A 56,453-nucleotide genomic window follows, 5' to 3' on the forward strand; every position below is an offset into this window, starting at 1 on the left:
GTCGCCGTGGCGCCCGCAAGGAACGAAAGCTGGTGCTTACGACCGCAGGTGACGTGCCGTCACCCGGTGGGCGGGTCCTCCGCAGACAGCAGTGCGCACCCTTCGGCGGTCGCGACGTGGAAGGACCGCCCGGCCCGGCGCACGGTGGTCACGAGGCCCGCCGCCCGGAGTACGTTCAGGTGCTGGCTCACGGCGGGGTGGGTCACACCGAGGAGCCGCGCCGCCTCCAGGGTCGAGCAGCCGGTGCGGGTCGCGCGCAGGACACCGGCGCGGGTGTGGCCGAGCAGCGGTCCGAGTGGCCCCGGCCCGGGGGTGGGGCGGGCGCCCCGGGTGGGGACGCACCAGTCGGGGGTGTGGCGGATGGGGTGGACGAGCACGGGCGGCAGCTCCCCGTCGGCCAGCGTGGCCGGGGTGGGCCAGCAGAAGAAGGACGGCTGGAGCACGAGGCCCCGGCCGCGCAGCCACAGGTCCTGGTCGACGGGGTACGCCGCTTCGAGGACGGGCGCCCGCCAGCGGAACTGCGGCCCGAGCCCGGCCAACAGCGCTTCGGTGCCGCCGTCGAGGAGGCTGCGCAGCCGCAGGGCACGGTCGGCGTCGATGTCGGCGTGCACCCGGCGCCAGTGCGGGGCCAGCGCCTCGCGCTGGTACGTCCGTAGGGCTCCGACCAGCTCGCGCAGGGCGTCCACGTCGCCGCCGGCCAGCTCCCCGAGCCAGCCCGGCAGGCGTACCGGCGGGGCGAGCCGTTCCAGTTCGGCGCGCAGTCGTCGGCGCGGGGTGCTCAGCAGGACGTCGACGGATGCCTGGAGGGTTCCCCGGTCACCGGTAGTGGGGGTGAGGAAGTCCGGCGAGTAGCCGCGCGGCGGCAGCAGGCGGGAGAGCAGGCGCGGGCTGCCGGAGAGCCGGGGCCTGGCCCAGCGCCGCCAGGCGCCGAACTCCCGCTCCCCGTCCCGCCGCTGGAGCGTCTGCACGCTGTTGCTGATCTCCCAGAGGAAGTCGGGTCCGGGCGCCACCCGGACCCGTGCGAGATCGTCGGAGGTGAAGTGCACCCGCAGCATCGCCGCCCCCTGAGGACGTGGCCGACTCGTCGGCGGAAGCCGTGCTCACCCCACCGTCCGGCGTACGTTCCGCCCGCCCCGTCCGGGACGTACGCCTTCGGACCTCAGGGCTGGGGTGCCCGGTCGCGTTCCCGGCCGGTCCCCGGGGTGGTGCCGGCCGCCCGGTCGTGGAGCTGTACGTGGACCGGGGGCCAGTTGCCCCAGCCGGGGGCCGGCTCGGCGGCGACGGTGCGCCACCACGGTTCTACGGGCGGCGGATCGGCGGGCTCGAAGGGCCGGCCCGGGATCGGGGAGACCATGGTCACGCCCACGGACTCGGTGGCGCGCATGGACCATTCGGCGGGCTCGGCCCAGGGGTGCAGGGCCAGGTTGAACGTGCCCCAGTGGATCGGGAGCATGACGCCCGCCGCCGGGTCGTCGCCCTGGAGATCGAGGTGGGCGCGCACGCCTTCGTCGGGGCTCATGTGGATGTCGGGCCAGGCGCCCGGCTCCGGCATGGTGTCGGTGCGGTCCTTGGGCCAGAACTGGCTGTACGCGCCGATCTGGATCATGGTGGCGTCGAACGGCCCGTGCTCGGCGCCGATGGTGCGGAAGCCGGAGAAGTATCCGGTGTCGCCGCTGTGGTAGATCCGGTGCCCGGGTCCGGCGACGACCCAGGACGCCCAGAGGGTGTGCTGCTGGTTGCGCAGGCCGCGCCCGCAGAAGTGGCGGGCGGGGGTGGCGGTGAGGCTGATCCCGGCGACGGTCGCGGTCTCGTTCCAGTCGAGCTCGCGGAGCCGGTCGGGGGCGACGCCCCAGCTCTCCAGGTGGGCGCCGACGCCGAGCGGGACCGCGAAGACGGTGTCCGTACGGGCCAGGGCGCGGATCGTCGGGAGGTCGAGGTGGTCGTAGTGGTCGTGCGAGATCACCACGACGTCGACCGGGCCGAGGGCGCCGAGCGGCACGGGGGCCGGGTGCAGCCGCCGGGGCCCGGCGAACGCGAAGGGGGAACAGCGCTCGCCCCAGACCGGGTCGAACAGCACGCGCCGCCCGTCGATCTCGGCGAGGACGCTGGAGTGCCCCATCCAGGTGATGCGGAGCCCGGAGGCGGGCGGCCGGGCGAGGTCGGCCACGGTCGTCGCGTGCACGGGCACGGGAGCGGCGGGCGCCCTGAGCACCCGCTCCTCCTTGCGGAAGTAGACCCGAGCGAACTCCAGGGCGGAGCCGGAGGGCCTGATCCGGGCGCCCACCGGGTTCTGGAAGACACCGTCGGCGAAGTTGGGGGAACGGCGGATGCGCTCCATGCGGGGTCCGTCGGGGTCGGCCCCGAAGGCGGCGGGGCGCAGCGCACGCAGCCGGGTGCGCAGCGGAAGCGTGTGGTCGGCGCCGGTCACGGGAGTCTCCTGAGGAGTCGGTGTCGTCTCATTATGAACAAGGGGCACGACTGTGCGAGAGCGGAACGGCCGTGGGCACGGCGTTCCGCCCAGGTCGCCTCACCCCCGTCGCTGTCCGTACACGTGCTCGACATGGAGGCGCAGGACGACGCGGCGGTCCCGGACCATGGCGGCGCGGTAGTCGTCCCAGTCGGGGTGCTCGCCCTGCACGTCGCGGTAGAGCCGGATCAGCTCCTCCACCGTGGCGTCCCCGGGGTCGGCGGCGGTTGCCGACAGCTCGGCGGTGCCCTCCGCGACCGTCCAGGCCCAGCGGTCCTCGGTGGTCACGTGGTAGCTCGCGCGCGGATCGCGGCGCAGGTTGCGCGTCTTGGCGCGGTCCTCGGTCACCGAGACCCGGACGACCCGCTCGTCCGGGTAGTAGAAGTGGTTGACGTTGGACAGCTGGGGCCTGCCGTCCTTCTTGAGGGTGACCAGGACTCCGCTGTCGTTCTCGCCGAGGAGCCTGAGCAGCGCTTCCTGCCGTGGGTCGAATGCAGTCATGCCCGTCCAACGAACGGCCGGTGCGCAGGATTCCGCGTTACGGGCATGATCCGCACCGCTGCCCCGCCCGGCCGCCGGGAACCGGCGCGTTCCGGCCACCGGGCCGCGCGGCGGCGGACGCCGCGTTGACAGGGGCGCCCCGCCTCCCGATACTGACCGCCGGTTCAGTACCGGATCCGGTGGCGCCCGCCTGTCGGACCCGTCGCCCCAGGACCGCCCGCCGACAGTGACCGAGGAGCACTCCCGATGACGACGCCTCCGGTGTCCCCGCCCGCCCCGCTCATCTCGCTGACCTGGACCGACCACGACACCGGCCATCGGGGGCACCTGGTCGTGGACCGGCTGGTGCGCGGGGTGTCCAGCGGCGGGCTGCGGATGCGCCCGGGCTGCACCCTGGAGGAGGTGACCGGTCTGGCGCGGGGCATGACCTTGAAGGAGGCCCTGCACTTCGACGCGGACCGGCCGGGGGCGCGCTACATACCGCTCGGCGGGGCCAAGGGCGGCATCGACTGCGACCCCCGCGATCCGGCGGCGTACGGCGTCCTCGTGCGCTACCTGCGGGCGATGCGCCCGTACATCGAGAACGTCTGGACGACCGGCGAGGACCTGGGCCTCTCGCAGGACCTGGTGGACCGCGCGGCGGCGGAGGCGGGGCTCGTCTCGACCGTGCAGGCGGTCTACCCGCTGCTGGAGGACGAGGCCGCGGCCCGTCGCCGGCTGGCCGACGCCTTCGCCCTTGAGGTGGACGGCATCGGCCTGGACGAGCTGGTCGGCGGCTGCGGGGTCGCCGAGGCGGCGCTCGCGGCGCTGGACCGGGACGGGGTCGCCCACGACGGGGCGCGAGTGGCGCTCCAGGGCCTCGGGACCATGGGCGGGGCGACCGCCCGCTTCCTGTCGCGGGCCGGCCTCCGGGTGGTCGCCGTCGCCGACATCAAGGGCACGATCGCGAACCCGGCCGGCCTCGACGTCGAGGCGCTGCTCGCGGCGCGGGACGCGCACGGCACGGTGGACCGGGGCGCGCTGCGCGCCGGCGACCTGGAGCTGCCGGCCGGGGCCTGGCTCGTCCAGGACGCGGAGGTACTCGTCCCGGCCGCCGTCTCCTACGCGGTGGACGCCGTGAACCAGGCGGGGATCAGGGCGCGCTGGATCGTCGAGGCCGCCAACATGCCGGTGCTGCCGGAGGCGGAGGCCCTGCTCGCGGCGCGCGGGATCACCGTGCTGCCCGACGTGGTCGTCAACTCCGGGACCAACGCCTGGTGGTGGTGGACCCTCTTCGGCGACATCGGCGCCGACGCGGACGAGGCGTTCGCGCACACCCGGCGGGCGATGCGCGAACTGGTCGGCTTGGTGCTGGCCCGCGCGGCTGCGGACGGCTGCTCACCGCGTGCGGCGGCGCACGCCGTGGCCGCCGACCGGCTGCCGGTGATGGCCGAACGCTTCGGCTGGTACCGCTGACCGGTACAGCCGGTCCGCGGCCGGTCCGCCGCACCGCCCCCGGGCGGGCATTGGTTAGGGTGACGCCGTGGCAAGAGTGCGGTTGGGAGTGGCGGAGCGGCGCGAGGAGTTGCTGCGCGCCGCCGTCGAGCAGATCGAGGTGCGCGGTGTCGCGGCCGTCCGGATCGCCGATGTGGCGTCCGTGCTCGGCGTGAGCAACGCGCTCGTGCTCTACCACTTCTCCACCAAGGAGAAGCTGGTCGCGGCCGCGTTCGCGCACGCCGCCGAGATCGATCTCGCCCATCTGCGCAAGCTGTTGAGCCGCCGCACGACCGCCGTACGCAGGCTGCGCGCCGCCGTGCGCTGGTACGCGCCGACGGGCCAGGCCAAGGGCTGGCGGCTGTGGATCGAGGGCTGGGCGGCCTCCCTCCGCGACCCGGTGCTGCGCAACGTGGCCGGCGATCTCGACCAGCAGTGGAAGGCCGAGCTGGCCGAGGTCATCGAAGAGGGCGCGGCGGCGGGCGAGTTCCACTGCGACGACCCGATGTCCGTGGCCTGGCGGCTGACCGCCATGCTGGACGGGCTGGCCGTGCAGATGACCTCGTACAACGGCCCGCTGTCCCGGGCGACCATGCTGGAGTGGACCGAGCAGGCGCTCGCCCGTGAACTGGGCATCGACCACGAGGCCCTGACGGCCTGACGGCCCCTCCCCTTCCCCGTCTTCTTCGGCCCCTCCCCGTCAGGTCTGCTGGAGCGGCTCGTATACGTCGCTTTGGAGGCCGAAGGTCCAGGCGACGCCCTCCCTGGCGGTCCTGGTCGCGGGCGGCACCCGCAGCCAGTACGTGCGGTGGGTGCCGTCCGGCTCCGGCGTGGAGTTGACCACCTCGACCATGACGACGTCCTCGTCCCCCGCGAGCGCGATCCGCCAGAGGATGCCCGTCTCGTCGCGGTGCACCGGTTCGGCGGCCGACTCGGTGAGGTAGCGGTCGTAGCCGTAGTACTCCAGCATCACGCGGCGCAGCTCCGCGTTCTCCTCGGAGCGGATGCGTGCCGGGGTCAGCGAGGCCAGCTCGTCCAGGAACTCCCGGGGCACCGGCATGCCGCGCCAGGCGTACAGGGCGAAGCCGTCCGGGTACGACAGCGCCGGTCCCTCGCCCCGGTCGAGCCGGCCCGCCTCGTCCCGGTGCAGGGCGTCCGGGCGCTCGCAGAGCACCACGACCCGCTCGTAGGGCCACCACCAGCCGGCGTTGCGCGCCACCGCGGCCAGCCCGTCGAGCCGGTCGCCCCGCCCGTCGAACGCGGCGAGCCACGCCGCGTCGTGCTGTCCGAGGACCGCGTCCAGCAGGACGAGGCGCACCTCCGACTCCGCGCCGGTGTCCTCCCCCGCGAGGTCGGCGACCACACCGGCCCGTATCCGGTCGGCGAGGCCCGCCGTGGTCTCCCAGAGCTGGGCGCCGGTGGCGGACCATAGGGCGGACCAGCCGGCCGGGCCCAACGCGTCGTACACCCGGCGCCGTTCCTCCGCCCAGGGGCGGGTGCGCACCTCGTCGCGGACGGAGCGCCCGGCGTCGGTCAGCTTGCCGACGGCCTCCACGGCCGCCCTGGGCGAGCCGGCCCAGACGAACTCCTCCGGCTCGGCGAGCCCCGCGCTGCGGTAGGCGAGCCGCACCCCTTCCTCGGCCGCCGCCCGGTCCGCCGCGCCGGTCGCCGCCGCCACGGCCCGCCAAGAGTCCACGTACTGCATCGGTCTTCCCCGTCCCCTGTTCCGCATCGTTCCCGGCCCGGTCCTCCCGGTGCCGGCCTTCAGGTCCTGCCGCCGCGCCCGCCGTGCCGTCGCTCAGTCCGCGACGATGCGGACCGCCCCCGGCGCGTACTCCCGCTGGCGCACCACGCGGAACCAGCCCTGGGGCAGCGGGATCGTCGCGTGCTCCTCGTGCACCACGCGTCCGCCCTCGGGAAGGTGGAGCAGCATCGGGCCGAACACCCCGCTCTCACGGATCAGCCGGCCGGGCCCCGGCACGGCGTGCGCGTGTCCGGTGACCTCACCGAGCGCGAGGACCAGCCGGCCCCGCGCGTCGCGCAGTTCGCCCGGCGCCTCCAGGAGATTCGCGGGCACCGCCGACTCCTCCAGTGGCACGATCAGTACATCGCCCTGCCGGTACACAGACCTCTCCCCTCCGTAGCGGCACCCGCTGTGCCGGCCACAACGAAAACGCTACGGCGGGGGTCTGACAATCGGCCGTCGGGCCGTTCCCGGCAGGGGCCGGTCACGGCGCTGTCAGTGGGCCTTGATAGACCTTGCGGACATCAATCCGTAGCCGTCACCAGGAGCTCAGGGCCATGTCCGTGGATCACCTGCACGAGTTGCTCGGCCTTCCGGCCGTCGATTTCCAGTCCGGGCCGGACGGTGGCCCCCGGCCCGCCGCCGACGCCGCCGCCTGGCGGGTCTCGATCGACGCCTACGAGGACGAGGGCACCTGGGAGGAGGAGTTCAACGCCTTCCTGGACGAGGTCGACCCGGCCGGTGTCCGTGCCCTGATCATCGGGCAGTGGGGCGAGTCGTACGAGGAGAAGTCCTCGTACCCGATCGGTCTCGTCATCGCCGCGGCCGACCGGCTGACGTCGCTGGAAGCGGTGTTCGTCGGGGATCTGACGATGGAGGAGGCGGAGATCTCCTGGATCGAGCAGAGCGATGTCACCGCGCTGCTCGGCGCGTTCCCCGCACTGCTGGAGCTGGGTGTGCGCGGCGGCTCCGAGCTGGTCTTCCCGGCCACGAAGCACGAGCGGCTGCGGGCGCTCACCATCGAGACGGGCGGGCTGCCGCGCGAGGTGGTGCGCGGTGTCCTGGACAGCGAACTGCCCGCGCTGGAACGGCTGGAGCTGTGGCTCGGCGTCTCGGCGTACGGCGGCGACGCCGACGTGTCGGACCTGGCGCCGCTGCTGTCCGGTACGCGCTTCCCCGCGTTGCACCACCTCGGCCTGCGCAACAGCGAGATCGAGAACGAGATCGCGACGGCCGTCGCCTCGGCCCCGCTGGTGGCCCGGCTGCGCACCCTGGACCTGTCCTGCGGCACGCTCGGCGACGAGGGCGCGGCCTCGCTCCTGGAGGGCCAGCCGCTGACCCATCTCGACGTGCTCGACCTGCACCACCACTTCCTCACCGAGGCGATGGAGCGCCGCGTCACCGAGGCGCTGGAGCCGCACGGGGTGCGGGTGGACGTCTCGGAGCGCTGCGAGCCGTGGGACAACCGGGGCCCGGCCGGCCGGTACGTGACGGTGTCGGAATGACGACGCCCGTCACGGACATCGAGCATCCCTGTACCTTCCACGACCTGCCCGTCTTCACCCTGCCGGAGCCGGGCGACGGCCACCCGTGGCCGGCGACGCTGCCCTCGGCGGACGGCATAGCCTGGCGGCTCGACTGCGGCTGGGACGGGCACGGGTTCGCCGCCACCTGGCAGCACTTCCTCAAGACGGTCGACCCCGCACAGGTCCGTGCCCTGGTGATCGGCCCCTGGTGGGACGGCGAGTACAGTTCCCTGGCTCCCGTGGTGGAGCTGATCACTTCGGACGCGGCCCGTTTCCCGGCGCTGCGCGCCCTGTTCCTCGCCGATGTCGTGGGCGAGGAGTGCGAGGTGTCGTGGCTGCGGATGTGCGACATCACGCCGGTGCTCCGGGCGTTCCCGCTCCTGGAGGAGCTGGTGGTACGGGGCGGTGGCAGCGGGCTGGACGAGGAGTCGCTGGAGCTGCACCCCGTCCGGCACGAGGCGCTGAAGTGCCTGCGCTTCGAGTCCGGCGGGCTGCCCGGGCATGTCGTGCGCGCGGTCGGCACCTGCGAACTGCCCGCGCTGGAGCGGCTGGAGCTGTGGTTCGGTTCCCAGTGGTACGCGGGGGACGCGACGGTGGCGGACATGGCCCCGCTGCTGTCCGGGGGCACCTTCCCCCGGCTGCGCCACCTCGGGCTGCAGAACAGTGAGATCCAGGACGAGATCGCCGCGGCGGTCGCCTCGGCCCCGGTCGTCGCCCAACTGGATTCCCTGGCGCTCTCGATGGGCACCCTCAGCGACGCGGGCGGCCTGGCCCTGCTCGAAGGTCAGCCGCTCACCCATCTGGACTACCTGGACCTGCAACACCACTACCTCGGAGACGAGGTGATGGAGCGCTTCAAGGAGCTGGGCGAGCGCGACGACGTCCACGTCTACCTCGACGAGGCGGACGACTGGGACCCGGACGACGAGGACGATGCCCGCTATGTCGCCGTCAGCGAGTAGCGGCCCGCCGCGCCTCGCGGTCGTCGGCAATCCGGGCAGCCGCCGCGTCACCCTGTTCCAGGACGCGGTGGCCGCCGCCGGCCTGTCCGAGGCGCGTACGGTCCCCTGGCTCGACGTGCTGCGGGGCGGGGCGCGCTTCCTGCCCGGCGAGATTGTGCGCATCGAGTCGCCCGGCGAGGACGCGGAGGTGGACCGGCTGCTGCGCGGGGCCGACGACCCGACCCGGGTGGAGGGGTCGGCCCTCTGGTACGCGCGGTTCACCGCCGCCGTACGCGAGGTGGCCCGGGCCGCCGCCGATGCGGGCGCCGCGCTGCTGGACGGTCCGGCCGACATCGCGGTGCTGTTCGACAAGCGGCTGTGCCACGGGGTGCTGGAGACCGCAGGGGTGCCCGTCCCCGCCTCCCCGACGTCCGGCCCGGCCGGGGCGGCGGTGCGGGGCTGGGACGACGTGCGGGACCTGATGGCCGCGCACCGCATGCCCCGGGTCTTCGTGAAGCCCGCACACGGCTCGTCGGCCTCCGGTGTGCTGGCCGTGGAGACCGCGGGCGGCGGCCGCGTCCGGGCAGCCACCTCCGTCGAGCGGGACCCGGCCGGCCGGCTCTACAACTCGCTGCGGGTCCGCCGCTGCACCACGGAGCGCGAGGTCGCGGCGATCGTCGACGCGCTGGCGCCGGACGGGCTGCACGTCGAGCGCTGGCTGCCCAAGGCGACCCGGGGCGGCCGTGCCGCCGACCTGCGGGTGGTCGTGGTCGACGGCCGGGCCACGCACGCCGTGGTGCGCACGAGCAGCTCGCCCATGACCAATCTGCACCTGGGCGGGGCACGCGGCGACCTCGCCGGCGTGCGGGCGGCGATCGAGGCGGCCGGCGGCAGCTGGGCCGAGGCCCTGACCGTCTGCGAGCGGGCCGCGACCGCCTTCCCGGACACGCTGTGTGTCGGGGTCGACCTGCTGCCCCTGACCGGCTGGCGGCGCTTCGCCGTCGGCGAGGTCAACGCCTTCGGAGACCTGCTGCCGCGCCTCACCGGACTGCCCGGCAGCGGAGCCGAGGGTCTGGACACCTACGCGGCGCAGGTCACCGCCGTACTGGACCGAACAAGGAACGACCGTGTCAGCACCACCCCCTGAGTACAGCTCCGCGCACCGCCCCGACCCCGACATGAGCGAGGTCGTGGGCAGCCACGACCTGCTGCTCGTCACCCTGGACACCCTGCGGTACGACGTCGCGGCCGAACTGGCCGCCGCCGGACGCATCCCGAACCTGGCCCGCCACCTGCCGGGCGGCGTCTGGGAGGAGCGGCACGCCCCGGGCAGCTTCACCTACGCCTCGCACCAGGCGATCTTCGCGGGCTTCCTGCCCACCCCGGCCGCGCCGGGACCGCATCCCCGGCTGTTCGCCGCCCGCTTCGCCGGCAGTGAGACGACCGCGGAGCGCACCTTCGTGTTCGACACTCCGGACCTGGTCTCGGGGCTCGCGAAGGAGGGGTACCGCACGGTGTGCGTCGGCGGTGTCGGCTTCTTCAACCTCCAGGGGCCGCTGGGCTCGGTGCTCCCGGGGATGTTCCAGGAGGCGCACTGGGAGCCGGAGTTCGGGGTGGCCTCGCCCACCTCGTTCGAGGCACAGGTGACCCGCGCCGAGGAGGTGGTCGCGGCCCTCCCGCCGGAGCAGCGGCTGTTCCTCTTCGTCAACGTCTCCGCGCTCCACCAGCCGAACTGGTTCCACAAGCCCGGGGCGACCCGCGACGCCGGCGACAGCCGCGAGACGCACGCGGCAGCCCTGGAGTACGTGGACGCCCACATCGGCCGGCTCTTCGCCGCCGCGAGCAGCCGCCGCCGTGCCTTCGCCATCGTGTGCTCCGACCACGGCACGGCCTACGGCGACGACGGCTACACCGGCCACCGGCTCGGCCACGAGTCCGTCTGGACCGTTCCTTACGCCCACTTCTTCCTGGAACCGGGGGCCGTCCGATGACCGCGACGCAGACCGTCCGCCCGTACGAGAGCTATGTGTACGCCTATCCGCACAAGACGGCGTACCGCCCGCTCGCCGAGCAGCCCGGCGGACGGCCGGCGCTGAGCGAGCTGTGGGCGGGGGAACGCAAGGACGCGCTCTCCCTCTACATGCACATCCCGTTCTGCGAGGTCCGCTGCGGCTTCTGCAACCTCTTCACCCGCATCGGCGCGCCCGACGAGCTGACCTCGCGGTATCTCGACGCGCTGGACCGGCAGGCGAGCGCCGTGCGGGAGGCGCTGGGCGACGGGGAGCAGGTCCGGTTCGCGGCGGCGGCGTTCGGCGGGGGCACGCCCACGTTCCTGACGGCGGGCGAGCTGGAGCGGCTGTGCGACATCGCGGAGAAGCGGATGGGCGCCGCTCTGCGCTCCGTGCCGCTGTCCGTGGAGACCTCCCCGTCCACCGCGACCGCCGACCGCCTGGCCGTGCTCGCCGAGCGGGGGACCACCAGGATCAGCATCGGGGTGCAGAGCTTCGTGGAGGCCGAGGCCCGCGCGGCGGTCCGCCCGCAGCACGCCGCCGACGTGGAGCGGGCGCTCGGCCTGATTCGGGACACCTCCATACCGGTCCTCAACATCGACCTGATCTACGGCATAGCCGGCCAGACCGAGCGGACCTGGCGCACCTCGCTGGACGCGGCGCTGCGGTGGCGGCCGGAGGAGCTGTATCTCTACCCGCTGTACGTGCGCCCGCTGACCGCGCTCGGCAAGCTCTCGCCCGGAGAGGCCGACGCGGCCTGGGACGAACAGCGCCTGCGCCTGTACCGGGCCGGCCGCGACCACCTCCTGGCGCACGGCTACGAGCAGGTGTCGATGCGGATGTTCCGCCGCGCCGACGCCCCGCGCGCTGAGGGGCCCGACGACTACGCCTGCCAGACGGACGGCATGATCGGCCTGGGCTGCGGCGCCCGTTCGTACACCTCGCGGCTGCACTACTCGTTCGACTACGCGGTGCGGATGACCGAGGTGCGGGGCATCATCGACGCCTATACGGCCACCGCGGACTTCTCCCGCGCCGAGGTGGGGCGGTACACCGACGGGGACGAGGCGCGCCGCCGCCATCTCCTCCAGTCGGTGCTCCAGGCCGAGGGCATGGCCCTGGACGAGTACCGCGAGCGGTTCGGCACCTCGGCCTGCGACGACTTCCCCGAGGAGCTGGCCCGGTTCGAGGACCGGGGCTGGCTGGACGCGGGGGCGCCGGGAGTGCTGCGGCTGTCGCCCGAGGGGCTGGCGTACTCCGACGCGCTGGGCCCCGAACTCTTCTCCCCCGCCGTGCGGGCCGCGATGGCCGCGTACGAGCTGAAGTGAGTCACGCGTGGACCTGACGATTCTCTACCGGGGCCCGCTCGCCTCGTGCGACTACGACTGCCCGTACTGCCCGTTCGCCAAGCGGCGCGACAGCCGGGAGCAGCTGCGGGTCGACCGCGCGGCGCTCGAACGGTTCACGGCGTGGGTGGCGGAGCAGACCGGTGACCGGATCTCGGTGCTGTTCACGCCGTGGGGCGAGGGGCTGGTGCGGTCCTGGTACCGCCGGGCGATCGTGGAGCTGGCGGGTCTCGGCCATGTGAGCCGGGTCGCGATCCAGACGAACCTGAGCGGCCGTACGCGGTGGCTGGCCGAGGCCCCGGGGGCGGCCCGCGAGCGGATCGCGCTGTGGTGCACGTACCACCCGGGGCAGACGCCGTACGAGCGCTTCCTCGGCCGGTGCGCGGAGCTGCGGGACCTCGGGATCCGGCACAGCGTGGGTGTCGTGGGCTTCGACGCCCATCTCGACGAGGCGCGGCGGCTGCGCGCGGCGCTCCCGGACGAGGTCTACCTCTGGGTCAACGCGGCCGAGGGGCACACCTACACGGACGAGGAGGCGGACCGGTGGACGGCGATCGACCCGCTGTTCCCGTACAGCCGTCATCCGCACCGCTCGGCGGGGCTGCCCTGCCGGACCGGTGAGTCGGTGATCTCGGTGGACGGGGAGGGCACGGTGCGCCGCTGCCACTTCGTCCGGGCGGAGCTGGGCAATCTGTACGACGGGAGCTACCGTCGGGCGCTCGGCCCGCGGGCGTGCCCGCTCGCCGCGTGCGACTGCCACATCGGCTATGTGCACCTGGAGACGCTGCCGCTGTACGACGTGTTCGCGGGCGGGGTGCTGGAGCGCGTCCCGGCGGCGCTGCCGCTGTCCACGGTCGCCCCGACGCGGTCACGGGGCGACTGAGGACAGCGGCAGCGGGTCCGTCAGAGCGGCAGCAGGTCGGGCCGCTTCGGCTCGACGTGGTCCCCGGAGGACTCGCCGCGCAGCCGCCGTCCGATCCACGGGACCAGGTATTCGCGCGCCCAGTGGATGTCGTCGCGGCGGATCTCCAGCGCGCCGCGCGGCGGCTGCGGCGGCCACGGCTGGTCCGGGTCGGCCGGCACGTCGAGGCCGAGGACCTGGGCGGCGCGCAGCGCGACCCGGGTGTGTCCCTCGGGTGACAGGTGCAGCCGGTCGCCGTCCCAGGCGCGCCGGTCCTGCACGGAGCGCAGCGACCACAGGTCGAGGACCGGGCAGTCGTAGCGGTCGGCGATGGCCCGGACGTGGGCGGTGTAGGTGGCGATCTTGCCGCGCAGATGGCGCAGCACGGGGACGCCACGGGTGTCGAAGCCGGTGGTGACCATGACGGTGCCGACCGACCGCGTGAGGTCGGCGACCGCGCGCTCGAAGCGTTCGGCCACGTCGTCGGGGTCGGTGCCCGGCCGGATGATGTCGTTGCCGCCGGCGCAGAAGCTCACCAGATCGGGGGCGAGTTCCCTGGCGCGGGGCACCTGCTCCTCGACTATCTGGTCGAGGAGGCGTCCTCGTACGGCGAGATTGGCGTACCGGAAGTTCCCGTGCGCGGAAACGGACGGGACCTCGGCGTCCGCCGGAATGCCGGGCTCCGGGAGCCGGTCCGCGAGGAGTACCGCGAGCCGGTCGGCCCAGCCGACGAATGTTCCGTCCGGGCCGGGGTCGCCGACTCCCTCGGTGAAGCTGTCGCCAATCGCCGCGTACGACCCGATGGCGACCTGTCTGTCGACGGCGCCCTGTTGAAGGTTGTTCGAATCGTCTGCCACAAGCGCTTATCCTGCACCCCGGAATGTGACCTACGCGACCGTAATAAGGGGTTGACGGGTGGTGAGATAAACCACCCGGTCAGTTTTCGGTAAAGGGGGAATAAGCAGCGGGACGGAGCGCCGCCGCGCTCCGTCCCTCTGCTGTCGTTCCGTGGCCCGGATCACCGGGCCGGCACTGTCCGGATCAGACGTTGATCCCGTGCGACGCGAGGTAGGCGATCGGGTCGATGTCCGAGCCGTACTCCGGGCCGGTGCGGACCTCGAAGTGGAGGTGCGGGCCGGTGGCGTTGCCGGTGGCGCCGGAGAGGCCGACCTGCTGGCCCGCTGTCACGGTCTGGCCCGCCGAGACGGAGAGCGAGGACATGTGGCCGTACTGGGAGTAGTGGCCGTCGGCGTGCTTGATGACGACCTGGTTGCCGTAGGCGCCGCCCCAGCCGGCGGTGACGACGGTGCCGGAGGTGATGGCCTTCACGCTGGTGCCGGTGGCGACGGGGAAGTCGATGCCGGTGTGGCTGCCGCTGGACCAGTTGGCACCGGAGGCGCGGTAGGCGGTGGTGTGGTTGCCCGGCACCGGGTGGACGTAACCGGAGGCGTTGTCCTGGGTGGCGGGGGCCTCGGTCTTGGCCCCGGTCTGCGCCTCGGTCTCCGTCTCGACCTTGGTCTCAGCCTTGGGCGCGGCCTTCGTCCCGGTCTGCTCCGCCGTCTTGGCGGGGGCCTCGGACGGGGTGGCGGCGGCGGGGGCCGCCTTGGCGCCGAGGGTCAGCTTCATGCCCGGGAAGATCAGGCTCGGGTTCTCGCCGACGACCTCGCGGTTGTCCTGGTACAGCTTGTGCCAGCCGCCCTTGAGGTGGTGCTGGGCGGCGATCTTCGACAGGTAGTCGCCGGAGACCACGGAGTAGGTGGTGGTGCCGGTGCTCTTCGCGGGCTTGGCCGGGGCGGTGTGCGCGGCGACCGACTTCGAGGCGGCCGGGGCGGACTGCTCCGCGGCGTGGGCACCGGTGGCGCCGAGCAGCGGAAGCGCGATGACGGCTCCGCCGGCGCTCGCGGCGACGACGCCACGGGCGATGGTGCTGGACTTGGGACGGCGGTGCTTACCCGAATTGGGCATGAAGAATTTCCTCTCCGGCGCCTGCGAGGTGAGCTGTCGGGTTCGGGCTGGAGATGCCCGGCCGCGCCTGGCGCGACTTCACCCCTAGCCGTCCGGTCGTCCCGGTCGGCGGCTTACCTGGTTCCCCCGCTCCTGCCACACGGTGAGTGGATGCGAATTCCGGACGGCGGCAGGATTGGGCGTTCCATCCGGATGGCATGGAACGTAAGCGAGCCGGGACGGCGGAAACAAGCCGCGCGTTCCGCTCCGGATTCCGCATCGGAATTGCGGCTCGGAATTCCGGTCACACTCCGTGGATTACGGATCTTGGCTTTCCGCGCGGCGCACGGTCTACCCCGCCGTAGCGTCACCACACAACGTCACGGATATGATCCCGCTCACGAGCGGGCGATCATCTCCCTTGCAACCAGGGCATGTTCGGCATAACGCCACAATACGGACATGTCATGGTCATCATCCGCGCCGCAGCCGCACCACCCGCGCGTCCAGGTCGCCGCGCAGCCCGCTGGGCAGGCCGTGGTGCAGCAGCACCGAACCGTGGTGCACCGCCCCGGTGTCCAGGCAGGTGTACGTCGCCTCCGGGTCGAGTCCGCGCAGCCGCAGGGCCGGCGGCTCCTCCCCGTACCGCTGGGCGTGGAGCCACATCAGGACGACGGTGTCGGCGCCCCGCACGTACTGCACGGCGCTCAGCCCGGACCCGGGTGCGCGCAGCCGGTACAGCTCGCCCAGCTGCACGACGGGCCGGATCTCCTTGTACAGCTCCACCCACCCGCGCGCCTCGTCCAGTTCGGCCCCGCTCCACTCGGTGAGGTCCCCGCCGATCCCGAGCACCCCGGCCATGGCGCTGACGAACCGGAAGCGCAGGGCGGAGCGGCGGCCGTTGAGCTGGACGTTCGGGCTGTCGGTGACCCAGGCGGCCATCACGCGCGCCGGGTGGAGCTGGCCGAAACCGTGCTGGATGGCGAGGCGGTCCAGCGGGTCGGTGTTGTCGGACGTCCAGACCTGGTCGGTACGGGAGAGGATGCCGAGGTCGACGCGCCCGCCACCGCCCGAGCAGGACTCGAACGCGACACCGGGGTGGGCGGCGCGCAGCCGGTCGATCAGCGCGTAGAGGCCGTCCACATGCTCGGTCCACAGTCGCTGCGGGTAGTCGGCGCCTGGCCAGCCCGCGTCCGAGAAGCAGCGGTTGAAGTCCCATTTCACATAGTCGACGGGCGCCGAGGACAGCAGTGTGTCCAGGCTCTCCCACAGATGGGCCCGCACATCGGGCCGGGCCAGATTGAGGACGAGCTGATTGCGGAATTCCGTGCGTTCCCGGCCGGGGAAGTGCTGCACCCAGTCGGGGTGGGCGCGGTAGAGATCGCTGTCGGGATTGACCATCTCGGGTTCGACCCAGATCCCGAACCGCATGCCGAGCCCGTGCACATGGCGGGCGAGCGGGCCGAGCCCGTCGGGGAAGCGGTCCGGGTTCGGCGTCCAGTCGCCGAGCCCGGCCCGGTCGCTCACCCGCCGCCCGAACCAGGCGTCGTCCACGACGAACAGCTCGACGCCCATCGCGGCGGCGCGCTCGGCCAGCGCCCGCTGCTGGTCCTCCGCGATGTCGAAGCCGGTGGCCTCCCAGGAGTTGTAGAGCACCGGGCGCGGCTCGAAGGCGTCGGGGATCACATGGGCGAGCTGCCACGCGTGCCAGGCGCGGCTGGCCCCGCCGAAGCCGCCCGCGCTCCACAGCCCGGCGAAGACGGGGCTCGTGTAGGACTCCCCCGGCGACAATCGCAGCAGCCCGGACTCGTCGTAGCCGGCGCCGCCGGTGATCTGCACGAGCCCGTCGGGCAGCCGCTGTACGGCGATGCGCCAGGAGCCGGACCAGCCGAGCGCGCAGCCGTAGACCTCGCCGCTCTCCTCGGTCGCCGCGCCGTCCGCGTCAAGGGCGACCCAGGGCAGGCCCTGGTGGCCGGTGTGACCGCGCCGGCTGGAGAGCAGGTGTTCCCCGTACGCGAGCTCCGTGCACTCCAGCTGGGTCTCAGCAGCCCAGCGGCCGTGCAGCCGGCTGAGCCGCCAGCGGTCGCGCGCGGGCAGCGCCCAGGCCGCGGCGTCGGCGCGGAGCACCTCGACGGGCGGGCCGTCGGGCCCGGTGCGGGTGAGGGTGGTCCAGCGCTCGATCACGTCGGAGTCGTCGCGCATCCGGTAGTGCAGGGTGATCGAGAGCCGGTGGACCGGGTCGGCGAAGGAGAGCCGCAGCTCGTCGCCGTCCACCGTGTCGCCCGTGAACGTCCAGGCGGTTCCGCGCACCTCGTCGGTGCGCACCGAGAGGGCGGGGCGGACGAACCGGCGGCCGCCTTCGACCGGGTACTCCTCGCGCCCGTCGAGCGGGGACTCGAAGCCCCGGCCGGGTGGTGCGGGAGCAGCGGCCAGCGCCTCTGCGGCGGCCATCGTGAGGCGCGGGCCCCAGTGCAGGTGCAGGAGCTCGTGCCGTTCGGTGAGCCGCAGCGCGTAGCTCCCGCTCGCCCCCGTCAGCAGCCAGATCCGGTCGCCGGTCTCGATCATCGCGCGCCCCCGTCCGCGTACCTCACAGATTCACACAGGTCCGCACATCATCGACCGCATACGCACCGAGGGCAACGGTGCGTACGCGGAGGACGGGAGACCGAAGGGGACATAGCTGCCCCACGAACCGATGTCGTATCGTCGCGGGCGTGGGCCCGACGGCGACACGCGCCGGGGCAGAGCCTCCAGGAGTGACCGTGACGCAGCAGCTGCCGCAGACCCCGCCGACGGAGCCCGTACTCACCGGTGTCCGCAACTTCCGGGACGTGGGCGGCCTGCCCACCACGGACGGCCGCCGGGTGCGGCACGGCAGGCTCTACCGCAGCGGCCACCTGGCGCACGCCACCGCCGAGGACGCGGCGTTCCTCGGCGGGCTCGGCCTGCACACCGTCTTCGACTTCCGCAACGCGGCGGACCACAAGCTGGACGGCCTCGATGTGGAGCTGCCCGGCGTCCGGAACGTGAGCATCCCGCTCAGTGACCCGGCGGACGGGGCGGAGTTCTGGCGGATGGTGCGCGACGGCAACATGGCGGAGCTGCGTTCGATCCTGGCCGGCGGCAAGGGCACCAGCCGCATGGTCGCCTCGTACCGCGCGATCATCCTGGAGCGCACCGCCGAGCACAGCCGCGTCCTGCACGCCCTGGCCGAGGACAGCCTGCCGGCCCTGATGCACTGCGCGGCGGGCAAGGACCGGGCGGGGCTCTCCATCGCGGTGACGCTGCTGGCGGTGGGCGTCGGGCGGGAGACCATCGAGGCCGACTACCTCAAGTCGAACGACGCACACCGCCGCTACCGCATCCGGCGCAGCGACACCTCGCCCGCCGGAATGTCCCCGGAGGTGCTGGAGCTGCTGAACCCGCTCTTCGGCGCCCAGCCCGACTACCTCGCCGCTGCCTTCGCCGCCATCGACGAGACCTGGGGCGGCACCGACCGCTACCTCGCCGACGGGCTGAAGCTGGCGCCCGCCACCCGGGAGCGGCTGCGCGAACGGCTCCTCGACGGGAGCTGAGGCGGGCGCGGCCTACTGGTTGTGCATGCCGACCGCGAAGAGCAGGTAGAGGAACGCGGCGATGACGTGCCCGGCCACGAGGTAGGCGAAGAGCCGGATCACGAGTCCGCGCGGCATCTTCTTCTCATGGGTGTCGGCCCCGGGGCGCGGGGCCGGGGTGAGCGGGTCGTAGTTCTCGGAATCGGACATGGCTGGCCTCTCAGCGACGGTGGACCGGGCCGCCGAGGCACAGCTCGGCGGTGGGGCTCTGCAACAGGGTGTGTACGAAGAGCAGCTCGGAGCCCTCGGGTTCGGGGGCCGCGATCCGGTGCGGGGTGAGCGAGTCGAAGTGCGCGCTGTCCCCCGGGGCGAGGTCGTGCACCGTCTCGCCGAGCGTCACCCGGAGGCGGCCCGCGAGGACGTAGAGCCATTCCTCGCCGGGGTGGACACGGACCAGGTCGCCCTGGGCGCCGTACGGGACCCGGACGCGCAGCGCCTGCATGGCACGGCCGGAACCACCGGCCTGCTGGTACAGCCAGCCGTCGGCCGCCGCGCCCTCGAACGGTCGGCCGCGGACGATCGCGTCACGTTCCGGGGGCATCTCGCCCAGCAGCTCGGAGACCGTCGTACCGTAGATCCTGGCCAGCTGAAGCAGCATGGGCAGCGAGGGCTGGCGCCGACCCGTTTCGAGCCGGGAGAGGTGGGCGGGCGAGAGCCCGGCCCGCTGGGCCGCGGTCTCCAGGGTGAGACCACGGCCCCGGCGCAGATCGCGCAGGCGGGGCGCGACACCGGGCAGCTCATCGGCTGCCGGGTAGTCCGGAGGATTCATGCCTCCATTGGGCCAAATTCTTTCCCCTGGGGCAAATTTATTGCCTCAGGGGCAAAAAACCCTCAGCGGTTGGCGACGGCCTGCTTCACCAGGGTCCGTCCGAAGTCCCACATCAGTCCCCCGCCGCTGTGCGCGTCGTCCATGACGGCGGTGAACGCCTCGACGAAGCGGTCCACGTCCGCGTCGTCGATGACGAGCGGCGGGATCAGCTTGATCACTTCGAGGTGGTCGCCGGAGACCTGCGTGAGGATGCGGTGTTTCTGGAGCAGCGGCACGACCACCATCTGCGCGAAGAGACCCTTGCGGGCCGCCTGCAGCATGGTCCAGCGGCTGCGCAGCTTGAGCGAGGTGGGGCGGCCGAACTCGATGCCGATCATCAGCCCGCGCCCCCGCACCTCGTGCAGCAGCTCATAGCGCCCGACGAGCGCGGAGAGCCGCTCGCGGAGCAGGTCGCCGGTGCGGCGCGCGTGCGCCACGGTCTCCTCGTCCTCCATCACCGAGAGCACCGCGAGCCCGGCCGCCATCGCCTGGGCGTTGGAGCCGAAGCTCGCGGAGTGGACGAGGACCCGGTCCATCGAGGAGTAGACGCGCTTGAAGATCCAGTCCTTGCCCAGCGTCGCCCCGACCGGCACATAGCCGCCGGACAGCGCCTTGGCCACACAGACGAGGTCCGGTTCGACGCCTTCCTCGTGCTGGTACGCGTAGAAGTCGCCGGTCCTGCCGAGCCCTGTCTGCACCTCGTCGGCGATGAGGAGGGCCTTGTGCTTGCGCAGCAGCTCCTGGGCCTCGCGCAGGTATCCGGGCGGAGCCGCGAGCACGCCCTTGCCCTGGATCGGCTCGACCACCAGGGCGGCCACGTCGCCCCGCTTCAGCTCCCTGCTCAGCGCGGCGAGGTCGCCGAGCGGGACGGCGGTGTCGGGCAGCAGTGGGGCGAAGCCGTCACGGAACCCGCCCTCGCCGTTGACCGAGAGGGAGCCGGTGGTGAGCCCGTGGAAGGCGTGGTCGCAGTACAGGACCCGCGGCCTGCCGGTCGCGTACCGGGCGAACTTGAGTGCCGTCTCGACGGCCTCGGTACCGCTGTTGCCGAAGAACACCCGGTCCAGGTGCGGGCTGTGGCTCAGCAGCTTCTCCGCGAGCAGCCCGGGCAGCGGCTGGCAGTCGAAGCGGGTGAGGTCGGCGAGCGAGGCGTCGAGGACGTCGTGCAGCGCCTTGCGTACGACGGGGTGGTGGCGGCCGAGCCCCATCACGCCGAAGCCGGCGAGCATGTCCAGGTAGTCGTTGCCGTCCGCGTCCCAGAAGTGGGCGCCCTCGGCCCGTTCGTAGACCTTGTCGAAGCCGATGGTGTGCAGCATGCGCGGGAGCTGATGGTTGAGGTGCTTGGCGTGCAGCTCGTAGCGCTCGGCGCCGCGTTCGGCGAGCAGCCGCGCCAGATCGAAGCCCTTGCGCTCGTCGTCCTTCATGCCCCGCTCTCCTTGTGCCCGTTGCCCGGGGCGTCCTGCCCCGTGCCGCCGGCCGCCTTCCGGGCGGCCGTGACGGCGCTGATCCGGCCCGCGATCTCGACCGGTGTGAGTCCGATGTCCGCCAGCACCTCGGACCGCTTGCCGTGCGCGAGGAACTGCTCGGGGATGCCGAAGGTGCGCAGCGGTACATCGACACCGGCGTCCCGCAGCGCCTGCCCGACCGCCGAACCGACGCCTCCGGCGCGGCTGTTGTCCTCGACGACCGCGACGAGCCGGTGCTCCGCCGCGAGGGGTGCCAGCTCCGCGTCGACAGGTTTGACCCAGCGCGGGTCCACCACGGTGCATCGGATACCGGCGCCCGTGAGCAGTTCGGCGGTCCGCAGGCAGACCGGCGCCATCACACCGACGGCGACGAGCAGCACCTCGGCGTCCTCGTCGCGCAGCAGCACGTCCATGGAGCCGATCCTGCCGACGGCGGGGACCGCCTCGCCCACCGACTCCTTCGGGAAGCGCACCAGGGTCGGCGCGTCGTCCACGGCGACGGCCTCGCGCAGCTCCTCCCGCAGCCGGTCCGCGTCGCGCGGTGCGGCGATCCGCAGCCCGGGTACGACCTGGAGCACGGACATGTCCCACATGCCGTTGTGCGAGGCACCGTCGGACCCGGTGACGCCTGCCCGGTCCAGGACGAAGGTGACCCCGCACCTGTGCAGGGCGACATCCATCAGGAACTGGTCGAACGCCCGGTTGAGGAACGCGGCGTAGACGGCGACGACCGGGTGGAGGCCGCCCGTGGCGAGCCCCGCCGCACTCACCGCCGCGTGCTGCTCGGCGATGCCGACGTCCCAGACGCGGTCGGGGAACGCCTCGGCGAACTTCGTCAGCCCGACGGGGTCCAGCATCGCCGCGGTGAGCGCGACGACGTCCGGCCGTTCCGCCCCGATGGCCGTGATCTCGTCCGCGAACACCGAGGTCCAGGACGGGCCGGCGGCGGGGACGAGCGGGGCGCAGGTCAGCGGGTCCATCGCGCCGACGGTGTGGAAGCGGTCGGCCTCGTCGAGCAGGGCGGGGGCGTAACCCCGGCCCTTCTCGGTGATGCAGTGCACGAGGACCGGGCCGCGGAACTGCTTGGCCCGGTGCAGCGCGGCCTCGACGGCGGCCGTGTCGTGCCCGTCGACCGGGCCGATGTACTTCAGGCCGAGGTCCTCGAACATGCCCTGCGGTGCGACGAAGTCCTTGAACCCCTTCTTCGCGCCGTGCAGCGCCCCGTGCAGCGGCTGTCCGATGACGGGGGTGCGTTCCAGCAGGCCCTTGCCCCAGGCCAGGAAGCGTTCGTAGCCGTCGGTGGTGCGCAGGGTGGCGAGGTGGCGGGCGAGGCCGCCGATCGTCGGTGCGTAGGAGCGCTCGTTGTCGTTGACGACGACGATCAGCGGGCGGTCCTTGGCGGCGGCGATGTTGTTGAGCGCCTCCCAGGCCATTCCGCCGGTCAGCGCGCCGTCGCCGATGACCGCGACGACGTGGTCGTCCCTGCCCCGTACCTCGTTGGCCTTGGCGAGGCCGTCGGCCCAGCCCAGGACGGTGGAGGCGTGCGAGTTCTCGATGACGTCGTGCTCGGACTCCTCGCGGGACGGGTAGCCGGAGAGCCCGCCCTTGCCGCGCAGCTTGGAGAAGTCCTGCCGCCCGGTGAGGAGTTTGTGGACGTAGGTCTGGTGCCCGGTGTCCCACAGGATGCGGTCCACGGGTGAGTCGAAGACCCGGTGCAGGGCGATGGTCAGCTCCACCACCCCGAGGTTGGGGCCCAGATGGCCCCCGGTCCTGGCCACGGCCTCCACCAGGAACGTGCGGATGTCGTCGGCGAGTTCGCCGAGTTGTGACGCGTTCAGTGCCTTCAGATCGCGCGGCCCCCGGATGCTCTGCAGCAGCGTCATGCCCGGGCCCCCTCTCTGTGGTCCTGTTCCTGCTCAAGGTGATGGCCGGGCTCCGTGCGGGAGCCCGGCCGGGTGTCGCGGCTCAGCCGTTGCCGCTGACGGTCTCGCGCATGGCGCGCAGCGACTCCTTCAGGGAGCCCATGGTGGCGAGGACGGCGGTGGGCTCGTAGCCGCAGTGCGCCATGCAGTTGGCGCAGCGCGGGTCCTTGCCCCGGCCGTACTTGTCCCAGTCGGTCTCCTCGATGAGCTGCCGGTACGTCGGCACGTAGCCGTCGCTCATCAGGTAGCAGGGCCGCTGCCAGCCGAACAGCGAGTAGTTCGGGATGGCCCACGCCGTGCACGGGAAGTCGGCCTTGCCCTCGAGGAAGTCCAGGAAGAGCGGCGAGTGGTTCAGCCGCCACCGGCTCCGGTTGCCGCCGGCGAAGGACTTCTTGAACAGCTCGCGGGTCTGCTCGACGCCCAGGAAGTGCTCCTGGTCGGGCGCCTTCTCGTACGCGTAGGCGGGCGAGATCATCATCTCGTCGACCTTCAGGTCGTCGTTGAGGTAGTTGAGGACCTCAATGATGGTCTGCGGGGTGTCGGTGTTGAAGAAGGTGGAGTTGGTGGTGACCCGGAAGCCGCGGCGCTTGGCCTCCTTGATCGCCGCCACCGCCTCGTCGAACACCCCTTCCTTGGCGACCGATTCGTCGTGCCGCTCGCGCAGTCCGTCGATGTGCACGGCGAACGCGAAGTAGGGCGACGGCGTGAACTTCTCGATCTTCTTGCGCAGCAGCATGGCGTTGGTGCAGAGGAAGACGTACTTCTTCTTCGCCACGAGCTGGCGCACGATCTCGTCGATCTGAGGGTGCATCAGCGGTTCGCCGCCGGCGATGGAGACCATCGGGGCACCCGATTCGAGCACCGCGCCGACGGCCTGGGCCACGGGCATGCGCTGCTTGAGAACGCCGGCCGGGTGCTGGATCTTCCCGCAGCCCTCGCAGGCGAGATTGCACGCGTACAACGGCTCCAGCTCGACGATCAGGGGGAATTTGTCCCGCTTGCGGAGCTTCTGTTCAATGAGATACGTCGCAACCTTGATGGACTGACGAAGCGGCATGGCCATCTGGCTCACCTCCTGGGGAGCAGCAAAGATCGGTGCCATTCATAGAAAGCCGGCAGTACGGCACGAAGAACGCGGAAAGCCGATATTCCACCGCGGAACGTGCCGATGCGGACGAGCTCATGCTCCGGAGCGTCCACGACCACCCGTACGGCGGCAACCGGGCGTGGCCCGGACCGCAGGGCGGTGCGCAGGGTCGCGGCGGACTCCATGTCCACCGCGATCGCCCCGGTGGCCCGCAGTTCGCCCCGCTCATGCCCCCGGACGACATGGTCGGAGCCGGTCAGCGGACCGGTGTGTACGGTGCGCCCCGGTACGGCCCTGGCCAGCGCCTCGGCCAGCAGCTCCGCACCGGTGCACGGGACGGGGTCCCCGGCGGCCCGGGTCTCCCGCGCCACCACCAGGTCGCCCGGGTGCATCCCGGGCGCGAGGCCGGCGCAGAACCCCGAGGCGATGACAGCGGTGTCCGCCGCCCCGTCCTGCCCGAGCGCCCGTGCGACGGCGGTCTCGGCCGCCCTGGGGCCCATGCCGGTACGCAGCACGGTCACCCGCTCCGGGGCGCCCGCCGCCCTCCCCCTGCCGGTGCGCAGGGCGAACTGTTCGATGCCGAGCGCGCAGGCGATCAGCAGCGGGGCGGCGGGGCCGGCCTCTCCCATCAGGCCTCCTCGCGCATCGGCGCGCGGCCCGCGAACGGGTCGCCGTGCACGTACCGCCCGAGTGCGGTGAGCGGGAACACCTGCCGGTAGAGGTGGTAGTTGATGGAGAAGTCCCAGGGGAACCCGGTCCCGGTGAAGTAGGGCTCGTCCCAGGAGCCGTCGGCCTGCTGGGTCTCGGTCAGCCAGGCGATGCCGCGGGTCACGGCGACGGTGTCGCGGCGCCCCGCGGCCAGCAGCGCGAGCAGGGCCCACGCGGTCTGGGACGCGGTGGACGCGCCCTGGCCGATCCACTTCTCCTCGGCGTACGAGCGCAGGTCCTCGCCCCAGCCGCCGTCGTCGTTCTGGACGGACTCCAGCCACTCGACCGCCCGCCGGATCGACGGGTGCGCCGGGGGCAGTCCCGCGGCGACGAGCGCGGGGACCACCGACCCCGTTCCGTAGACGTAGTTGACGCCCCAGCGGCCGAACCAGCCTCCGCCCGCGTCCTGTTCGGACAGCAGCCACTCGATGCCGCGCCGGGTGACGGGGTCCGCGGCGCGCCCCTCGATGGCGAGCATCTCCACCACGTGCCCGGTTACGTCGGCGGACGGCGGGTCGATGACCTCACCGAAGTCGCAGAACGGCAGCCGGTTGGGGAACGGGCTGGTGTTGTCGGCGTCGAACGCGCCCCAGGCCCCGTTGCGGGACTGCATGCCGACGTTCCAGCGCACACCGCGCTCGATGGCGGCGTCCACCCGGGCCTGGTCGGGGTGGCGGACCCGGCGCAGGGCGAGGACCACCTCCGCGGTGTCGTCGATGTCGGGGTAGTTGTCGTTGTGGAACTCGAACGCCCAGCCGCCGGGCTCCAGTCGGGGCCGGCGCACCGCCCAGTCGCCGGGGCGGACGATCTCCTCGGCGAGCATCCAGTCCGCCGCCTTCACGAGCGCCGGGTGGTCCGGGGCGAGCCCGGCGTCGGCGAGGGCGATGGTGGCCAGGCAGGTGTCCCAGACCGGGGACTGGCAGGCCTCGATCATGCGGGTGCCGTCCTCGCGCCACACGGCGAAGCGGTCGAGCGATTCGATCCCCGCCCGCATCACCGGGTGCTCGAGGTCGTAGCCGAGCAGGTGCAGGGCGATGACCGAGTAGACGGCGGGGGGCTGGATGCCGCCCCAGCAGCCGTCGTTCTCCTGGCGTTCGATGATCCAGCGGGCGGCTGCGTTCATCGCGACCCGGCGCAGTCCGCGCGGCGCGAACCGGTGGTAGACGTGCAGCGCCTTGTCGAGCCGCTGGAAGAGACCGTCCCAACTGGCCGCCGGTGCGGGGCGCTTGGGTGGGTTGGGCCGGTCCGGGTCGGTGTGCAGCTCGTCCAGGGCGAAGGGGGCGGGCCGCACGGGCCGCTTCGCCGAGACGATGGTGAGCGGCACGATGGTCTGCCGGGCCCAGCAGCCGAAGTCGTAGATGTTGAGCGGAACCCATTTGGGAAAGAACATCAGCTCGGGCGGCAGCTCCGGCAGGTCGTCCCACTTCCACCAGCCGAAGAGGGCCAGCCAGATCCGTGTGAAGACCCGGCTCGCGGCGATCCCGCCCTGCTCCCGGACCCAGCCCGCGGCGCGGGCCATGTGCGGGTCCTCCGGCCGGTCGCCCGCCAGCCGCAGCGCCACGTACGCCTCGATCGTGGTGGAGAGATCCGCAGGCCCGCCGTGGAAGGTCGCCCAGGTTCCGTCGCCGAGCTGCTCGCCGCGGATGAAACCGGCGGCCGCCCGGAGGGTGGCGGGGTCCTGGATGCCCAGGAACTGGCGGAGCAGCAGGTCCTCTGCGTCCATGGTGACGTTGGTGGCGAGGTCGCCCTTCCACCAGCCCTGCTCGTCCTGCCTGCCGAGGAGGTGCTCCACCGAGCGTTCCGCGGCCCGCCGCGCGGCGGCCTGTACACCGTCCGCGGCGATGGTTGATTCGATAGTCGGTCTACTGGCCGAGGCTGCGCGGGGATCAACGGCCCCGGTGCTTCCGTCGGTCGTCGCTGTCATGGCTTCCCCTTCGTGCAGGTGGTCCTCTGCTGTGCTGGGGTCTCCGTCGGCCGGCGCCCGTAAGGACGCCGGCCGGCGACTGCGAGTCATATGGACCAGATGGTGATCATCTCTTTCGTACGACGACGAAGTCCGCGAGCGCAGTGAGCTGCGCCCGCACGGTTTGCGGCATGTCGACACCGTGCAGCACCTCTATGGCGACCGCATGCTGACGACGGGCCTCCTGGGCGGTCCACTCGCGGCCGCCCGCCTCCTCGATGAGCGCCGCACGGGCGGCGAACTCCTCCTCGGAGAAGCTGTCGAAGTCGCTGCTCTTGGCGTCGGCGGCGAGCAGTTCGCCGAGGCGCTCGGAGGCCGGTCCGCCCGCGGCCAGCGCGGCGACGACCGGCAGGGACTTCTTGCGCTGGCGCAGATCGCTCCACGTCTGCTTGCCGGTGGACTCGGGGTCGCCCCAGATGCCGAGCAGGTCGTCGACGGCCTGGAAGGCGAGCCCGAGGTGGTGGCCGTACGCCTCCAGGGCGTCGGCGGTGCGGTCGTCGGCGCCGCCGAGCACCGCGCCGATGGAGCAGGCGCAGGCGAGGAGGGCGCCGGTCTTGTTGCCCTCCATCTCCAGGCACTCCTCGACCGTGACGCGCTCGCGGTGCTCGAAGGAGATGTCCTGGGCCTGCCCGTCGATGAGTTTGCGGGTCGCCGACGTCAGCCTCCGGGCCGCGCGCCCCGCCTCGGGGCTGCCGAGCTCCAGCAGCACCTCGTTGGCGAGGGCGAACAGGGCGTCGCCGACCAGGATGGCCTGGGCGGGGCCGTGCACCTTCCACACGGTGTCGCGGTGGCGCCGCTGCTCGTCGCCGTCCATCAGGTCGTCGTGCAGCAGCGAGAAGTTGTGCACGAGTTCGACGGCGACGGCGCCGGGGACGCCTGCCTCGGCGGCAGCGCCGGCCGCCTCGGCGGACAGCAGGGCCAGCGCCGGGCGGACGGCCTTGCCGCCGTCGCCGTCGGCGGGCCTGCCCTGGGCATCGATCCAGCCGAAGTGATAGGCGGCCACGGTGTCCATGGGCGGTGCGAGCCTGTCGACGGCGGCCCGGAGCACCGGCGTGGAAAGGGCCCGTCCGCGCTCCAGAAGCGCGGTGACGTCCGTGGTGTCCGCCACGGTGTCGGAAGCCGGATTCGCCGGGGTCACTGACTCTCCTCTTGTTCCGGTGGTACTGCTCATGCCGCCTCCTGCAGCGGATGTTCGTGGGGGCGGCCGAGCGCCAGGAGCGCGGCGTCCGCGGCGCCCGCACCGCTGCGGACCGCACCCTCCATCGTGGCGGGCCAGCCGGTGGCGGTCCAGGCGCCTGCCAGGAAGAGTCCGGGGGTGCGGGTGAGCGTCCCGGGGCGCAGTCGGCCGACGCCGGGGGCGGGCGCGAAGGTCGCGGTGCGCTCGCGGGTGACGAAGAAGTCGCGGATGCCCGCGCCGCGGGCGGCCGGCAGCAGCCGCTCCAGCTCCGGCAGGTAGCGGGCCCGCAGTTCGGCGACGGGCAGTTCGATCTCGTCATCGGCTGCGGACTGGGAGACCGCGAGGTACTGGCCGGGGCCGGTGAGGCCGGATGCGTCGGTGCGGTCGAAGACCCACTGGACCGGCGAGCCCAGCGCGGCGAAGAACGGCCGCTTGAGGACCTTGCGGTCGTAGACGACGTGGACGTTGAGGATCGGCGAGGTGCCGATCTCCAGGAGCCGGTCCGGTTCGTCGAGCGCGCCCTCGGGCAGCAGGGCGTGGGTCTCGCGCTGCGGCACGGCCAGCACGACGGTCTCCGCCTCGATCTGTTCGGCGCCGGTGTCGACCAGCCAGCGGCCCTCGTCGGTGCGGGTGAGCCCGTGGGCCTTGGTGCGCAGTTCGGTGCGCACGCCGGCGGAGCCGAGCGCCTTGCGGCTCATGGTGTCGTGGATGTCTCCGAGCGGTACGGAGGCCCAGCCGATGTCGGCGGCGCCCGGTTCGGAGAGCAGCCCGGTCTTGAATACCTTCGCGGCGAGCGCGAGCGAGGAGTTCGGCGCGGTGGCGTTGAGCGTGGCGACGCCGACCAGGTCCCAGAGCGCCTCGATGGTGCGGGGCGACTGGCCGTGGCGGGCGAGCCAGCTGCCGAAGTCCTCGGCGTCGAGCGCGGGGTCGTCCGGGTCGAGGCGGCCGAGGGCCAGCGCGGCCCGTGCGACGCCGGCGCGTTCGGCGAGCGACAGGTGCGGGTATCCGGCGAGGCCGGCGGCGAGGTGCAGCGGGACCGGGAGCGCGTTGCGGCGCAGCCGTCCCAGCCGGGGCCCCGAGGGACGGCCCACATCGAGAACGGGCACGTCCAAACGGTTTTGCAGGGGTGCCATGCGGGCGCCGTCGACCCGGTCCAGGAACCAGCGGTACGCGGTGCAGCAGCGCAGGTAGACGTGCTGGCCGTTGTCGACGGTCAGCCCGCCGCGGCGGAAGGAGAAGGCGAGCCCGCCGAGCCGGGGGCGGCCTTCCAGCAGGGTCACGTCAAGCCCGGCGTCGGCCAGGCGCAGGGCCGCCGTGACACCGGCGAGCCCGCCGCCGATCACGACCGCGCGGGACGAACGCAGGGCGTCGTCACTCATGCGTCCCCCTCTCACCGGCTGTCTCCCGTCGGGCCTGCTCAGTCAGGGACGCGGTGGCCGGGCCGGGGGTTGCCCGCGGTCCGTACCGTTCATCCTTGATGCACATGGTGCGCGAGATGTGGCTGAGGCGCATTCAGACACGCCCTCGGGCCGTGCGCCTTGAGATGTGCCGGGCGTCGAGACCGGACAGGCCGCGCACCGCGACGTACGCCTTCTCGTGGCCGGGCAGCGAGACGCGGCCGCGCAGCACCGCCTCGGGGTCGCGCTCGATGCGGTCGAGGAGCCTGCGGTAGATGCCGGCCATCGCCGCGACGCAGGCGCCGCTGCGGCGGTCGAGCATCGGGAGGAGGCGGTAGCCCTCGGCGAACAGGGCGCGGGCGCGCCGCACCTCGAAGTGGACGAGGCCGGCGAAGTCGGAGCCGGGCGGCGGGGTGGCCCGCTGGAAACCCGCGGAGCAGCCGAACTTGGCGAGGTCGTCGGCGGGCAGGTAGGTGCGGCCGTTGCCCGCGTCCTCGCGTACATCGCGCAGGATGTTGGTCAGCTGGAGGGCGAGGCCGAGCGTGTCGGCGTACTCCGGGGCGCGCTCGGCGCCGGGTGCGCCCCGTTCCGTACCGAAGATGCCGAGGCTCAGGCGGCCGATGGCGCCGGCGACGCAGCGGCAGTAGACCTTGAGGTCGTCCCAGGTCTCGTAGGTCGCGCCGCGCACGTCCATGAGGACGCCGTCGATCAGCTCGTCGAGTCCTTCGAGCGGCAGGGGAAACCTGCGGGCGGCGTCGGCGAGCGCGACGGCCACCGGGTCGGTGTCGTCCTCGTCGACCGCTCCGGACCGGACGCGGTCGAGCAGGGTGCGGGTGTTCTCCAGGCGGACGCGCTTGGTCTCCGGCTCCAGCTCGCCGTCACCGATGTCGTCGACGCGACGGGAGAAGGCGTACAGGGCCGACATGGCCTGCCGCTTCTCGGCCGGCAGCAGCCTGATGCCGTACGCGAAGTTACGTGCCTGCTGTCCGGTGACGGCCTCGCAGTAACTGTATGCGGCCTGTACCGGTGCCGACATGTACGTCGTCTGTCCCTCCACGGTCCGGCTCATCCCTCTCTACGCGCTTCTCGCAAGACAACTCCCACTTCGCGCAGCAGGCTGGGCTTGGTGGGTCCGGGCGGTCCGGGCAGTACGTCGAATCCGGCGGCCGCGATCGCGGTGAGGGCGGCGCGTCCTCCTCCCACGAATCCGGCGAGAAGCAGCCTGAGTCTGCCGTGGACGCTACCCACGAGGGGGGTGCCTTCATTCAGCAGATCCCGGGCGCGTTCTGCTTCGTACGCGATCAGGGAGCGGACCGAGGCGTCGGCGGTGGGTGCCGCGAGGCCGGACTCGGTGACGTGGAACCGGGCCATGTCCTCGGCCGGCAGGTAGACGCGGTCGCGGGCGAGGTCCTCGGCGACGTCCTGGAGGTGCTCGACGATCTGCAGCGCGGTGCACACGGCGTCGGAGCGGCGCAGCCGTTCGGGGCTCGCGGTGCCGGTGAGCTGGAGGACCAGGCGGCCGACGGGGTTGGCGGAGAGCTCGCAGTAGGCGAGGAGCTCCTCGTACGTGCCGTAGCGGCGGACCTTCTGGTCCTGCCGGTTGGCCTCGATGAGGCGGAGGAAGGGTTCGGGGGTGAGCGCGCGGTCGCGGGCGGTGGGGCGCAGCGCCCGCAGCAGCGGGTGGTGCGGGGTCTCGCCGGTGGTGGCGAAGACGCGGCGCAGGTCGCTCTCCAGCGCGTCGAGCATCGCGAGCCGGTCGTCCGCCTGCGCGGCGTCGAGCCCGAGGTGCACGGCGTCGGCGCCGCCGGGGGCGAGATCTCCGTCGCCGATGTCGTCGACGAGCCGGGCGAAACCGTAGACGGCCATCAGGTCGTCGCGCCAGGCGCGCGGCAGGAAGAAGGGGGCGACCGGGAAGTTCTCGTGCGCTGCCTTGTCGAGGGTTCCGGATGCGGCGGTATCGAGCCGCGCCTGCCGGGTACGGGTCACTGCGGACCGCCCTGCGCGGGGACGGCGTGAGCACCTCGGAGCTGGAGATCTTCCGTCATAGCCGTCACATCTCCCGTTCTACACTGCTGACCCAAAACATCCCATTCCGGACACGCCGCCCACCCTCCCGAGTGCCGAGGACGACTCCGGGCCGTCCACCCAGGCGGTATCGCCCCACTTGCGGCGAATCAGCACCGGTACAGCTTACGTTGTACAACGCTCATCCAAACGCGGGGGTACGGGCGGTACGCGACCGGTCCCGTGGCCCGCGTCAACTTTCCACCCGCCGGACCGCGTTCACGTCATCCGGCGGTAGGAGATCGCGACGGACGCCGTACGACGAGGCGTGGACGCCCGGACTCCGGTCCGCGGGCCGGACATGGCTCGGCCTCCGCCGGAAGGGTCCGGCGGAGGCCGCCCGGTGCGGGACGCGGGGTGCGTCCTACTTGCCCGTCTCGCGCTCGTAGGCCTTCAGGACCTCATCGGTCGGGCCGTCCATGAGGAGCTCGCCCTTCTCCAGCCACAGCACCCGGTTGCAGGTGTCCCTGATCGACTTGTTGCTGTGGCTCACCAGGAAGACCGTGCCGGCCTCCTTGCGCAGCTCCCGGATGCGCGCCTCGGAGCGGATCTGGAACTTGCGGTCACCGGTCGCCAGCGCCTCGTCGATCATGAGGACGTCGTGGCTCTTGGCGGCGGCGATGGAGAAGCGGAGGCGGGCCGCCATGCCGGAGGAGTACGTCCGCATGGGCAGCGTGATGAAGTCGCCCTTCTCGTTGATCCCGGAGAACTCGACGATCTCGTCGTAGCGCTCGCGGATCTCCTCGCGGCTCATGCCCATCGCGAGGCCGCCGAGCACGACGTTGCGCTCGCCGGTCAGGTCGCTCATCAGCGCGGCGTTGACACCGAGCAGCGAGGGCTGGCCGTCCGTGTAGACGCTGCCGCTCTCGGTCGGCAGGAGGCCGGCGATGGCGCGGAGCAGCGTCGACTTGCCGGAGCCGTTCGTGCCGATGAGACCGATCGCCTCACCCCGGTAGGCGGTGAAGGTGACGCCGCGCACGGCGTGGACCTTGCGGACGCCGCGCTCCTCGCCCTTGCCGCGGCGGAGTATCCGGCTCAGTGCCGCGGTGGCGCTGCCCTTGCCGCCGCCACCGCCGTTGACGCGGTACACGATGTGCACGTCGTCGGCGATCACGGTGGGGACGCGCCCCGCGGTGTTGTCGTCAGCCACGGCCGTACCGTTCCTCTGCCTTCCAGAAGTACACGAAGCCCACGAGGCCCACGACGACCGCCCAGGCGAGGGCGACCAGCCAGACGTGCGCGGGCAGGTTCTCCGAGCCGTACCCGTCGATCAGGGCGAACCTGACCAGGTCCATGTAGATGGCCGCCGGGTTGTACTGGAGCACGTCGGTGATCCAGGCCGGCTTGTCCTCCAGCATCACCGGGATGGAGAACATCACCCCGGACGCGTACATCCAGGTACGCATCACGAACGGCATCAGCTGAGCCAGGTCGGGGGTCTTCGCCCCCATCCTCGCCATGGCGAGCGCCAGTCCGGTGTTGAAGAGGAACTGCAGCGCCAGCGCGGGGATCACCAGCAGCCACGAGAGCCGCGGGTAACTGCCCCACCCGACGGTGACCGCGACCAGCACGATCATCGAGTACAGCAGCTGCTGGAGCTGCTGGAGCGAGAAGGAGATGGGCAGCGAGGCGCGAGGGAAGTGCAGCGCCCTGACCAGGCCGAGGTTCCCGGAGATGGCCCGTACGCCGGCCATCACCGAGCTCTGGGTGAAGGTGAAGACGAACACCCCGGTCACCAGGAACGGGATGAACACCTCCTGCGGGATGCCCTTCTTGGTGCCGAGGATCAGGCCGAAGATGACGAAGTAGACCGCGGCGTTCAGGAGCGGGGTCGCCACCTGCCACAGCTGGCCCAGCTTCGCCTGGCTGTACTGGGCGGTCAGCTTGGCCCGGGAGAACGCCAGGATGAAGTGGCGCCGCCCCTTGAGTTGGCTCACGTACTCGCGGAGTCCGGGCCGGGCACCGCTGACGGCGAGGCCGTACTTCGCAGCCAGCTCCGCCGCGCTCAGGGCGTCGTCGGCTGATGGCGGGCTGCTCACGGCAACCGCACCACCATGGGTTGTGTCACTCACCAGAAGAAACTCTCGTATTCAAAATGCGCAGCCAGTCGCGGGCGCGGCTCAGGCGGACAGGTCCCGACAAGAAAAAAATACGCCTCATGTTCCCAGAGGCGAGCCCCTCAGATCACCGGGGGGCGGCCCAGCCTGGTCAGGCGCCACACCGTACGCCACTTCATCGGGCGGCGCGGTCCGCACGGGGTCCGCCAGCCCTCCCGGAAGCCGCCGAACCAGGCCTTCAGCGCCTCGCCGGACGGCCTGCGCAGCAGGGTCAGCAGCATCCACACCCCGAGGTACACCGGGACGAGGGGCGCGGGAAGGTTCCGCCGGGCCAGCCAGACCCGGTTCCGGGCCACCATGCGGTGGTAGACGGCATGGCGGGACGGGGCCGTGGTGGGGTGGTGCAGCACCATGTCCGCGCGGTAGTCGATCAGCCAGCCGGCGTCCAGCGCCCGCCAGGCGAGGTCCGTCTCCTCGTGCGCGTAGAAGAAGTCGCCCGGCAACGGGCCGACCTCGGCCAGCACCCGGGTGCGCACCGCGTTGGCCCCGCCCAGGAACGTGGTCACCCGCGAGGAGCGCATCGGGTCGGCGGCCCGCAGCCGCGGCACGTGCCGGCGCTGGGTGACCCCGGTCTCGGGGTCCGCGATGCGGAAGCTGATGATGCCGAGCCGGGCGTCCTCGGCGAACGCCTGCCGGCACAGCTCCGCGGTGTCGGTGAGGGGCAGCAGCCCGTCGTCGTCGAGGAAGAGCAGAGCGTCCACATCGGCGCCGGAGGGCCCGAAGGCCTCGATGCCGACGTTCCGGCCGCCGGGGATGCCGAGGTTCTCGGGCAGCTCGACGGTCCGCACGCCCGGGGGGACGTCGGGAACCGGCGAGCCGTTGCCGACGACGACCACCTCGATCCGGTCGCCCTCCTGGGCGGCGACCGAGTCGAGCAGGGCGCGCAGCTCGGCCGGGCGGTTGCCCATGGTGATGATGACCGCGCCGAGTTTCATGGGTGTGCTCACTTCAGCCTGCTCGATGCCAGGACCGACACGAGGTGCAGCAGGGTCTGGAGCAGGGCGATGCCGGCCAGGACCGCGACCGCGAGGCGGCTGAAGAAGAAATCGTCCCGCACCTCGTCGAGGACGGCGGCGACCAGGATGACCAGCGACGCCTCGACGCACAGGATGAGCCGGTGGAACTTGAGCGCGCCCGCGGCCCGGCGGGCGAACGCCATGCCGGAGGAGCGCGGCTCGGAGGCGGACTCCTTGACCGGCGGCAGCCCGCCCTGGTGGCGGGCGACGCCGACCAGGTCCGTCTCGGCCTTGATCAGGATCGCGCCGAGCGCGGCGAGCGTACCGAGAAAGGCCCACAGCCAGTCGATGCGGCCGGTGCCCCACAGGTCCGCGGCGCGCAGGCCGAAGCCGACGAGGACCGCGGCGTCGCACAGGTAGGCGCCGACCCGGTCCAGGTAGACGCCGCCGAGCGAGTACTGCTTCTTCCAGCGCGCGATCTCGCCGTCCACGCAGTCGAGCAGCAGGTACATCTGCACCATGACGACGCCGAGGACCGCGCCCCAGATACCGGGAACGAGCAGCGCCGGGGCGGCGAGCACACCGGCGATCGTCATCAGATAGGTCAGCTGGTTGGGCGTGACCCTGGTGTTGACCAGGTACCGGTCGATGCGCAGCGAGATCTCGCGCATGTATATCCGGCCCGCCCAGTGCTCACCGCTGCGCCGGTCCTTGACGCCCGGCGGGTGAACGACCGGGCGGAGTTCAGCTACTGATGGTCTTGGCATAGTCGGCGTACGCGTCCCTGATCTGGTCGGTGGACAGGCTGAGGTGTTCCAGGACCGTGAAGCGTCCCGGGCGGGTCTGGGGGGCGTATTCGACGGCCCGGACGAACTCGTCCGCGCTGAAGCCGATCTCCTCGGGCGTGACCGGCAGGCCGTGCCGGCGCAGGACCTCGGCGAAGAGGCCGGACTCGTCGGCGGCCCCGCGCAGGTGCATGGCGAAGGCGGCGCCGAGGCCGACCTGCTCGCCGTGGCTCGCGGCCCGCTTCGGGAAGAGCAGGTCGAACGCGTGGCTGATCTCGTGGCAGGCGCCGGACGAGGGCCGGGTGTCGCCGCTGATCGAGATGGCGATGCCGGAGAGCACCAGGGACTCGGCGAGGACGGTGAGGAACTCGTCGTCGGCGACGGTGCCGGGGTGACGCAGTACGGCTTCGCCCGCGGTACGGGCCATGGCCGCGGCGAGCCCGTCGATCTGCTCGCCGTTGACCTGGTGCGAGAGTTCCCAGTCGGCGATGGCGGAGATGTTCGAGATCGCGTCGCCGATGCCTGACCGTACGAAGCGGTCGGGGGCCTCGCGGATCACCGACAGGTCGATCACCATGGCGATGGGCATGGGGACGCCGTAGGAGCCCCGGCCGTTGTCGTTGTCCAGGGTGGCGACGGGCGAGCAGAGGCCGTCGTGGGCGAGGTTCGTGGCGACCGAGACCAGCGGCAGGCCGACCCGGGCCGCGGCGTACTTGGCCACATCGATGATCTTGCCGCCGCCGAGGCCGACCACGGCGTCGTAGCGCTTGCCCTTGATGTCGTCGGCGAGCTGCACCGCGGCGTCGATGTTGCCGCCCGCGACGCAGTACCAGTCGGCGCCGGGCAGCGCGGGTTCCAGCTTCTCGCGCAGGGCCGTGCCCGAGCCGCCGCTGATCGCGATGGCGAGCTTGCCGGAGGCGGAGATCCGCTGGTCGGCGAGGAGGCCGGCCAGGTCGTGCATGGCGCCCCGGCTGATGTCGACGAAGACCGGGGACGGGATGAGTCGGGTCAGTACCGGCACGCGATCGCCCGGCCCTTCTCGAGGTCGTCGTGGTTGTCGATCTCGGCCCAGCTCACGTCACCGATGGGGGTGACGTCCACGGTGACGCCGCGGTTGACGAGCTCCTGGTAGCCGTCCTCGTAGTAGAGGTCCGGGTCGCGCTCGAAGGTGGCCTTCAGCGCGTCGGCCAGCTCCTCGGCGGCCTCGGCCTCGATGAGGGTGACGCCGATGTACTCGCCGGTGGCCTCGGACGGGTCCATCAGCTTCGTGATCCGGCGGACGCCCGCGCCGTCCTCCACGACGACCTTCATCTCCTCGTCCGCGAGGGACTTCACCGTGTCGAGGGCGAGGATGATCCGCTTGCCGTCACCGCGCGCGGCCAGCAGCGTCTTCTCGACGGAGACCGGGTGCACGGTGTCGCCGTTGGCGAGGATCACGCCGCGCTTCAGCACCTCGCGGGCGCACCACAGGGAGTAGGCGTTGTTCCACTCCTCGGCCTTGTCGTTGTCGACGAGGGTGAGCTTCAGGCCGTACGTGGCCTCCAGCTCCTCCTTGCGGTCGTAGACGGCCTCCTTGCGGTAGCCGACGACGATCGCGGCCTCGGTGAGCCCGATCTCGGCGAAGTTGGCCAGCGTGAGGTCGAGGACCGTCTTGTCGCCGTCCACCGGCACGAGCGCCTTGGGGAGCGTGTCGGTGTAGGGGCGCAGGCGCCGTCCGGCGCCGGCTGCCAGTACGAGGCCGATCATGCGGGTTCTCCTTCGTCGTGAACGGCGGGGGCCCCGGAGGAGGCCCAGAAGCGGATGGACTCCACCACCACGATCGCCGCGACGGCCACCGCGAGCACGGTGAGTGCGGTGGTGAAGCCGGAGGCTCCGGTGAGGGCGGCGGCGAGCACGGCGACGACCAGGGTCCGGCCCTCGTGTCCGCCGGTCGTGAGCACCAGCCACTGGGGCGGGGCGCCGGTGCCGCCCCGGATGCGGTACACCGTGTCGTAGTGATGGTAGGCGACGGCCGAGACCAGTCCGAAGGCCGCGGGGAGCGCCCCGTCCATGTCGCTGCGGGCGGCCAGGACGAGGATCGTGCAGTACTCCGCCGCCCGGAAGAACGGGGGCAGGAGCCAGTCGAGCGCGCCCTTGAGGGGGCGGGCCACGGCCAGGCCGGAGCAGACCGCGTAGAACACGGCGGCGACGACCGTCTGCCGGCTGCCGAAGGGCTGCTGGAGCGCGGCGGCGATCACCGCGCCGGTGCCGACGAGGGCTATCACGGGGGCGCTCCAGGCACCGCGGATCTTCGGGCCCCGGGCGGCGATCAGCTGGGCGATCGGGCCGGAGTCCGTGAGGTCGGCGAGGGCCTGCACGGCCCGGTCGGTGCGCCGGGCCGCGCGGGTCAGGGACCGCAGGAGGCGGCCTGCGGTGGTGTAGCAGGCCGCGAAGGCGCAGCCGACCAGCAGGGCGTAGAAGACGATGCGCGGGGTGGTGAGCGCGGTGAGTACGGCGATCATCGCCCAGCGCTCACCGATCGGGAGGATGATTATCCGCCGCAGCCAGACCGTCCAGCCGACGCTGTCGAGCTTGTCGGAGAGCGCTGCCGTGGGGCTGGAATTCGCCACCGCGTCGTGGTTGGCCTCGGTGAACGAGAAGTCTATGACGTGGCGGCAGGACTGGAGGACCATCGCACCGAGCGCCAGTGCCCAGACGTCGTCGCCGCCGCGTGCCGCGCCGAGGGCGAGTCCCGCGTAGTAGGCGTACTCCTTGGCGCGGTCGAAGGTGGCGTCCAGCCAGGCGCCCATCGTGGAGTACTGGAGGGAGTAGCGGGCGAGCTGTCCGTCGGTGCAGTCCAGGACGAAGGAGAGCAGCAGCAGGATGCCCGCCGCGACGTACCCGCCCCGGGTACCGGTGGCCGCGCAGCCGGCCGCCACCAGCGCGGTGAGCAGGGACGCGGTGGTGACCTGGTTCGGGGTGAGGCCCCGGCGGGCGCACCAGCGGGCGATGTAGCGCGAGTACGGGCTGATGAAGTAGGTGGTGAAGAAGCCGTCGCGGGCCTTGACCGCGCTGCGCAGCCGGACCGCCTCGTCGTCCACGGCCTCGACACCGGCGCGGGCGGCGGCGCGGTCGGCCTCGTTCGTGGGCACGGTGGCGACGAGCGAGCCCAGCTCGGGGCGCTGCACCTGGGTGCCCTCGGCCTCCATGACCGCGGCGAGCCTGCCGGGCACGGTGCGGTCGGTGACCGTGGCGGTGGCTCCGGCGGCGGACACCCCGGCGCCGACCGCGTCGGTCGTGGCGTGCAGGGCGCTCACCAGGGCGGGACGCGCCTCGGCCTGTGCGGTGAGGGCGCCGGGCACGGCCGCGGCGGGGAAACGAGGGTCGGTCAGGGCGAGCCGGAGGGCGTGTCGGTGGCCGACGAAGCGGGGGTCGACGAGGGCGACCCGCTGTGACGCGGGGACGGCGGCCAGCAGCGCGGCCGCTTCGGTGACGTCGACAGCGGCGTGAACGTCGAATCGCAGCGACCGGAGATCGTCCTCGAGTGAGGATCCGGGCAGCGGAGCACCTGTGAGAATGGCGGTCGACAGACGAACTCACTCCTTGGGTGCTGACACGGACCGGCACGCGACAATGCGGCCTGAAGCGGCCGGCGGCATGTCGGCAGAGGCTATCGGATGAACAGAAGCACGAGTTCACTGCCCGTTTGCACTCCGTTCCGGGCGGCGCCGGATGTTGCGCGCCGCCCGCGATCATCATCGTCGATGGCCGCGTCGCCTGACAAAAATCCGGCCGGGCCCTCCCCCGCGTCCGGCTGCACCGGTGTCCCGGCAGCGCTCTGACCTGCAGTCGTTTTCGCAGGTCAGAGGATATGACAACGGTGTTCAGTGCCGTGTTGCCCGATACCCCCCGCCCGTAGTTGACTGGCAGGGCCCGGGCCCGCGAGGCCCGGACCCGCGAGACGACCGGGAGGCGTCCCCATGGGGGCAGGGCACGATCACGGACACGCACACGGCGTACCGGCCGGCACGGCGGCCGCCGCCCACAAGGGGCGGCTGCGCATAGCGCTGTGCATCACGCTGACGGTGACGGTCATGGAGATCGCCGGGGGCGTGGTGTCCGGCTCGCTCGCCCTGATCGCCGACGCGGCCCACATGGCCACCGACGCCCTGGGGCTCGGGCTCGCCCTGCTGGCGATCCACTTCGCCAACCGGCCCGCCGGACCGAACCGCACCTTCGGCTTCGCCCGGGCGGAGATCCTCGCGGCCCTCGCCAACTGCTGCCTGCTCCTCGGGGTGGGCGGATATCTCCTCTTCGAGGCGGTCCAGCGCTTCATCGACCCGGCCGAGACCCGGGGCGGGCTCACGATCGCCTTCGCCCTGGTGGGCCTAGTAGCGAACGCGGTGTCGCTGACGCTGCTGACGCGCGGACAGCAGGAGAGCCTCAACGTGCGCGGCGCCTATCTGGAGGTGCTGGCGGACACGCTCGGCTCGGTGACGGTGCTGATCTCGGCGGGCATCGTGATGACGACCGGCTGGCAGGCGGCGGACCCGATCGCGTCGCTGGTCATCGGCCTCATGATCGTGCCGCGTACGGTGCGGCTGCTGCGCGAGACGCTGAACGTGCTCCTTGAGGCGGCGCCGCCCGGTGTCGACATGGGCGAGGTGCGCGACCACATCACGGCACTGCCCGGCGTGCTGGACGTCCACGACCTGCACGCGTGGACGATCACCTCGGGCATGCCGGTGCTCTCCGCGCATGTGGTGGTGCAGCAGGACCTGCTGGACTCGATCGGCCACGAAAAGCTGCTGCACGAGCTCCGGGGCTGCGTCGGCGACCACTTCGACGTCGAGCACTGCACCTTCCAGCTGGAGCCGAGCGGCCACGCCGAGCACGAGGCGAACCTCTGCCGCTGAACCCGGGGCGCCAGGAGCCCGAGGTGTAGGGTTTCGCGGACGTGTGCGGGCGGACATGCCAGGGTCCGAAGTGCGGACAAGCCGCTTTTGTACGGCAGACTTGAGCGGACTCGACGGGACCGGCGCACGGGGCCGGGACCACAGCGAAGGATGGGTATGCCGAGCACACCAGTCACCGCGGCGAACACCTCGTCGAACGGCACAGTGGAAGCGATCATGCTCGAACTGGTCGACGAGAACGGCACCACCATCGGCACGGCGGAGAAGCTCGCCGCCCATCAGGCGCCCGGACAGCTGCACCGCGCGTTCTCCGTGTTCCTCTTCGACGAGCAGGGCCGGCTACTGCTCCAGCAGCGCGCCCTCGGCAAGTACCACTCCCCCGGTGTCTGGTCCAACACGTGCTGCGGCCACCCCTACCCGGGCGAGGCGCCCTTCGCCGCCGCCGCCCGGCGTACGCACGAGGAGCTGGGCACCTCGCCCTCGCTGCTGGCCGAGGCGGGCACCGTCCGCTACAACCACCCGGACCCGGCGTCGGGCCTGGTGGAGCAGGAGTTCAACCACCTCTTCGTGGGCCTGGCGCAGGAGCGGCTGCGTCCCGATCCGGAGGAGGTCGGCGGGACGGCCTTCGTGACGGCGGCGGAGCTGGCCGAGCGGCATGCCCGGGAGCCGTTCTCGGCGTGGTTCATGACCGTGCTGGACGCCGCCCGGCCCGCGATCCGCGAGCTGACCGGGGATGCCGCCGGCTGGTAGGCCGTACGGCTGAAGGGGTCAGAGGGCGGTGCTGCTGAGCGGCAGGGCCGCCCAGATGACCTTGCCGCCACCCGCGGTGTGCTCGACGTCGCACGTGCCGCCCGCTTCCCGGGTGATCTCGCGGACCAGCAGCAGGCCCCGCCCGCCGGTCTGCGCGTAGTCGGTCTCCAGCGCGGTGGGGCGGTAGGGGTGGTTGTCCTCGACGGACACCCTGACCCATTCCTCGCCCACGGCCACCTCGACGGCGAGCTCGGGCGAGAGCAGCGCCGCGTGCTTCACGGCGTTGGTGACCAGCTCGGAGACGATGAGCAGCAGGCCCTGGGTGATGTCGTCGTCGATCGGCACGTTCTGGCGCTTCAGCAGGTCGCGCACGGCGTGCCGGGCCTGGGGTACGGAGAGGTCCGTGGCCGGGGCGGTGAACCGCCAGACCCCTTCGTACGGCACGGGCCGGGCGGGGATACTCCCGCGGCTCTCCATAGTCCGGTACCCGCTCTCCACTCGAAGTGACTTCACGTCGAGTACAGGGTGGCGGGCGAGGTTGCTTCGGTCCGCACTACTGAACACAAGTCGACACCTATTGACCGAACTCGACTTCATTCAGTCGGGAGTGTCAGTTTTCGGACCGCTTCCGACTGTCGTGGGTGAGCGGGTCCGTTCCTTCTCCCTCGCCCCCGCCCGGCGTCATCTGCTCGGAGACCATCGAGACGATCCGCCGGCCGCCGATCCCGATGGCGATGAGCCCGAGCCCGTCGAAGAGCAGGGCCAGCGAGAAGAAGCAGCCGAGTACGTAGAGGCTGCTGTGCGGCCAGTCGAAGAGTACGAGCAGACCGAGGAGCAGGCCGAAGGCGCCCTGGAGCAGCGTCCAGCCGAACTGCGGGCCGCGCACCACGACGCTGCCCACGAGCCGGAAGACCCCGCCGGTCAGGAAGAGGAGCGCGGCGAACATGGTCAGCGCCTCGGCGGTGCCGTGCGGGTGGCGGATGACGACGGCCCCGGCGGCGATGTTGAGCGCGGCGACCACGACGCCCAGCCAGAAGTAGCTGGTGCCGCGCGACTGCACGGCGTGGACCAGGCCGACCAGACCGCCGACGAGAAGCAGCCAGCCGAACAGGATCATGGAGGTCAGCGTCGCCACGCCGGTGTAGACGAGCCCGACCAGGCCGGCGACGACGAGCAGGATGCCGAGCAGCGCCAGACCGCCGAAACTGCGGTGGAGCTTCCTGCCTTCGCGTTCGGGACCGTCCACGTGAGGCTCCTCGGGTGCGTGCCTGCTTGGCGCCCCCTTCTTGATCGTAGGTTCGAACACCACGGATAGCATCCGGCCATGGACCGTACGGAACCCCGCCTGGAGCACACCGTCGCCGACGGCGTCGCCACCGTCGTCATCAGCAACCCCGCCAAGCGCAACGCGATGACGGCCGCGATGTGGCAGGCGCTTCCGGTGCTGCTGGAGAAGCTGGCCGCCGATCCCTCCGTGGGCGCCCTGGTCCTGACCGGCGCGGGCGACACCTTCTGCGCGGGTGCGGACATCTCCTCGCTGCGGGACCCCGGGAGCGATCCGCAGAGCCTGGCCGTGGCGGCCGAGGAGGCGCTGGCCGCGTTCGCGCTGCCGACGCTCGCGGTGGTGCGGGGCTACTGCGTGGGCGGCGGGAGCCAGCTCGCCGCCGCCTGCGATCTGCGCTTCGCGGCGGAGGGGGCCCTGTTCGGGGTCACCCCGGCCAAGCTGGGGATCGTCTACCCCGCGTCGTCCACCCGCCGGCTGGCCGCCCTGACGGGCCCCGCGACGGCGAAGCACCTGCTGTTCTCCGGCGAGCTGATCGACACGGAGCGGGCGCTGCGGACCGGCCTGGTGGACGAGGTGCATGCGGCCGGCGCGCTGGACGAGCGGGTCGGGGCGTACGTACGGACCCTGGCGTCGCGGTCCCGGCTGACGCAGGCCGCGGCCAAGGAGTTCGCGGCCGGGCGCGAGGACCGGGACGCGTACTGGGCCGGGCAGGCACGGGGCAGCGGCGACACCGCGGAGGGTGTCGCCGCCTTCCTGGAACGCCGTACGCCCCGCTTCACCTGGGCGCCTACTGGAGGATGAAGCGGCTCCGGCCCCGCCACTGCTCGACCAGGTCGGCCGGCGCCTTGTCCGGCGACCCCGCGTCGTAGGGCGGCTGGGGGTCGTACTCCGTCAGGAGCTGTACGGCCTGCGCGGTGCGGTCGCCGGCGATGCGGCCGAGCAGGGTGAGGCCCATGTCGATACCGGACGAGACCCCGGCGGCGGTGACGTACTTGCCGTCGAAGACGACGCGTTCGCCGGTGGGCTCGGCGCCGTGGTCCCTGAGCGTGTCCAGGGCGAGCCAGTGCGAAGTGGCGCGCCGCCCCTTCAGGAGCCCGGCCGCCGCCAGCAGCAGCGATCCGGTGCAGACGGAGGTTGTCCAGGTGGTGGACTCGTCCGCGCGGCGCAGCCACCCGAGCAGGTTCTCGTTCTCCATCTGGTCGTGCTGTCCGGGGCCGCCGGGGACGATCACCAGGTCGGGGGCGGGGACCTCGTCGAACGTCCGGCGGGCGACCAGGTCGAGGCTGCTGTTGTCGTTACGTACGGCGCCCGTCCGTTCGGCGACGAAGACGGTCTCGGCGCCCGGTGTGCGGGACAGGATCTCGTAGGTGCCGACGGCGTCCAGCGCGGTGAAGCGGTCGAAGAGGACGATGGCGATCTGCATGGGGCTTCCTGTCTCTCGGGTGGGTCAGGAGCGGTCGGCCGCGTGGGGGCCGAAGCGGCGGCGGTATTCGGCAGGGGCGGCGCCGAGCGCCTTGATGAAGGCCCGGCGCATCGCCTCCGGGGTGCCGTAGCCGCAGCCGCGGGCGATCTGGGCGACCCCGTCGGCGGTGTCCTCCAGGAGCCGGCGGGCTTGTTCCAGGCGGACCTGGTCGACGTACCGGCCGGGCGTCGTGCCCGTCTCCGCCTGGAACGCGCGGGCGAAGTGACGGGGCGAGAGGCGGGCGCGGGCGGCCAGGGCCTCGACGGAGAGGTCGGCTCCGGGGTGCTCCGTGATCCAGTGCTGCACGTCGCGCAGCGGTTCACGGCGCGCCGTCTGGGCGCTGAGCTGTGCGCTGAACTGGGACTGGCTGCCCGGCCTGCGCAGGAAGACGACCAGGTGCCGCGCGACCGTGAGGGCGACGTCCCGTCCGTGGTCCTCCTCCACCAGGGCCAGCGCGAGGTCGATGCCCGCGGTGACCCCGGCGGAGGTGGCGATCCTGCCGTCGCGTACGAAGATCGGCTCGGGGTCGACCTCGACGGCCGGGTGTTCGCGGGCCAGCTTCTCGCACACGTTCCAGTGCGTCGTCGCCCGGTGGCCGTCCAGTTGTCCGGCCGCCGCGAGCAGCAGCGCCCCGCTGCACACGGAGACCAGGCGCTCCGGCAGCGGCCCGTGCACGCGTAGCCAGTGGACGAGTTCGGGGTCGGGGTCACGGGTGCCCCAGCCGCCGGGGACGAGGAGGGTGTGGGGCGTCGGCGCGTCGGCGAGGCTGCCGTCGGGGACCAGGGTGAGGCCACAGGACGTGCGGACCGGGGCGCCGTCCAGCGAGGCGGTGCGCAGCTCGTACGAGACGTCAGGGAAGCGGGACGCCCCGGCGAAGACCTCCATGGGGCCGGTGACGTCGAGGCTCTGGATGCCGTCGAAGAGGACGACGAGCACGGATCGCTGCTTCATGTCCGCCATCCTGGGCGGTCGCGGGAATGGCTGCAATGACGGGTTCCCCACCTTTCCTGCCATCGCCCGCTGCGGCACAGCTCACGTCTGCCCAGGGGTTCCCGCCCGTACCGACCAGTCGGTAACGTGCCGGGTATGAGTACTCTCCCGCCCCGTGCCGGGCGGCGTTGCCACAACGCCCTGAACCCGCTGCACTCCTCGCTCTACTTCTCCCCCGACCTCGGCAAGGAGCTCGGCGGGATCGGTATCGACGACCCCTCCGCCGTCTACTTCGCCACCCGCGCCGCCGCGATGGGCGCGGTCGGCGCCGACACGGTGACCGCGACCTTCTACAACTTCAACCACGCGCTGGTGTCCCGGCACGTCCCCGCGATCTGGGGCATAGCCTCCCCCGCGAAGGTCCTGGACGCCCGGCTGCGCGCCGCCGACGCGACGCTGCGCCGGCTGCTCGGCGAGGAGATCATCACCTCCCCCGAGATGGCCGAGGCCGCGCAGCTCGCCCTGCGCGCCACCGAGGGCTGCACCCGGCACGCCCGGCCGCTGTACGCGGCGCACGCCGGTCTGCCGGTCCCGGACGAACCGCACCTGGCGTACTGGCACGCGGCGACGCTGCTGCGCGAGCACCGGGGCGACGCCCACCTCGCCGCGCTCCTCGCCGCGGAGCTCGACCCGCTGGAGGCCCTGGTCAGCCACACCGCCACCGGCAAGGGCATGGCGATCGGCTGGCTGCTGTCCTCCCGGGGCTGGCGGCGCGCCGACTGGGAGGCCGCGTCGGAGCGGCTGCGCGAGCGCGGGCTGCTCACGGCGGAGGGCGAGCTGACCGAGGAGGGCGCCGAGCTGCGCAACGGGCTGGAGGAGGCCACGGACCGGATGGACCTGGGCCCGTACGAGCACCTGGGCGGACCGGGTGTGGCCCGGCTGACGGAGCTGGGGCGCGGCTTCCTCGCCACGGCGTGGGCAGCGGGCGCGTTCCCGGCCAGCGCGACCGGCTGAGCGACGAAATCCGGCGGCCGTCCCCTGGGGTGGCCGGGCGACACGGCGCCCGGCCACCCGGCACAATGCAGGCGTGTGACTCCGGGCAGGCCCCAGCGGCGGCCCGGGGCCCGACCAGCACAGCCAGCAGGAGAAGGCGAGTCGGTAGAACCGTGACGACGTCCATCGAAGGCAGGATCGCCGAGGAGCTCGGCGTACGCGAGCGGCAGGTGAAGGCGGCCGTCGAGCTGCTCGACGGCGGGTCGACCGTGCCGTTCATCGCCCGCTACCGCAAGGAAGCGACCGAGATGCTCGACGACGCGCAGCTGCGCACGCTCGAGGAACGGCTGCGGTACCTGCGGGAGCTGGAGGAGCGCCGGGCGGCGGTCCTCGAATCCGTACGGGAGCAGGGCAAGCTCGACGACGCGCTGGAGGCGCGGATCCGGGCGGCCGACACGAAGGCGCGCCTGGAGGACATCTACCTCCCGTTCAAGCCGAAGCGGCGGACGAAGGCGCAGATCGCCCGGGAGGCCGGTCTCGAACCGCTCGCCTCCGGCCTGCTCGACGACCCCTCGATGGACCCGCTCGCCGCGGCGGCGGCCTTCGCCGACGCGGACAAGGGCGTCGCGGACCCGGCGGCGGCGCTGGAGGGCGCCCGCGCCATCCTCGCCGAGCGCTTCTCGGAGGACGCCGACCTCATCGGCGAGCTGCGCGAGCGCATGTGGACGCGCGGGCGGCTGGTGGCCCGGGTGCGGGACGGCAAGGAGGAGGCGGGCGCCAAGTTCGCGGACTACTTCGACTTCGCCGAACCGTTCACCGCGCTGCCCTCGCACCGGGTGCTGGCGATGCTCCGGGGTGAGAAGGAAGACGTCCTCGACCTGGTCCTGGAGCCGGAGGAGCCGTCGCAGGAGCCCGGCCCGTCCTCGTACGAGAACATGGTCGCCCGGCGCTTCGGCGTGGGCGACCGGGGGCGCCCCGGCGACAAGTGGCTGGCCGACACGGTGCGGTGGGCCTGGCGTACCCGGATCCTGGTGCACCTCGGCATCGACCTGCGGCTGCGGCTGCGTACGGCGGCGGAGGACGAGGCGGTACGCGTCTTCGCGTCGAACCTGCGCGACCTGCTGCTCGCCGCACCGGCCGGGACGCGGGCCACGCTGGGGCTCGACCCCGGTTTCCGTACGGGTGTGAAGGTCGCCGTCGTGGACGCGACCGGCAAGGTCGTCGCCACCGACGTCATCCACCCGCACGTCCCGGCCAACAAGTGGGACCAGTCGCTGGCGACCCTGGAGCGGCTGGCGCGCGAGCACCACGTCGACCTGATCGCGATCGGCAACGGCACGGCGTCCCGCGAGACGGACAAGCTCGCCGGTGAGCTGTGCGAGAAGCATCCGGAGCTGAAGCTCACCAAGGTGATGGTCTCGGAGGCGGGCGCCTCCGTGTACTCCGCCTCGGCCTTCGCCTCGCAGGAACTCCCCGACATGGACGTCTCCTTGCGCGGTGCCGTCTCGATCGCGCGCCGGCTCCAGGACCCGCTGGCCGAGCTGGTGAAGATCGACCCGAAGTCGATCGGTGTCGGGCAGTACCAGCACGACCTGTCCGAGGTGAAGCTCTCGCGTTCGCTGGACGCGGTCGTCGAGGACTGCGTGAACGGTGTCGGCGTCGACGTCAACACCGCGTCCGCGCCGCTGCTCTCCCGGGTCTCCGGCATCGGCACCGGGCTCGCAGAGAACATCGTGGCGCACCGCGACGCGAACGGGCCGTTCCGCTCCCGCAAGGGCCTGAAGGACGTGGCCCGGCTGGGTCCGAAGGCGTACGAGCAGTGCGCGGGCTTCCTGCGCATCCGGGGCGACGACCCGCTCGACGCGTCCAGCGTGCACCCGGAGGCGTACCCGGTCGTGCGGTCGATGGTGAAGAAGACCGGCGGGGACGTCGCCGCGCTGATCGGCAACACCGATGTGCTGCGGTCGCTGCGGGCGGACGACTTCGTGTCCGAGAAGTTCGGGCTGCCGACGGTCACCGACATCCTGAAGGAGCTGGAGAAGCCGGGACGCGACCCTCGCCCCGCGTTCAGGACCGCCACCTTCAAGGACGGCGTCGAGAAGATCGGCGACCTGGAGGCCGGGATGGTGCTGGAGGGCGTCGTGACGAACGTCGCCGCGTTCGGGGCGTTCGTGGACGTCGGGGTGCATCAGGACGGGCTCGTCCATGTGTCGGCGATGTCGCGGACGTTCGTGAAGGACCCCCGGGATGTGGTGAAGCCGGGGGACGTCGTCCGCGTGAAGGTGATGGAGGTCGACATTCCGCGCAAGCGGATCTCGTTGTCGTTGCGGTTGGACGACGAGCAGGGGGCCGGTGGCCGCGCGGCGGCCTCGGGGAGTGAGCGTGGCGGGCGTCCGCCCCGGCCTCGGCAGGGGGGCGGCGGTGGCCGTGGTGCGGCGTCCCGTGGGGGCGGTGGCGGGGGGCGGCCCGCGCCTGCCGCTGCTCCGGCGAACGGGGCGATGGCCGATGCGTTGCGGCGGGCGGGGTTGTTGAAGGGGGACGGGGGGCGGTAGGCCCCTCGCGGCGGGGGTGGGGCGGGGTGGGTACTGGGTGCGCCTGCGGCGGGCCTGTTCCCCACCCCGCCCCTTCCCGTAACCGGGGCTCTGCCCCGGACCCCGCTCCTCAAGCGCCGGTGGGGCTGGAATCCGGGCTGATCGTGAGGCCGTCCGCGACCACTCGGCCCTTGTGCAGGACCGTGCGGTCCTCGCTGCGGTCCATCACCGCAGACGTCACCGTCTCGCCCTCCAGCAGGAGGAGGTCCGCCCTCGCGCCCACCCTCACTCCGGGGCGGTCCGTTGTGGAGGTCAGGCGGGGCGGGCCCTGCTGGAGGATGGAGGCGCCGCCCGTCGTGGCCACGGCCGCGCAGTGTTCGATCAGGGCGTCCGCGCGGTAGCCGTTGGTGAAGGCCAGCTGCCAGGTGCGGTCGAGCATGTCGCCGTTGCCGTACGGGGACCAGAAGTCGCGCTGGCCGTCCTCGCCCAGGCCCACCCGGACGCCGGCGGCGGTCAGGTCCGCCAGGGGCAGGGAGTGGTGGCGGGCCGGGGCGATCGTGGCCATGGCGATGTCCAGTTCGGCGAACTCCTCGATGAGCCGGCGCGTCGTCGTCTCGTCGACCGAACCCAGGTCGTAGGCGTGCGAGATGGTCACCCGGCCGGTCATGTCCAGGGCGCGCACCCGCTCCAGGATCAGGTCGACGCTGAACACCCCGAGCGCGCCCGGCTCGTGGAGGTGGATGTCGACCGGGGCCCCGTGGCGCTCCGCGAGGTCGAAGACGATGTCCAGGTGGCGTACGGGGTCGCGGTCCAGGGTGCACGGGTCGATGCCGCCGACGACCGCGGCGCCCGAGGACAGGGCCCGGTCCATCAGTTCCGGTACGCCCTTCTCACGGAGCAGGCCGGCCTGCGGGAACGCCATGATCTCGACCTCGCACCGGCCGGCGTGAGCTTCCTTGGCAGCGAGGACGCCTTCGAAGCGTTCCAGGCCGCAGTCCGCGTCGATCTGCGCGTAGCTGCGTACGCGGGTGGTGCCGCGCTCGATCATGCGGGCCAGCGTGTACGTCGCCCGCCGGGCTACGTCCCACTCGTCCTCGCGCCAGTGCTCGCGGTCGTTCGTCATCATGCCCCAGACCCCGGGGGCGCCCGTGTGGGGCCGGAAGGGCAGACCCATGCGGGTGGAGTCCAGGTGGCAGTGGACGTCCGAGAAGGACGGCAGGGCGAGCCGCCCCCGGCCGGCCACGGTGTCGCCCGTGACGGCGCGGGCCGGGTCGTGCGGGGTGACCGCGGTGATCATTCCGTCCTCGACGGTGAGGTCGCTGGGCTCCCCGCCCCACGGACGGACGTCTGTGATCAGCATGTGGCGCATCTCCTCGGTGGGTGTGTGGTGGGTCGGTGCCGCTACGGGGTCACCCGGCCGGGAGCGTTCCGGTCAGGGCCGTCAGCGACGGCTCCCTGCCCCGCTCGATGTGCGCGTACGCGAGTGCCGCGGCCAGGTCCGGCTTGCCCGCGTGGATCGCGGCGCAGATGTCCTGGTGCTCCGCGCACTGCACGCGCGGGTCGCGGCCCCCGGTGAGGGTGAACAGCCACTGCACCAGGCCCAGCGAGGGCTGCAACGCGTCCTGGAGCAGCCGGTTCCCCGTCATCGCGACGATCTCCGCGTGCAGGGCGGTGTTGGCCGCCGGAATCTCCTCCGGGTCGCCCCGGCGGGTGGCGTCCTCGGCCGCCTCCATCAGGACCCGCAGCCGCCCCCCGTCTCCCCCGGCGGCGCACGCCTCGGCGGCCCTGCGGGCGGCGAACACCTCAAGGCTGAGGCGGAGGTCGAAGAGTTCGGCGACGTCCCGCAGCGAGAGGTCCCGTACGGAGGCGCCCCGGCGCGGGGACACGACGACCAGGCCCTCGCCGGCCAGGCGGGTGAGCGCCTCGCGGACCGGGATGCGTGAGACGCCCAGGCTCTCGGAGAGCTCGCGTTCGCGGAGCCGTGAGCCGGGCGGGTACGCGCCGGACAGGATGCCCGCGCGGATCGTCCGCTCGGCGTGGTCGGCGTGCGAGGCACCGGGGTCGCTCGCTTGAGTCATCACAGAGCGACCGTAGCACTTGGTATGCCAAGCGCTACGGTCAGCGGGGTCGGTTCCGCCGTTATGCAGGATCGAGTGAACCTGATGTGCGATTTGGTATGCCAGGTGGGGTCAGACCTCCGTGACCCTGCCCTCCGCCACCTCGACGCGGCGCGTAGTGCGGACCGCCTCCAGCATCCGGCGGTCGTGCGTCACCAGGAGCAGGGTGCCGGTGTACGAGTCGAGCGCCGATTCCAGCTGCTCGATCGCCGGGAGGTCCAGGTGGTTCGTCGGCTCGTCCAGCACCAGGAGGTTGACGTCCCTGCCCTGGAGGAGGGCGAGCGCCGCCCGGGTGCGCTCCCCCGGCGAGAGGGTCGTCGCCGGGCGCATCACGTGGTCGGCGCGCAGGCCGAACTTGGCGAGGAGGGTGCGCACGTCGGCGGGTTCCGTGTCGGGGACCGCCGCGCAGAACGCCTCCAGGAGCGTCTCCGAGCCGTGGAAGAGCTTGCGCGCCTGGTCCACCTCGCCGACGACTACCCCGGAGCCGAGGCTCGCGTGCCCCGAGTCCAGCGGGAGGCGGCCGAGCAGCGCGGCCAGCAGGGTCGACTTGCCGGAGCCGTTGGCGCCCGTGATGGCGACCCGGTCGGCCCAGTCGATCTGGAGCGAGGCCGGCCCGAAGACGAAGTCGCCGCGTACGACGCGGGCCTCGCGGAGGGTGGCGACGACCGAGCCGGAGCGGGGCGCGGAGGCGATCTCCATGCGCAGCTCCCACTCCTTGCGCGGTTCGTCCACCACGTCGAGCCGTTCGATCATGCGCTGCGTCTGCCGGGCCTTCGCGGCCTGCTTCTCGCTGGACTCGCTGCGGAACTTGCGGCCGATCTTGTCGGAGTCGGTGGCCTTGCGGCGGGCGTTCTTGACGCCCTTGTCCATCCAGGAGCGCTGCATCAGGGCGCGGCCCTCCAGCGCCGAGCGCTTGTCGGCGTACTCCTCGTACTCCTCGCGGGCGTGCCGCCGGGCGCGCTCGCGCTCCTCCAGGTAGGCCGCGTAGCCACCGCCGTACAGGTTGATCTGCTGCTGGGCCAGGTCGAGTTCGAGGACCTTGGTGACCGTGCGCATGAGGAATTCGCGGTCGTGGCTGATGACGACGGTGCCGGAGCGCAGTCCGGAGACGTACTTCTCCAGGCGTTCCAGGCCGTCCAGGTCCAGGTCGTTGGTGGGCTCGTCGAGCAGGAAGACGTCGTAGCGCGACAGCAGCAGCGAGGCGAGTCCGGCGCGGGCCGCCTGGCCGCCGGAGAGGGCGGTCATCGGCAGGTCGAGGCCGACGGTCAGGCCGAGTTCGGCGGCGGTCTCCTCGGCGCGCTCGTCGAGGTCGGCACCGCCGAGCGCGAGCCAGCGCTCCAGGGACTCGGAGTACGCGTCGTCGGCGCCGGGGGCGCCCTCGACCAGGGCCTCCGTGGCGGCGTCCATGGCGGTCTGGGCGTCGGCGACCCCGGTCCGGCGGGCCAGGAACTCCCGTACGGTCTCGCCGGGGCGCCGCTCGGGCTCCTGTGGCAGGTGGCCGACGGTGGCGGTTGGCGGGGAGAGCCGCAGCTCGCCCTCCTCCGGCCGGTCGAGCCCGGCGAGCAGCCGCAGCAGCGACGATTTTCCGGCGCCGTTGACTCCGACGAGACCGATCACGTCCCCGGGGCCGACCACGAGGTCGAGCCCGGCGAAGAGCGTGCGGTCGCCGTGTCCGGCGGCGAGGTCCTTGGCGACGAGAGTGGCAGTCATCAGGGTGCCGATCCTAATCGGCACGGCGGGGCCCGGAGGACCGGCCGGGGGTGGCCTGCGGCGGGGTCCGGGAGCCCCTTAGGGTCCGGGGCAGGTACGTGGACCGGCGGTGGAAGGCGGGCAGCGGTGTCGGACGTGATCGTGGTGGGCGGCGGGGTCAGCGGACTGACCACGGCGACGGTGCTGGCCGAGCGGGGCCACCGGGTGCGGGTCTGGTCCCGGGAACCGGCGGGCGACACCACATCGGCGGTGGCCGGGGCGCTGTGGTGGCCTTACCGGATCGAGCCGCTGGACCGCGTCGGCGACTGGTCGCTGATCGCGCTGCGGTGGTACGAGGAGCTGGCCGTACGCCCGGAGGAGACCGGCGTGCGTCTGGTGGAGGGGCTGCACCGGGGCGAGCGCCTGGCGAACCTCGGGGCGTGGGCCGGGGAGGTGAAGGACGCCGTGGAGACGGCCGAGGGGTTGCGGTGCCGGCTGCCGCTGATCGACATGCCGGTGCACCTGGAGTGGCTGGAGGGGCGGGTGCGGGCGGCCGGGGGCACGGTCGAGCGGCGCGCGGTCGCCTCGTTCGCCGAGGCGGCGGCGGAGGCGGGGACGGTGGTCAACTGCGCCGGGCTCGGCGCCCGCGAGCTGGTGCCGGATTCAGGGGTGCGGCCTGTGCGCGGGCAGTTGGTGCTGGTGGAGAACCCGGGGATACGGGAGTGGTTCACCGAGGCCGTTCCGGCGTCGAGCGCGACCACGTACTTCTTCCCGCAGCCCGGGCGGCTGGTGCTCGGCGGCACTGCGGCGGCCGACGACTGGAGCACGGTGCCCGATCCCCGCACCGCCGAGGAGATAGTGGCCCGGTGCGCGCGGGTGCGGCCGGAGATCGCCGGCGCCCGGGTCGTCGGCCACCGGGTGGGGCTTCGGCCGGCCCGGGACGCGGGGGTCCGGATCGAGGCGGAGCCGCTGCCCGGGGGCGGACGGCTGGTGCACAACTACGGGCACGGCGGCGCGGGCGTGACGGTGGCGCGGGGCTGCGCGCTGGAGGCGGCCCGGCTGGTGGGGTGAGCCCCGGGGCGCCGGGCCGCGGTACGGCCCGGCGGAGCGCGCCGCCGGGCCGTGCGGTTCACGCCGGGGTGGAGCCGCCGGGCCGGTCGTGGTCGTGGCGTTCCGTGGTGATCTGGCTGCCGCCCGGGCCGATGCGGATCTCGAAGTCGCCGTCGTACTTGGCGTGGCCCTCGATGACCGCGGACTCCACGGCCTCCACGCCGAACTCCCGGCGCACGATCAGCGGGTCCTGGCGCAGGTCCCGCATCAGGGCCACGCACATGCCGATCATGACGATGGTGAAGGGCGCCGCGACGAGGATCGTCAGGTTCTGGAGGCCCGCCAGGGCGTCGCCCTTGCCGTTGCCGATGAGCAGCATGACGGCCGCGACGGCGCCGGTGACGACGCCCCAGAAGATGACGACCCACTTGCCGGGTTCGAGGATGCCCTTCTGGGACAGCGTGCCCATCACGATGGACGCGGCGTCGGCGCCGGAGACGAAGAAGATCCCGACGAGCACCATCACGAGGATGCTCATCAGCGTGGCGACGGGGAACTGCTGGAGTACGCCGAAGAGCTGCGCCTCCTGGGTGTCGGCGCCGCTGAGCTTCCCGCCCTCCTGGAGCTTGATGGCGGTGCCGCCGAAGATGGCGAACCAGATCAGGCTGACCGTGCTGGGTACCAGGATGACGCCGCCGATGAACTGGCGGATGGTGCGGCCCCTACTGATCCGCGCGATGAACATGCCGACGAAGGGCGTCCAGGAGATCCACCAGGCCCAGTAGAAGACGGTCCAGCTGCCGAGCCAGTTGGCGACCTCGCCCTTGCCCGTGGCCTCGGTGCGGCCGGCCAGCTGCGGCAGGTCGCCGAAGTAGGCGGCGATCGAGGTGGGCACCAGGTCCAGCACGATGATCGTGGGGCCCGCGACGAACACGAAGACGGCCAGGATCAGGGCGAGCACCATGTTGATGTTCGACAGCCACTGGATGCCCTTCTCCACGCCGGAGACCGCCGAGGCGATGAACGCGACGGTCAGCACGGCGATGATCAGGACGAGCAGCCCGGTGCCGGTCTTCTCCTTCCAGTTCAGCTCGTGGAAGCCGCTGCCGATCTGGAGGGCGCCGAGGCCCAGCGAGGCGGCCGAGCCGAAGAGGGTCGCGAAGATGGCCAGGATGTCGATGAACCGGCCGAGTCCTCCGTGGGCGTGGCGGGGGCCGATGAGCGGCTCGAAGACGGCACTGATGGTCTGCCGCCTGCGGCGCCGGAAGGTGCTGTACGCGATGCCCAGGCCGACCACCGCGTAGATCGCCCACGGGTGCAGCGTCCAGTGGAAGAGGGTGGTGGCCATCGCCGTCTGCATGGCCTCGGCCGCGTCGGCGGGGTGGGTGCCGGGCGGCGGGTCGGTGAAGTGGGCCAGCGGCTCGCTGACGCCGTAGAACATCAGACCGATGCCCATGCCGGCGCTGAACATCATCGCGACCCAGGACACGGTACGGAACTCCGGCTCCTCGTCCTCCTGGCCGAGGGTGATGTTCCCGTACCGGCTGATCGCGAGCCACAGGGCGAAGACCACGAAGCCGGAGGCGGCCAGCATGAAGGCCCAACCACCGTTGTGGATGAGCCCGTTGAGAGCTTTGTCGGAGACGTCCTCAAGCGAGTCGGTGGCGACGGCCCCCCAAATGACGAAGGCGAGGGTGAGGACGGCCGTGACGCCGAACACCACCCGGTCGGTGACGGGGCGCCGGTTCTGGGCCGGGTCGCCGGGGAGGTCCGCCGTCACCGACACGTCCCCTCTGCCGCCCGCTCTCTGATCGTCCTGCGACACGAATGGCACCTTTCACGGAAACAGAAAAAACGCTCTCCGTAGGCAGTACCACACCGAACGTGCATCTTTCGGGATCAACAAGCGGTATCGGGTTGACCGTCTGTGAGGTGATATGCGGCCCGTCCGTCCAGGAGGAGCGGAATCAGCTTCCGGGCCGGCTGCCGCAGGGGCACGTACACCCCGCCGCCGTCGGGGCGGGAGGTCACGGCGTGCAGCGCGAGTTCGTCGCGGACGCGGGCGAACTGCTCCCCCGTGAGGCGGTAGCCGCAGGGCGGGTCGGTGAGGGTGCCGCCCGGCGCCGGGGCCTCGTCGCCGGCGCCGCCGAGGACGACGGGCCCCACGTCGCCCGAGCCGGCCGCGCGGGAGTGCGCGGTGGCGGCGGCGATGCGCGCGCGCTGCTCGTCCGCGTACCGGAAGAGCGCCTTGAGGGCTACGAGTTGGGAGGCGACGCGGCGGCGGTCGTTGAGGGCGGGGTCGGCGCGCTCCTCGGCGGAGAGCGCGTCCGTACGGGATTCGACCAGCAGCACGACCGCGTGTTTGAGGCCGGCGACGTTGCGCAGGATGCGCTCCTGGCCGTCGCCCGCGGTCCGCCTGACCGGGCGGCCGGTGTCCGGGTCGGTCCACACGCCGTAGACGCCGGTGCTGAATCCGGCTTCCAGGGCGGCCGGCCGCACCCGGTCCACCGCGAGATCGTGCGCCTCGTCGTGCAGCCGTTCGTCGGTGTTGGGGTTGCGGGGCCACAGGACGAGCAGGTCCTTGTCGTAGTACGGGGCGGTGGCGCCGTACTCGTGCAGGTCCTCGATCACGTCGGGCTCGTGGTCCCGCAGTACGCCGGCCAGGGCGCGGGCCTCCGCGCTGCGCAGGGCGAGATGGTCCCGGTTGACGTCCACGCCGTCGCCGTTGCCCCGGGTTCCCGCGGCCAGGCCGTCCGGGTTGGCGGTGGGCACGACGAGGACCTCGGTCCGGGCGAGGAAGGCGCGGGTGCGGGCGTCGGTGGCGTGGGCGAGGTCGCGGACCGTGCTCAGGCAGGCCTCACGGGCGGCGGGTTCGTCGCCGTGCTGTCCGCAGACCAGGAGGACCGTGAGTGCGTCAGGCTCGGTGCTGCCGAGGCGGACGAGGTGCAGCGGGCGCCCCTGGGCGGTGGTGCCGATCCGTCGTACGGAGACCCGGTCGCCGCGCCGGGCCAGGTCCGCGAGCAGCGACGCCTCCTCGGCCTGCGTGGTCCAGCGCGCCCCGCCGGAGAGCTCGAAGCCGGTACGGGGTGCGGTGGTGCGGGCGGCGTCCGAGGGGACGGTGAGCAGGGGGACGGTCAGGGCGGCGGAGGCGGCCGCCAGTGCGAGATTGCGGACACGGCCGCGCCGGGGCGGCCGCCGTCCGCCGCCTGTCGGCGCGATCGGCATGGGCGGAAGATACTTCGGCGCCGGTACGGGCAACAGACCTGTGCAGGCCCGGTTTCCGGAAGCGGGCACGCGGACCCGGCCCGTTAGGCTGGCGGGGTTGTTCGCGCCGATCGGCCGGCCCCGGCCGTTTCCGGCCCCGCCGCGTCCCGAGGAGCGTCCCTTGCCCGGTCCGTCCCCCGATTCCCCGCTCCACGCGCGCCCGACGCTGGAAGCGGTGGCGGCCCGTGCCGGAGTCTCCCGGGCGACGGCCTCCCGTGTGGTGAACGGCGGGGCGGGCGTCCGGCAGCCGCTCGTCGACCAGGTGCGCAAGGCGGTCGACGAGCTGGGCTACGTCCCGAACCACGCCGCCCGGACCCTGGTGACCCGGCGCAACGGGGCGGTGGCCGTGATCATCGACGAGCCCGAGGTGCGGATCTTCTCCGATCCGTTCTTCTCCCAGCACATCCGGGGTATCAGCCGGGAACTGGGCGCGCACGACGCGCAGTTGGTGCTGCTTCTGGTTGAGGGCCGCGGGGACTTCGAGCGGGTGAGCCGCTATCTGGCCGGGGGCCATGTGGACGGGGTACTGGCCTTCTCGCTGCACACGGACGACGAACTGCCCGCCGCCATCAGG

General features: G+C 72.4%; 51 protein-coding genes and 1 riboswitch (1 of these 52 running past the window's edge). Of the genes, 16 read left to right on the forward strand and 35 right to left on the reverse strand.

Annotation, left to right across the window (positions count from 1 at the left end; all coding sequences use genetic code 11):
- Window positions 1-59 precede the first annotated feature (59 nt).
- From BLW14_RS03245 to BLW14_RS03255, 3 genes are all read right to left on the reverse strand, one after another.
- Window positions 60-1,055, reverse strand: a complete 996-nt coding sequence (locus BLW14_RS03245; RefSeq protein ID WP_093704095.1) for an ArsR/SmtB family transcription factor — start codon at window positions 1,053-1,055, stop codon at window positions 60-62.
- Window positions 1,056-1,159: 104 nt separating this feature from the next.
- A complete protein-coding gene (locus BLW14_RS03250) occupies window positions 1,160-2,428 on the reverse strand; it encodes an MBL fold metallo-hydrolase (RefSeq protein ID WP_093704097.1) in 1,269 nt (422 codons plus the stop codon).
- Window positions 2,429-2,527: 99 nt separating this feature from the next.
- A complete protein-coding gene (locus BLW14_RS03255) occupies window positions 2,528-2,968 on the reverse strand; it encodes a PPOX class F420-dependent oxidoreductase (RefSeq protein ID WP_093704099.1) in 441 nt (146 codons plus the stop codon).
- Between the two features lie 246 nt (window positions 2,969-3,214).
- Between BLW14_RS03255 and BLW14_RS03260 the strand changes: the two genes are divergently transcribed.
- Together BLW14_RS03260 and BLW14_RS03265 are read left to right on the forward strand one after the other, a co-directional pair.
- Window positions 3,215-4,423: a Glu/Leu/Phe/Val dehydrogenase dimerization domain-containing protein gene (locus BLW14_RS03260; RefSeq protein WP_093704101.1), complete on the forward strand. Its 1,209-nt coding sequence runs from the start codon at window positions 3,215-3,217 to the stop codon at window positions 4,421-4,423.
- 88 nt (window positions 4,424-4,511) lie between these two features.
- A complete protein-coding gene (locus tag BLW14_RS03265; RefSeq protein ID WP_093704103.1) occupies window positions 4,512-5,102 on the forward strand; it encodes a TetR/AcrR family transcriptional regulator in 591 nt (196 codons plus the stop codon).
- Between the two features lie 39 nt (window positions 5,103-5,141).
- Here BLW14_RS03265 and BLW14_RS03270 read toward each other — a convergent pair whose 3' ends face one another.
- Window positions 5,142-6,146: a DUF6745 domain-containing protein gene (locus BLW14_RS03270; RefSeq protein ID WP_093704105.1), complete on the reverse strand. Its 1,005-nt coding sequence runs from the start codon at window positions 6,144-6,146 to the stop codon at window positions 5,142-5,144.
- A gap of 93 nt (window positions 6,147-6,239) precedes the next feature.
- Window positions 6,240-6,566 carry a hypothetical protein gene (locus BLW14_RS03275; protein ID WP_093704107.1) on the reverse strand — a complete coding sequence of 109 codons (327 nt, stop codon included), beginning with the start codon at window positions 6,564-6,566 and terminating at the stop codon, window positions 6,240-6,242.
- A 176-nt stretch (window positions 6,567-6,742) separates the two neighbouring features.
- Here BLW14_RS03275 and BLW14_RS03280 point away from each other — a divergent pair, with 176 nt between their 5' ends.
- Genes BLW14_RS03280 through BLW14_RS03305 form a run of 6 tightly spaced genes read left to right on the forward strand, consistent with a single transcriptional unit; the run spans window position 6,743 to window position 12,890 of the window.
- Window positions 6,743-7,690, forward strand: coding sequence for an STM4015 family protein (locus tag BLW14_RS03280; protein WP_093704109.1), 948 nt, complete (start codon window positions 6,743-6,745; stop codon window positions 7,688-7,690).
- On the forward strand, window positions 7,687-8,673 hold the full coding sequence (locus tag BLW14_RS03285; protein WP_093704111.1) for an STM4015 family protein: 987 nt from the start codon (window positions 7,687-7,689) through the stop codon (window positions 8,671-8,673). Before BLW14_RS03280 ends, BLW14_RS03285 begins: the two co-directional genes overlap by 4 nt.
- The gene (locus tag BLW14_RS03290; protein WP_093704113.1) at window positions 8,654-9,799 is read left to right on the forward strand and encodes an STM4014 family protein; all 1,146 of its coding nucleotides are present in this window, start codon (window positions 8,654-8,656) and stop codon (window positions 9,797-9,799) included. Before BLW14_RS03285 ends, BLW14_RS03290 begins: the two co-directional genes overlap by 20 nt.
- 31 nt (window positions 9,800-9,830) lie before the next feature.
- Window positions 9,831-10,643, forward strand: coding sequence for an STM4013/SEN3800 family hydrolase (locus BLW14_RS03295; protein ID WP_093704115.1), 813 nt, complete (start codon window positions 9,831-9,833; stop codon window positions 10,641-10,643).
- Entirely contained in the window at window positions 10,640-11,989 is a 1,350-nt protein-coding gene (locus BLW14_RS03300; RefSeq protein WP_093704117.1) for an STM4012 family radical SAM protein, read from the forward strand. The genes BLW14_RS03295 and BLW14_RS03300 overlap by 4 nt, the downstream gene beginning before the upstream one ends.
- Window positions 11,990-11,996: 7 nt before the next feature.
- Entirely contained in the window at window positions 11,997-12,890 is an 894-nt protein-coding gene (locus BLW14_RS03305) for an STM4011 family radical SAM protein (RefSeq protein ID WP_093704119.1), read from the forward strand.
- Window positions 12,891-12,910: 20 nt separating this feature from the next.
- On the opposite strand, the gene BLW14_RS03310 is transcribed toward BLW14_RS03305, so the two are convergent.
- From BLW14_RS03310 to BLW14_RS03320, 3 genes are all read right to left on the reverse strand, one after another.
- Window positions 12,911-13,765 carry an SGNH/GDSL hydrolase family protein gene (locus BLW14_RS03310; protein ID WP_093704121.1) on the reverse strand — a complete coding sequence of 285 codons (855 nt, stop codon included), beginning with the start codon at window positions 13,763-13,765 and terminating at the stop codon, window positions 12,911-12,913.
- A gap of 184 nt (window positions 13,766-13,949) precedes the next feature.
- Window positions 13,950-14,873 carry a M23 family metallopeptidase gene (locus BLW14_RS03315; RefSeq protein ID WP_093704123.1) on the reverse strand — a complete coding sequence of 308 codons (924 nt, stop codon included), beginning with the start codon at window positions 14,871-14,873 and terminating at the stop codon, window positions 13,950-13,952.
- Window positions 14,874-14,876: 3 nt separating this feature from the next.
- Window positions 14,877-15,032, reverse strand: a riboswitch (cyclic di-AMP (ydaO/yuaA leader).
- Between the two features lie 294 nt (window positions 15,033-15,326).
- Complete coding sequence (locus BLW14_RS03320; RefSeq protein WP_093704125.1) at window positions 15,327-17,417, reverse strand: alpha-galactosidase; 2,091 nt, start codon at window positions 17,415-17,417, stop codon at window positions 15,327-15,329.
- 197 nt (window positions 17,418-17,614) lie between these two features.
- Between BLW14_RS03320 and BLW14_RS03325 the strand changes: the two genes are divergently transcribed.
- On the forward strand, window positions 17,615-18,427 hold the full coding sequence (locus tag BLW14_RS03325; protein ID WP_093704127.1) for a tyrosine-protein phosphatase: 813 nt from the start codon (window positions 17,615-17,617) through the stop codon (window positions 18,425-18,427).
- 12 nt (window positions 18,428-18,439) lie between these two features.
- On the opposite strand, the gene BLW14_RS34410 is transcribed toward BLW14_RS03325, so the two are convergent.
- From BLW14_RS34410 to BLW14_RS03410, 18 genes are all read right to left on the reverse strand, one after another.
- Entirely contained in the window at window positions 18,440-18,616 is a 177-nt protein-coding gene (locus tag BLW14_RS34410) for a DUF6126 family protein (RefSeq protein WP_018520240.1), read from the reverse strand.
- Window positions 18,617-18,626: 10 nt separating this feature from the next.
- A complete protein-coding gene (locus BLW14_RS03330) occupies window positions 18,627-19,235 on the reverse strand; it encodes a helix-turn-helix domain-containing protein (RefSeq protein WP_093704129.1) in 609 nt (202 codons plus the stop codon).
- A gap of 62 nt (window positions 19,236-19,297) precedes the next feature.
- Window positions 19,298-20,695, reverse strand: a complete 1,398-nt coding sequence (locus tag BLW14_RS03335; protein ID WP_093704131.1) for an aspartate aminotransferase family protein — start codon at window positions 20,693-20,695, stop codon at window positions 19,298-19,300.
- On the reverse strand, window positions 20,692-22,620 hold the full coding sequence (dxs, locus tag BLW14_RS03340) for a 1-deoxy-D-xylulose-5-phosphate synthase (RefSeq protein ID WP_093704133.1): 1,929 nt from the start codon (window positions 22,618-22,620) through the stop codon (window positions 20,692-20,694). The genes BLW14_RS03335 and dxs overlap by 4 nt, the downstream gene beginning before the upstream one ends.
- Before the next feature lie 82 nt (window positions 22,621-22,702).
- Window positions 22,703-23,722, reverse strand: coding sequence for an adenosyl-hopene transferase HpnH (gene hpnH / locus BLW14_RS03345; protein WP_093704135.1), 1,020 nt, complete (start codon window positions 23,720-23,722; stop codon window positions 22,703-22,705).
- A 5-nt stretch (window positions 23,723-23,727) separates the two neighbouring features.
- A complete protein-coding gene (locus BLW14_RS03350; RefSeq protein WP_093704137.1) occupies window positions 23,728-24,375 on the reverse strand; it encodes a phosphorylase family protein in 648 nt (215 codons plus the stop codon).
- A complete protein-coding gene (gene shc / locus BLW14_RS03355) occupies window positions 24,375-26,378 on the reverse strand; it encodes a squalene--hopene cyclase (RefSeq protein WP_093704139.1) in 2,004 nt (667 codons plus the stop codon). Before shc ends, BLW14_RS03350 begins: the two co-directional genes overlap by 1 nt.
- A gap of 106 nt (window positions 26,379-26,484) precedes the next feature.
- Window positions 26,485-27,588 (reverse strand): polyprenyl synthetase family protein, encoded by a 1,104-nt coding sequence (locus BLW14_RS03360; RefSeq protein WP_177153888.1) that lies wholly within the window; start codon window positions 27,586-27,588, stop codon window positions 26,485-26,487.
- Window positions 27,585-28,973: a hydroxysqualene dehydroxylase HpnE gene (gene hpnE / locus BLW14_RS03365; RefSeq protein ID WP_093704143.1), complete on the reverse strand. Its 1,389-nt coding sequence runs from the start codon at window positions 28,971-28,973 to the stop codon at window positions 27,585-27,587. The genes BLW14_RS03360 and hpnE overlap by 4 nt, the downstream gene beginning before the upstream one ends.
- Window positions 28,974-29,106: 133 nt before the next feature.
- Window positions 29,107-30,060 (reverse strand): presqualene diphosphate synthase HpnD, encoded by a 954-nt coding sequence (hpnD, locus tag BLW14_RS03370; RefSeq protein WP_093704145.1) that lies wholly within the window; start codon window positions 30,058-30,060, stop codon window positions 29,107-29,109.
- A complete protein-coding gene (hpnC, locus tag BLW14_RS03375; RefSeq protein ID WP_093704147.1) occupies window positions 30,057-30,977 on the reverse strand; it encodes a squalene synthase HpnC in 921 nt (306 codons plus the stop codon). Before hpnC ends, hpnD begins: the two co-directional genes overlap by 4 nt.
- Before the next feature lie 442 nt (window positions 30,978-31,419).
- Window positions 31,420-32,205, reverse strand: coding sequence for an ABC transporter ATP-binding protein (locus tag BLW14_RS03380; RefSeq protein WP_093704149.1), 786 nt, complete (start codon window positions 32,203-32,205; stop codon window positions 31,420-31,422).
- Complete coding sequence (locus tag BLW14_RS03385; protein WP_093704151.1) at window positions 32,198-33,127, reverse strand: ABC transporter permease; 930 nt, start codon at window positions 33,125-33,127, stop codon at window positions 32,198-32,200. The genes BLW14_RS03380 and BLW14_RS03385 overlap by 8 nt, the downstream gene beginning before the upstream one ends.
- A 107-nt stretch (window positions 33,128-33,234) precedes the next feature.
- A complete protein-coding gene (locus tag BLW14_RS03390) occupies window positions 33,235-34,107 on the reverse strand; it encodes a glycosyltransferase family 2 protein (protein ID WP_177154198.1) in 873 nt (290 codons plus the stop codon).
- A gap of 8 nt (window positions 34,108-34,115) precedes the next feature.
- Window positions 34,116-34,895, reverse strand: coding sequence for a CDP-alcohol phosphatidyltransferase family protein (locus BLW14_RS03395; protein WP_093704154.1), 780 nt, complete (start codon window positions 34,893-34,895; stop codon window positions 34,116-34,118).
- Complete coding sequence (locus tag BLW14_RS03400; protein ID WP_093704156.1) at window positions 34,873-35,934, reverse strand: iron-containing alcohol dehydrogenase family protein; 1,062 nt, start codon at window positions 35,932-35,934, stop codon at window positions 34,873-34,875. The genes BLW14_RS03395 and BLW14_RS03400 overlap by 23 nt, the downstream gene beginning before the upstream one ends.
- A complete protein-coding gene (locus BLW14_RS03405; RefSeq protein WP_093704158.1) occupies window positions 35,922-36,659 on the reverse strand; it encodes a phosphocholine cytidylyltransferase family protein in 738 nt (245 codons plus the stop codon). The genes BLW14_RS03400 and BLW14_RS03405 overlap by 13 nt, the downstream gene beginning before the upstream one ends.
- Window positions 36,656-38,482 carry a DUF5941 domain-containing protein gene (locus tag BLW14_RS03410; protein WP_093704160.1) on the reverse strand — a complete coding sequence of 609 codons (1,827 nt, stop codon included), beginning with the start codon at window positions 38,480-38,482 and terminating at the stop codon, window positions 36,656-36,658. Before BLW14_RS03410 ends, BLW14_RS03405 begins: the two co-directional genes overlap by 4 nt.
- A 390-nt stretch (window positions 38,483-38,872) precedes the next feature.
- Here BLW14_RS03410 and BLW14_RS03415 point away from each other — a divergent pair, with 390 nt between their 5' ends.
- Both BLW14_RS03415 and idi read left to right on the forward strand, forming a co-directional pair.
- Window positions 38,873-39,808 carry a cation diffusion facilitator family transporter gene (locus BLW14_RS03415; RefSeq protein ID WP_093704162.1) on the forward strand — a complete coding sequence of 312 codons (936 nt, stop codon included), beginning with the start codon at window positions 38,873-38,875 and terminating at the stop codon, window positions 39,806-39,808.
- Window positions 39,809-39,964: 156 nt separating this feature from the next.
- Window positions 39,965-40,558, forward strand: a complete 594-nt coding sequence (gene idi, locus BLW14_RS03420) for an isopentenyl-diphosphate Delta-isomerase (RefSeq protein WP_093704164.1) — start codon at window positions 39,965-39,967, stop codon at window positions 40,556-40,558.
- An 18-nt stretch (window positions 40,559-40,576) separates the two neighbouring features.
- Here the strand turns inward: idi and BLW14_RS03425 are convergent, their stop codons facing one another.
- Both BLW14_RS03425 and BLW14_RS03430 read right to left on the reverse strand, forming a co-directional pair.
- Window positions 40,577-41,035 carry an ATP-binding protein gene (locus BLW14_RS03425; protein ID WP_093704166.1) on the reverse strand — a complete coding sequence of 153 codons (459 nt, stop codon included), beginning with the start codon at window positions 41,033-41,035 and terminating at the stop codon, window positions 40,577-40,579.
- 133 nt (window positions 41,036-41,168) lie between these two features.
- The gene (locus BLW14_RS03430; protein ID WP_093704168.1) at window positions 41,169-41,804 is read right to left on the reverse strand and encodes an HdeD family acid-resistance protein; all 636 of its coding nucleotides are present in this window, start codon (window positions 41,802-41,804) and stop codon (window positions 41,169-41,171) included.
- 78 nt (window positions 41,805-41,882) lie between these two features.
- On the opposite strand from BLW14_RS03430, the gene BLW14_RS03435 reads away from it, so the two are divergent.
- The gene (locus BLW14_RS03435; RefSeq protein WP_093704170.1) at window positions 41,883-42,644 is read left to right on the forward strand and encodes an enoyl-CoA hydratase/isomerase family protein; all 762 of its coding nucleotides are present in this window, start codon (window positions 41,883-41,885) and stop codon (window positions 42,642-42,644) included.
- Here the strand turns inward: BLW14_RS03435 and BLW14_RS03440 are convergent.
- Both BLW14_RS03440 and BLW14_RS03445 read right to left on the reverse strand, forming a co-directional pair.
- Window positions 42,631-43,266 carry a DJ-1/PfpI family protein gene (locus tag BLW14_RS03440; protein WP_093704172.1) on the reverse strand — a complete coding sequence of 212 codons (636 nt, stop codon included), beginning with the start codon at window positions 43,264-43,266 and terminating at the stop codon, window positions 42,631-42,633. The two genes, BLW14_RS03435 and BLW14_RS03440, sit on opposite strands and share 14 nt — an antisense overlap.
- Before the next feature lie 24 nt (window positions 43,267-43,290).
- Window positions 43,291-44,256: a GlxA family transcriptional regulator gene (locus BLW14_RS03445; RefSeq protein WP_093704174.1), complete on the reverse strand. Its 966-nt coding sequence runs from the start codon at window positions 44,254-44,256 to the stop codon at window positions 43,291-43,293.
- Between the two features lie 135 nt (window positions 44,257-44,391).
- Here BLW14_RS03445 and BLW14_RS03450 point away from each other — a divergent pair, with 135 nt between their 5' ends.
- Window positions 44,392-45,249, forward strand: a complete 858-nt coding sequence (locus BLW14_RS03450) for an SCO6745 family protein (protein ID WP_093704176.1) — start codon at window positions 44,392-44,394, stop codon at window positions 45,247-45,249.
- Window positions 45,250-45,401: 152 nt separating this feature from the next.
- Window positions 45,402-47,780, forward strand: coding sequence for a Tex family protein (locus tag BLW14_RS03455; protein WP_093704178.1), 2,379 nt, complete (start codon window positions 45,402-45,404; stop codon window positions 47,778-47,780).
- 109 nt (window positions 47,781-47,889) lie between these two features.
- Here the strand turns inward: BLW14_RS03455 and BLW14_RS03460 are convergent, their stop codons facing one another.
- The 3 genes from BLW14_RS03460 to BLW14_RS03470 all read right to left on the reverse strand — a co-directional run bounded on the left by BLW14_RS03460 (window position 47,890) and on the right by BLW14_RS03470 (window position 51,586).
- Window positions 47,890-49,119: an amidohydrolase gene (locus BLW14_RS03460; RefSeq protein ID WP_093704180.1), complete on the reverse strand. Its 1,230-nt coding sequence runs from the start codon at window positions 49,117-49,119 to the stop codon at window positions 47,890-47,892.
- A 49-nt stretch (window positions 49,120-49,168) separates the two neighbouring features.
- Entirely contained in the window at window positions 49,169-49,837 is a 669-nt protein-coding gene (locus tag BLW14_RS03465) for a GntR family transcriptional regulator (protein ID WP_093704182.1), read from the reverse strand.
- Window positions 49,838-49,948: 111 nt separating this feature from the next.
- Window positions 49,949-51,586 carry an ABC-F family ATP-binding cassette domain-containing protein gene (locus tag BLW14_RS03470; RefSeq protein ID WP_093704184.1) on the reverse strand — a complete coding sequence of 546 codons (1,638 nt, stop codon included), beginning with the start codon at window positions 51,584-51,586 and terminating at the stop codon, window positions 49,949-49,951.
- Window positions 51,587-51,712: 126 nt separating this feature from the next.
- Between BLW14_RS03470 and BLW14_RS03475 the strand changes: the two genes are divergently transcribed.
- Window positions 51,713-52,636 (forward strand): FAD-dependent oxidoreductase, encoded by a 924-nt coding sequence (locus tag BLW14_RS03475; protein ID WP_093704186.1) that lies wholly within the window; start codon window positions 51,713-51,715, stop codon window positions 52,634-52,636.
- Window positions 52,637-52,694: 58 nt separating this feature from the next.
- On the opposite strand, the gene BLW14_RS03480 is transcribed toward BLW14_RS03475, so the two are convergent.
- Entirely contained in the window at window positions 52,695-54,440 is a 1,746-nt protein-coding gene (locus BLW14_RS03480) for a BCCT family transporter (protein WP_177153889.1), read from the reverse strand.
- A 74-nt stretch (window positions 54,441-54,514) separates the two neighbouring features.
- Window positions 54,515-55,840, reverse strand: coding sequence for a M14 family metallopeptidase (locus BLW14_RS03485; RefSeq protein ID WP_093704190.1), 1,326 nt, complete (start codon window positions 55,838-55,840; stop codon window positions 54,515-54,517).
- 160 nt (window positions 55,841-56,000) lie between these two features.
- Between BLW14_RS03485 and BLW14_RS03490 the strand changes: the two genes are divergently transcribed.
- On the forward strand, window positions 56,001-56,453 hold the start of the coding sequence (locus BLW14_RS03490; protein ID WP_093704192.1) for a LacI family DNA-binding transcriptional regulator. The gene runs 588 nt beyond the window's last position; 453 of the gene's 1,041 nt are visible here — the first part of the coding sequence; the start codon lies at window positions 56,001-56,003; its stop codon lies beyond the right edge, outside the window.

The organism is Streptomyces sp. 2131.1 (genome assembly GCF_900105515.1).
Taxonomy (GTDB): domain Bacteria; phylum Actinomycetota; class Actinomycetes; order Streptomycetales; family Streptomycetaceae; genus Streptomyces; species Streptomyces drozdowiczii.

Coding starts and splice junctions, on each gene's coding strand:
- BLW14_RS03445 (WP_093704174.1), bottom strand. CDS start 44,256: ATGAAGCAGCGATCCGTGCTCGTCGTCCTCTTCGACGGCATCCAGAGC.
- BLW14_RS03485 (WP_093704190.1), bottom strand. CDS start 55,840: ATGCCGATCGCGCCGACAGGCGGCGGACGGCGGCCGCCCCGGCGCGGC.
- hpnH (WP_093704135.1), bottom strand. CDS start 23,722: ATGGCCATGCCGCTTCGTCAGTCCATCAAGGTTGCGACGTATCTCATT.
- BLW14_RS03350 (WP_093704137.1), bottom strand. CDS start 24,375: ATGGGAGAGGCCGGCCCCGCCGCCCCGCTGCTGATCGCCTGCGCGCTC.
- hpnD (WP_093704145.1), bottom strand. CDS start 30,060: ATGAGCCGGACCGTGGAGGGACAGACGACGTACATGTCGGCACCGGTA.
- BLW14_RS03315 (WP_093704123.1), bottom strand. CDS start 14,873: ATGCCCAATTCGGGTAAGCACCGCCGTCCCAAGTCCAGCACCATCGCC.
- BLW14_RS03435 (WP_093704170.1), top strand. CDS start 41,883: ATGGACCGTACGGAACCCCGCCTGGAGCACACCGTCGCCGACGGCGTC.
- BLW14_RS03255 (WP_093704099.1), bottom strand. CDS start 2,968: ATGACTGCATTCGACCCACGGCAGGAAGCGCTGCTCAGGCTCCTCGGC.
- BLW14_RS03465 (WP_093704182.1), bottom strand. CDS start 49,837: ATGACTCAAGCGAGCGACCCCGGTGCCTCGCACGCCGACCACGCCGAG.
- BLW14_RS03270 (WP_093704105.1), bottom strand. CDS start 6,146: ATGCAGTACGTGGACTCTTGGCGGGCCGTGGCGGCGGCGACCGGCGCG.
- BLW14_RS34410 (WP_018520240.1), bottom strand. CDS start 18,616: ATGTCCGATTCCGAGAACTACGACCCGCTCACCCCGGCCCCGCGCCCC.
- BLW14_RS03405 (WP_093704158.1), bottom strand. CDS start 36,659: ATGATCGGCCTCGTACTGGCAGCCGGCGCCGGACGGCGCCTGCGCCCC.
- BLW14_RS03395 (WP_093704154.1), bottom strand. CDS start 34,895: ATGCCAAGACCATCAGTAGCTGAACTCCGCCCGGTCGTTCACCCGCCG.
- BLW14_RS03470 (WP_093704184.1), bottom strand. CDS start 51,586: ATGACTGCCACTCTCGTCGCCAAGGACCTCGCCGCCGGACACGGCGAC.
- BLW14_RS03450 (WP_093704176.1), top strand. CDS start 44,392: ATGAGTACTCTCCCGCCCCGTGCCGGGCGGCGTTGCCACAACGCCCTG.
- BLW14_RS03320 (WP_093704125.1), bottom strand. CDS start 17,417: ATGATCGAGACCGGCGACCGGATCTGGCTGCTGACGGGGGCGAGCGGG.
- dxs (WP_093704133.1), bottom strand. CDS start 22,620: ATGACGCTGCTGCAGAGCATCCGGGGGCCGCGCGATCTGAAGGCACTG.
- BLW14_RS03335 (WP_093704131.1), bottom strand. CDS start 20,695: ATGAAGGACGACGAGCGCAAGGGCTTCGATCTGGCGCGGCTGCTCGCC.
- BLW14_RS03440 (WP_093704172.1), bottom strand. CDS start 43,266: ATGCAGATCGCCATCGTCCTCTTCGACCGCTTCACCGCGCTGGACGCC.
- BLW14_RS03415 (WP_093704162.1), top strand. CDS start 38,873: ATGGGGGCAGGGCACGATCACGGACACGCACACGGCGTACCGGCCGGC.
- BLW14_RS03260 (WP_093704101.1), top strand. CDS start 3,215: ATGACGACGCCTCCGGTGTCCCCGCCCGCCCCGCTCATCTCGCTGACC.
- BLW14_RS03280 (WP_093704109.1), top strand. CDS start 6,743: ATGTCCGTGGATCACCTGCACGAGTTGCTCGGCCTTCCGGCCGTCGAT.
- BLW14_RS03300 (WP_093704117.1), top strand. CDS start 10,640: ATGACCGCGACGCAGACCGTCCGCCCGTACGAGAGCTATGTGTACGCC.
- BLW14_RS03360 (WP_177153888.1), bottom strand. CDS start 27,588: ATGAGCAGTACCACCGGAACAAGAGGAGAGTCAGTGACCCCGGCGAAT.
- BLW14_RS03290 (WP_093704113.1), top strand. CDS start 8,654: ATGTCGCCGTCAGCGAGTAGCGGCCCGCCGCGCCTCGCGGTCGTCGGC.
- BLW14_RS03460 (WP_093704180.1), bottom strand. CDS start 49,119: ATGCTGATCACAGACGTCCGTCCGTGGGGCGGGGAGCCCAGCGACCTC.
- BLW14_RS03285 (WP_093704111.1), top strand. CDS start 7,687: ATGACGACGCCCGTCACGGACATCGAGCATCCCTGTACCTTCCACGAC.
- BLW14_RS03245 (WP_093704095.1), bottom strand. CDS start 1,055: ATGCTGCGGGTGCACTTCACCTCCGACGATCTCGCACGGGTCCGGGTG.
- BLW14_RS03330 (WP_093704129.1), bottom strand. CDS start 19,235: ATGAATCCTCCGGACTACCCGGCAGCCGATGAGCTGCCCGGTGTCGCG.
- BLW14_RS03390 (WP_177154198.1), bottom strand. CDS start 34,107: ATGAAACTCGGCGCGGTCATCATCACCATGGGCAACCGCCCGGCCGAG.
- idi (WP_093704164.1), top strand. CDS start 39,965: ATGCCGAGCACACCAGTCACCGCGGCGAACACCTCGTCGAACGGCACA.
- shc (WP_093704139.1), bottom strand. CDS start 26,378: ATGACAGCGACGACCGACGGAAGCACCGGGGCCGTTGATCCCCGCGCA.
- hpnE (WP_093704143.1), bottom strand. CDS start 28,973: ATGAGTGACGACGCCCTGCGTTCGTCCCGCGCGGTCGTGATCGGCGGC.
- BLW14_RS03295 (WP_093704115.1), top strand. CDS start 9,831: ATGAGCGAGGTCGTGGGCAGCCACGACCTGCTGCTCGTCACCCTGGAC.
- BLW14_RS03425 (WP_093704166.1), bottom strand. CDS start 41,035: ATGGAGAGCCGCGGGAGTATCCCCGCCCGGCCCGTGCCGTACGAAGGG.